We start from the raw sequence: 54588 nt of genomic DNA on the forward strand, positions 1-54588 counted from the left end.
CCGGTGATCATGTTCTTGACGTAGTCCGCGTGACCCGGGCAATCGACGTGCGCGTAGTGACGGTTCGGGGATTCGTACTCCACGTGCGCGGTCGAGATCGTGATGCCGCGCGCCTTCTCTTCCGGCGCCGCGTCGATCGCGTCGTACGCCTTGAACTCGCCGCCGAAGCGCTCTGCGCCGATCTTGGTCAGCGCCGCGGTCAGCGTGGTCTTGCCGTGGTCGACGTGACCGATGGTGCCGACGTTGACGTGCGGCTTGGTGCGCTCGAACTTACCCTTGGCCATGGCTGCTTCTTCTCGGTGATCGTAGAAAGATTTGGAGACTGAATATGGTGCTCACGAAAGGAATCGAACCTTCGACCTCCTCCTTACCAAGGAGGTGCTCTACCGACTGAGCTACGTGAGCGTAGTTCTATTGTGACACAAGCGCGTTCAATGGAGCGGGAGACGGGAATCGAACCCGCACCATCAGCTTGGAAGGCTGAGGTTCTACCGTTGAACTACTCCCGCTACGGGATGCCGCACTGCCACAACAAAAAAACTGGTGGAGGGAGGTGGATTCGAACCACCGAAGGCGTAAGCCAGCAGATTTACAGTCTGCCCCCGTTGGCCGCTTGGGTATCCCTCCAGCTACCCGTCCCGACCAGGCCGCAAGGCCGAAATCAGTCCGGGGTGAAACAGCCCGCTATTCTTCCCTGACATCCCCGCCTTGTCAACAGTATTTTGACGCGATGTCGCAGGAAACGCGCACCGCGCGCGCCGCGCCCGTGGCACGGCGCGAACGCGCGCATGCGGGTTAGACGTTGAAGCGGAAATGCAGCACGTCGCCTTCCTGCACGCGGTATTCCTTGCCCTCCAGGCGCAGCCGCCCGGCCTCGCGCGCACCGGCTTCGCCCTTGTACTTGATGAAGTCGTCGTAGGCGATGGTTTCGGCGCGGATGAAGCCCTTCTCGAAATCGGTGTGGATCACCGCGGCGGCCTGCGGCGCGGTCGATCCGGCCTTCACCGTCCACGCGCGCACTTCCTTGACGCCGGCGGTGAAATAGGTCTGCAGCCCGAGCAGCGAATACGCCGCGCGGATCACCCGGTTCAAGCCCGGCTCGGCCAGGCCCAGGTCGGCCAGGAAGGTGTCGCGGTCGGCGTCGTCCAGCTGCGACAGCTCTTCCTCGATCGCCGCCGACACCGGCACCACTTCGGCGCCCTCGGTGGCGGCGCGCGCGCGCACCGCATCCAGGTGCGGGTTGTTCTCGAAGCCGTCCTCGAGCACGTTGGCGATGTACATCACCGGCTTGAGCGTGAGCAGGAACAGGTCGCGCACCAGCGCCTTCTCCTCCTCGTCCAGGCCCGCGCCGCGCCCGGCCTTGCCGTCGGCCAGCGCGGCCTGCAGCTTGGCCAGGACCGGCTTGCGCGCGGCCGCGTCCTTGTCGCCGCCCTTGGCGCTGCGCTCGGCGCGGTTCAACGCCTTCTCGACGCTGTCCAGATCGGCCAGGGCCAGCTCGGTATCGATGGTCTCGATGTCCGAGATCGGATCGACCTTGTTGTTGACGTGGATGACGTCGGCGTTCTCGAAGCAACGCACCACGTGGGTGATCGCATCGACCTCGCGGATGTGCGCCAGGAACTTGTTGCCCAGACCCTCGCCGCTGGCCGCGCCGGCGACCAGGCCGGCGATGTCGACGAACTCGACCGCGGTCGGCACGACCTTCTGCGGATTGATGATCTTGGACAGCTCGCCCAGCCGCGGATCCGGCACCGGCACCACGCCGACGTTGGGCTCGATGGTGCAGAACGGGAAGTTGGCCGCAGCGATGCCCGCCTTGGTCAGCGCATTGAACAGAGTCGACTTGCCGACGTTGGGCAGGCCGACGATGCCGCATTTGATGCCCATGGTTCACTTCCGGGATTTGGGATTCGGGATTGGAGATTCGCCATGCCGCACGGCCGCGAATCCCCAATCCCCAATCACGAATCCCTGCTCGTATGCAACCGCTTCATCGCCTCGTTGAAATCGCCCTGCACCGCCAGCGGCAGCACCGCGATGGCGTCGTCGATGGCGCGGTCGATCAGGATCTGGTCGTCCTTGCTCGCACGCCCCAGCACCCAGGGGACGACCTTGTCCTTGTGGCCGGGATGGCCGATGCCGATGCGTAGCCGATGGAAGCCGGCATGCCCGAGCAGGCGGATGGTGTCGCGCAAGCCGTTCTGCCCGCCATGGCCGCCGTCGAACTTGAGCCGCGCCGTGCCCGGCGCCAGATCCAGTTCGTCGTGCGCCAGCAGCGCCTGCGCCGGTTCGATCTTCCAGTAGCGCAACGCGGCGGTCACCGACTTGCCGCTGAGATTCATGAAGGTGGCCGGCTTCAGCAGCCACAGCGCCTGCCCGGCCACATCGACCTTGGCGGTTTCGCCGAACAGCTTGGCGTCCACGCTCCAGCGCGCGCCGGCCCGCTCGGCCAGATGTTCGACAAAACGAAACCCGGCGTTGTGCCGGGTGTTCGCGTGTTCGGCTCCGGGATTGCCCAGACCGACGATCAGACGCAGACCAGTCATGCCGCAGCATCGCCGCAGCGCCCGGACCCGATGGCCCGGGCGCTGCGCAGGCGATTACTTGCCGTCCTTCTTCGCCGGCTCGGCCGCGGCCGGAGCCTCGGTCGCTTCCGGCTCGGCCTCGATCTGGCCGTGCTTGGCGATGACCACCGCCACGTCGTGCTCCTTGCCCAGCTTCAGCTCGGGCAGCTCGACGCCGGCCGGCAGCTTCAGGTCGGACAGGTGGATCACGTCGCCGACGGACAGCGCGGACAGGTCGACTTCGACGAACTCCGGCAGGTCCTTCGGCAGGCACACGACCTGGATCTCGTTCAGCTCGTGGGTGACGACCACTTCGGCCGACTTGCCGGCCGGCGAGGTGTCCTCGTTGAGGAAGTGCAGCGGCACCGAAGCGTGCAGCGCCTCGTTGTCGTTCACGCGCTGGAAGTCGATGTGCATGATCAGCTGCTTGAACGGGTGGCGCTGCATATCGCGCAGCAGCACCTTCTGGATGTCGCCGTTCAGGCTCAGGCTCAGGATCGACGAATAGAACCAGTCGTTCTGGCTGGCCAGCCAGACTTCGTTGTGGTTGAGCTCGATGTTGACCGGCTTCAGTTCGCCACCGTAGACGATGGCGGGGATCAGGCCGTCGCGACGGAGGCGGCGGCTCGCACCCTTACCCTCGACCTCGCGGCGCTGAACCTTGATTTCATGTGTGGTTGCCATTTGCGTTTACTACCTTGGTTGAATGAACCGCCTCGCGGCGGTTTTGAGGACTCTTCCGCGACCAGAAGAGTCTGTGAAGCCGGGAGTGGGGAATCGGGAATGGGGAATCGGACAAAGCGCGACACTGCGCCGTTGCGATTCCCTATTCCCGATTCCCCATTCCCAGCCTTAATCCACGTACAACGAACTCACCGACTCGCCGAAGGCGATGCGGCGGATGGTTTCGGCCAGCAGCTCGGCGACGCTGAGCTGGCGGATCTTGCTGCAGCCGCGCGCGGCGTCGGACAACGGAATCGTGTCGGTGACGACCAGTTCGTCGAGCTGCGAATTGCTGATATTGCTGACCGCCGGGCCCGACAGCACCGGATGGGTGCAGTACGCGGCCACCTTCAGCGCGCCCTGCGCCTTCAGCGCGGCCGCCGCGGCGCACAGGGTGCCGGCGGTGTCGACGATGTCGTCGACCAGCACGCAGGTCTTGCCTTCGACGTCGCCGATGATGTTCATCACCGTGGACACGTTGGCGCGCGGGCGGCGCTTGTCGATGATCGCCAGGTCGGCGTCGTCCAGGCGCTTGGCCACGGCGCGGGCGCGGACCACGCCGCCCACGTCAGGCGACACCACGATCAGGTTGTCGGTGCCGTAGGCGCGCCAGATGTCGGCCAGCAGCAGCGGCGAGGCGTAGACGTTGTCGACCGGGATGTCGAAGAAGCCCTGGATCTGGTCGGCGTGCAGGTCCACTGTCAGCACGCGGTCGGCATTGACCGCGGTGAACATCTTCGCCGCGACCTTGGCGGTGATCGGCACGCGCGAGGAACGCATGCGCCGGTCCTGCCGCGAGTAGCCGAAGTACGGCACCACCGCGGTGACGCTGGCGGCGCTGGCGCGCTTGAGCGCGTCGATCAGCACCAGCAGCTCCATCAGGTTTTCCGCGCTGGGCGCGCAGGTCGGCTGGATCACGAACACTTCCTGCCGGCGCACGTTCTCCTCGATCTCCACCTGCACTTCGCCATCGGAGAAGCGCGACACCATCGCCTTGCCGGGACGCACGCCCAGCTCCTTGCAGATGCTCTTGGCAAGCGGCTTGTTGGCATTGCCGGAGAACACCAGCAGGTTACGTTGATCTTGCATGAGGAGTGTCTCGGGCGGCGGCGGCGAAAGAACTGCGAAACGAAGAAACAGCATGAAACTTGGGAAAACCCAGGCGAAGAAGGCTTCTACCTGTTGAACCCCCGCACATGGATGTGCGGGCTCTTGCAGAGGGATCTGCAGACACAATTGGCAGGGGCGGTAGGATTCGAACCTACGAATGCCAGGATCAAAACCTGGTGCCTTGGGCCTCTTGGCGACGCCCCTGCATGAAACTGTTGCTATGCCTCCAGCGCATCGAGCAGCGGCGATCGGGTCACGCCGCCGGCCACCCAGGCGCGCAACCCGTCCGGCAAGGCCGCCAGCGCGCGCACGGCGGCAGCGCGATCGGCGAACTCGACGAAACACCCGCTCCCCGACCCGGTAAGGCGCGGCGTGCCGATCTGCGCAAGCGCCTGGAACACGGCCTGGATGGCCGGTTCGCGGCGGAGCAGCACCGGCTCGAACGCATTGCCGAGCAGGAAACCTGAAACGAAGTCGGCCATTTTCGCGGGCGCGGCATCCCGCGTCAAATCCGGGGCCTGGAACAGCGCCGCGGTGGGCACGTGAACCGCCGGATCGGCCAGCACGTACCAGGCCGGCGGCAGGCGCAACGGGGTCAGCCGTTCGCCCACCCCTTCGGCCCAGGCATCGCGGCCGCGCACGAATACCGGCACGTCCGCGCCCAGCGTCAGACCCAGGCCGGCCAGCGCATCCTCGTCCATTCCGGCGCCCCACAGCGCATTTAGCGCGACCAGCGCGGTCGCCGCGTCGGACGAGCCGCCACCGAAACCACCACCTGCAGGAATGCGCTTTTCGACGCGGATGTCGACACCTTGAGCGATCTTGGCGTTCGTTTGCAGCAGTCGCGCGGCCCGCACCAACAGGTCGTCGGCCTCGGCGACGCCTGCCACGGAGTCGCCGATCCGCGCCACCACGCCGTCGGCGCGCACGCGCAGATGCACGGTGTCGCCCCAATCCAGCAGGCGGAAGACGGTCTGCAGTTCGTGATAGCCGTCGGCGCGGCGGCCGGTGATCTGCAGAAACAGGTTCAGCTTCGCCGGGGCCGGCCACGCCGACCAGCCGCCCTCTTCCACGGCGCTCATGGCGCGGCGAAGTCCCACTGGTCCAGCAACAGGCGCACCTTGGCGTCGCCGTTGCGCGCCTCGATGCGCCGTGGCAGGGCCGGACGGCCGTCGCTGGGCGGATACCACTCCTGGAACTGGATCTCCCAGCCCATCTGCCGCAGGGTCTGCGGGCGCCCCTCGGCGTCGTAGCTCACCTGCTCGGGTGCGCCCACGTCCGCCGCGACCTGTCCGCGCACCCAATCCGGCAGCAGATTGACCGGAATCTCCCAACCGGTGGCCTCGAGCAGCAGCTGCTGCGCGTCATCGCCGGCGCGCGGACCGCCCTCCAGCCCTTCCAGACGGCCTCCCCCGCGCTGACTGTCGCCGGTCAGGCGCCAGCTCTGCCGGGTCACCGGCGCGCTGAGCTCGATCCGGTACTGGCGCTGCTGCTGCGCCCAGTCGATGCGACCACTGCCGCCATTGCGGCCCTTGGTGATCGCCACCCGACCCTGGAACGACCACTGCGGATGCGCCTGCAGCCAAGCGCCGCGGGCCGCTTCGGCCTGGCGCGCGGCGTCGCCTAGCGGCGCGCTCGCGGCCGGCGGCGCCTGCCGCGGCGCCAGCGAACTGCAGCCGGCCAGTGTCAGCAGCGCCGTCAGCGCCCATGCCGCGCGCAACGCCGACCTCACGGCGCGACCTTTTCCATCGCCCGCTGCAGCGCGCGATTCTTCGGATCGAGCTTGCGCGCCTCGTCGAAGTATTTCGTGGCTTCGTCGCGCTTGCCTTGTTCCCACAGCACCTGGCCGATGTGCGCGGCGATCTCCGGATCCTTGAACAGGGTCCAGGCGCGGCGTAGTTGCACCAGCGCTTCCTGGGTCTTGCCCAACCGGTACAGCACCCAGCCGTAGCTGTCGATGATCGCGGCATTGTCCGGATCGGCGGTACGCGCGCGATCGATCAACTGCAGCGCCTCGCGGTAGCGATGGGTGCGGTCGGCCAGGGTGTAGCCGAGCGCATTGAGCGCGGCCACGTTCTCCGGCTCGGTGACCAGGATCTTGCGCAGGTCGGCTTCGGCACGGTCGATGCGGTCGCGCCGCTCCCAGGCCAGGCCGCGCGCGTACAGCAGCGCGTTGTCGTCCGGATAGGCGGCCAGGCCGCGCTCGAACACCTGCAGTTCGCCGGCGTCGTCGCCGCTGCGCTGGCGCAATTCCGCCTCCAGCACGTAGGCGTCGCGGCGCGCGGCATCGTCGGCCTCGGCATCGTCCTGCAGCGCGCGCGCCTCGGCGAAGGCCGCATCCTTCTGCCCGAGTTCGTACAGCGCCCCGGCGGTGCGCAGCCGCGCTTCGTTGCGCAACGGGCCGGCCGGCACGCCGCGGTACCAGGTCACCGCTTCCTGATAGCGCTTCAGGAACTCGGCGATCTTGCCGAGCAGCAGGCGCCGCTCCGGATCCGGCTGCGCGGTCTCCTTGCTCAGCTCCGCGTACAGCGCGCTCAGCGCCGCGTTGTCCTGCAGCTTGGCCAGCATCGAAGCGCGCAGGCCGTAGTTCTGGGTGTCCTGCGGACCGAGCGCCAGCACCCGCGCTGCCGCGGCGGTGTCGCCGATCGCGTCGTAGGCGTAGGCCAGCGCGCCGCGCAGTTCAGGATCGCGCGGCGCCTTGGGCTCCACGCCCTGCAGCAGCGCGCGCGCCTGCTCGGTCTTGCCGGCCTGTTGCAGCTGGGTGGCGTGCAGCAGGGCCACCCGCGGCTCCTCCGGGAAACGCTTGACCAGCTGATCGACGATGCGCTCGGCCAGCTTCGGCTGTTCCAGGCGCAGCGCCAGGCGCCCGAACTCCTGCCAGGCCTCGAGCTGGTCGGGGATGGCATTGGCGTCGAGCAGCTGGTCCAGCACCTTGGCCGCGACTTCCGGATCGCGGTTGCCGCTGACCAGCGCCACCAGCGCGTAGCGCCAGCCGCGCGCGTCCTTGTCGCGCAGCAGCGCCACCAGCAGGCCGCGCGCCTGGCGCAGATTGCCGTTGCGCAGCGCCAGCGCCGCCTCGGCGCCGCGCATCGGCAGCGACTCCGGCGCGCGCTGACGCCACAGCGCAAGGGCCTGCGCCGCGGCCGCATTGTCGTTGGCGAGCATCGCGATACGGGTCGCACGCTCGGCCAGACCGGCATCGCCGGGCGCCTCGTTCGCCGCCTGCAGGTACCAGTGCGAGGCATCGGCCAGCTGCCCGGCCTGCAGCGCGAATTCGCCGGCCAGCACCGGCGTCAACGAAGACGCCGCGGCGCTCGGCGGCACCTTGGCGGCGGCCGTCGGCGCGGCGGCGGGGGCGCCGATGGCCGGCAAAGCGGCGAGCGCCGACAGCAATAGAACGATACGGATGCGAATCAATGCGGGCATCGGGGGCAACCGGGCCGTAAAATGGGGCCCTGAATGGCCAGCAGCTTATCGCAAGCAACTGAACAGATGACGTTGTGGGTGCTCGGATTGAACCACCAGACCGCGCCGGTCGACCTGCGCGAACGGGTGGCGTTCGCCGGCGATGCGCTGCCGCGCGCGCTGCAGTCGCTGCGCGCATTGCCCAACGTCGCCGAGGCCGCCCTGCTGTCCACCTGCAACCGCACCGAGCTGTACGCGATCGCCGACGACGCGCAGAGCCTGGCCGACTGGCTGGATTCGCACGCGGCCGGCCTGCACGGCTATCTGTACCAGCACCAGGATGCCGACGCGGTGCGGCATCTGTTCCGCGTCGCCACCGGACTGGACTCGATGGTGCTGGGCGAGCCGCAGATCCTCGGCCAGGTGAAAGACGCCTGGGCGCTGGCGCGCGAGCACGGGGCGATGGGCAACCGCCTGGACCGGCTGTTCCAGCAAACCTTCTCGGTGGCCAAGCGCGCGCGCACCGACACCCGGGTCGGCGCCAATCCGGTCTCGGTGGCCTCCACCGCGGTGCGCCTGGCACAGAACTCCTTCGCCCGGCTCAGCGAATCGACGGTGCTGCTGGTCGGCGCCGGCGAGACCATCGAACTGGCCGCCAAGCACCTCAGCGAAGGCCGCGTGCGGCGCCTGCTGATCGCCAACCGCACCCTCGCCCACGCCCAGGAGCTGGCCAGCCGGCATGGCGGCGTGGCGCTGCCGCTGAGCGAGCTGGAACGGCATCTGCAGGAAGCCGACGTGGTGTTCTCGGCCACCGCCGCGCGCGAGCCGGTGGTGACCCGGGCGCAGGTCGAGCAGGCGCTGCGCGCGCGCAAGCACAAGCCGATGCTGCTGTTCGATCTGGCCGTGCCGCGCGACATCGAGGCCGGCGTGGCCGAGCTGGCCGATGCCTATCTGTATACCGTGGACGACCTGGAACGCGCGGTCGAGGACAATCGCCGCGGCCGCCGCGAAGCGGCCGAGGCCGCCGAGGCGATCATCGACCTGCAGGTGCTGCGCTACATCGAGACGCTGCAGGCCAGCACCCGCCAGGCGCCGCTCAAGCGCCTGCGCGCGCACGGCGACAGCACCCGCGACGACGTGCTGGCCAAGGCGCGGCAGCAGCTGGCCAACGGCAAGCCGGCCGACGAGGTGCTGGAATTCCTCGCCAATACCCTGACCAACCGCCTGCTGCATCCGCCCACCGCGGCGCTGCGCGAGGCGGCGCTGAGCGGCGATGCCGACCTGGCCCGCGCCGCCGAGCGCCTGTTCCCGGAAAAACCGGGCTATTTCCATCCCATTCTGAAGACCGATGACACCGACCCTGCGCCGTAAGCTGGAGGCGCTGGCCGAGCGTCGCGAAGAACTCGAACGCCTGCTGTCCGATCCCGAGGTGGTGAGCGACAACGCGCGCTTCCGCGACTACTCGCGCGAATTCGCGCAGCTGGAGCCGGTCGCCGCCGCACTGGCCGACGAGGCCGCGGCCAAGGCCGACCTGGCCGCGGCCGAGGCGATGCGCGGCGATCCAGAACTGCGCGAGCTGGCCGAAGAGGAGATCGCCGCCGCCCACGCGCGCCTGCTCGCACTGGACGAACAACTGGCGCTGCTGCTGGTGCCACGCGATCCGCGCGACGACGGCAACCTGTTCCTGGAAGTGCGCGCCGGCACCGGCGGCGACGAGGCGGCGATCTTCGCCGGCGACCTGTTCCGCATGTACGCGCGTTACGCCGAGCGCCAGGGCTGGAAGGTGGAAGTCGAATCGGACAGCCCCGGCGAGCACGGCGGCTACAAGGAGATCGTGGCGCGCATCGTCGGCCGCGGCGCCTACTCCAAGCTCAAGTTCGAATCCGGCACGCACCGCGTGCAGCGGGTGCCGGCGACCGAATCGCAGGGCCGCATCCACACCTCGGCGGCGACGGTGGCGATCATCCCCGAAGCCGACGACGTGGAAGAGATCGCGATCAACCCGGCCGACCTGAAGGTGGATACGTTCCGTTCGTCCGGCGCCGGCGGCCAGCACGTCAACAAGACCGAGTCGGCGATCCGCATCACCCACGTGCCGAGCGGGGTGGTGGTCGAATGCCAGACCGAGCGCAGCCAGCACGCCAACCGCGACAAGGCGATGAAGCGGCTGAAGGCGCAGTTGCTCGACGCCGAGCGCAGCAAGCAGGCCGCGGCCGAGGCGCAGGACCGCAAGCTGCAGGTCGGCAGTGGCGACCGCAGCCAGCGCATCCGCACCTACAGCTTCCCGCAGGGCCGCATCACCGACCACCGGGTCGAAGGCCTGACCCTGTACGACCTGCCGAACGTGATCGAAGGCGACCTCGACGCGCTGATCGAGCGGCTGAGCCACGAGCACCAGGTCGACGAACTGGCGCGGCTGAGCGACAGCCCGTGAGCGTGCGCATGCGCCGCGCCGCTGCGCACGCGCCGGCCACCGCGCGCGCGTGAGCGGCAGCGCGCTGGACGCACTGCGCCAGCTGCAGGACGCGGTGCGCCGCGACCCGCAGGACTTCATCGCCTGGGTGATGCTGGCCGACGCCGAACTCGGCGCCGGGGCGATCGCCGCCGGCGAACAGGCCGCCCTGCGCGCGTTGCAGCTGCGCCCGACGCATCCGGAAGCCCTGGCACGGCTGGGCCGCGTCCGCTGGACCCAGGGCCGCCATGCCGAAGCCGCCGCCGCGTTGCGCCAGGCGCTGCAGCACGCGCCGCAACACCCGGGCATCGCCCTGTGGCTGGGCCATGCGCTGGAGGACAACGGCGAAGCCGAAGCCGCCGCGCAGGCCTATGCGCACGCGCATGCGCTGCTGCCGCAGGAGCCGTCGATCGCCGCGCACCTGCTGAACTGGCGGCGCAAACTGTGCGACTGGCGCGCGCTGGATGCGCTGTCGCAGCAGGTCCGCGGCGCGGTGCGCCAGGGCCATCCGGCGATCGAACCGTTCGCGTTCCTCAACGAGGACGCCACCGCCGCCGAGCAGCTGCACTGCGCGCGCAACCGTGCGCTCGCCTTGGCGCAGACGCTGGCGCCCTTGCCGGCGGCGACGCTGCGCCGCGCCGGCCCCTTGCAGGTCGGCTTCCTGTCCAACGGCTTCGGCGCGCATCCCACCGGGCTGCTGACCGTGGCCCTGTTCGAACGGCTGCGCACGCATGCCGACCTGCGCGTGCAGCTGTTCGCATTGAACCGCGACGACGGCAGCGCGATCCGCACGCGCCTGCGCGCCGCGGCGCACGCCTGGCACGACGTCGCCGGACAGCCGCACCGGGCGATCGCGCAAGGCATTCGCGCTGCCGGCATCGACCTCCTGTTCGACCTGCGCGGCTGGGGCGGCGGCGGTGCGCCGGAAGTGCTGGCGCTGCGTCCGGCACCGCTGCAGATCAACTGGCTGGCCTACCCGGGCACGTCCGGCGCGCCGTGGATCGACTACGTCATCGGCGATGCGTTCGCGCTGCCCGGTGCGCTGGCCGCGCACTACAGCGAGCGCGTGCTGCGCCTGCCGCGCGCGTTCCAGCCCTCGGACGACAGCCGCCACGTCGGCGCGCCACCGTCGCGCCGCGACTGCGGGCTGCCCGAGCACGGCACGGTGTTCTGCTGCTTCAACAACAGCTACAAGCTGACCCCGCGCAGCATGGCGCGCATGCTCGCCGTGCTGCGCCAGGTGCCGGACAGCGTGCTGTGGCTGCTGTCCGGGCCCGGCCAGGCCGATGCGCGGCTGCGCGATGCCGCGCACCGTGCCGAAGTGGATCCGGCGCGGCTGCGCTTCATGCCCAAGCTGGCGCATGCCGACTACCTGGCCCGCTACCGGCATGCCGACCTGTTCCTGGACACGCATCCGTACAACGCGCACACCACCGCCTCCGACGCGCTGTGGGCCGGCTGCCCGCTGCTGACCTGCCCCGGCGCGACTTTCGCCGCACGCGTGGCCGGCAGTCTCAACCATCACCTGGGCATGGACGCGATGAACGTCGCCGACGACGATGCCTTCGTCGCCAAGGCGGTGCAGCTGGGCCGCGATCCGGCGGCGCTGCGCGCACTGCGCGACACGCTGCAGCAGCGCCGCGCCAGCGCCGGCCTGTTCGACATGCAAGGCTTCGCTGCGGACTTCGCCGACGTGTTGCGCGATACCGCGCGCCGGCACGGCTGGAGCGGGCCGCAGTAGCTCGCCAATTGCCCGGCCGCGGCGGCACCGACACCTGGCGCGCGGGAACGGATGCGTTCGCAGCCAGACCGAACCTCCCGACAGGTTGCCGGCATCGGCGCTCGCGCTTCTTCAACGCAGCGCGAGCGGCAGCCGACCGCGGCTGACGGCACGCACATCGCCGCACGCTGCCGAAGCGCCCCCATGCACGAACGCGCTTGACCTGAAGCGCGGTTGAGGTTCGACACTGCGTGCCTTCCGTTCGCGCACGCCCCGATGCCGTCACGCCTGTCGCCCGACCTCACCTCCCCGCACGCACGCAGCGTACTGGTCGCCCACGCCTCGGCACCGGTCTGCGCGACGCTGCTCGCACGCTTGCACGCCAACCCCGGCGGCGGCCTGCATGCCCTGGCCTGGCTGGAATCGCTGAGCGCCGCGCCAGATCTGCTGTACGCACAATGCTGCGGCGACGACACCACGCAGCTCGGCCGCAGCCTGCACCCGCGCGCGCCGGCGCCGCGACTGACGCTGCACCGTTACCGGCGCATCCGCAGCGGGGTGTCCGATCCGCAGCGCGCGCCCGGCTGCGTCGTGGTGACCAGACTGGCGACCCGCGATGCCGCGCAGGCGCAGCTCCACGCCAGCGCGGCGTTCGCTGCGCTGCAAAACGGCGCGCACGCGCTGCGCGGCTTGATCGCCTCGCACCTGCACCTGTCCGACGACGGCCTCAGCCTGCTCGACTACGCCGAATGGAGCAGCGCCGACGCGCAGCGTCGCGCCTTGCAGCGCGAACCCGAGCGCCTGCCCCTGGCGTCCCATCCCGCGGCCAGCGTGAGCCGTTACCGGCCGCGCGCGCTGACCCTGCCCGGCACCCCGACGCAGCCCGCGCACGCATGCGCCTGAACCGGCGTCGCCCCGGTTCTGCGACGGCGCCTGTACGGACGCCGCCGATGCGCGTCGGCAGGCTATACGCCGACCGGGCGAGCCGCTAGGCTTCGGGCATGAGCGCCAAAGCCGATTTCATCGCGTTGAACCTGTGCGTACTGACCGTCTCGGACACGCGCAGCCTGGCCGAAGACAGTTCCGGCGACTACCTGGTGTCGGTGCTCGGCGAGGCCGGCCACCGCCTGTACGCGCGCGAGCTGCTGCCCGACGACCGCTACCGGATGCGCGCGGTGGTCTCGGCGTGGATCGCCGACCCGCGGGTCGACGGCATTCTGGTCACCGGCGGCACCGGCTTCACCGGCCGCGACTCCACCCCCGAGGCGCTGCTGCCGCTGCTGGACAAGCAGATGCCCGGCTTCGGCGAACTGTTCCGCGCGATCAGCTTCGAGGAGATCGGCACCTCCTCGCTGCAGTCGCGCGCCTTCGCCGGCCTGGCCAACGCCACCTTCGTGTTCTGCCTGCCCGGCTCGACCTCGGCCTGCCGCACCGCCTGGGAAAGGATCGTCGCCGCGCAGCTCGACGCGCGCACCCGGCCGTGCAACCTGGCCACGCTGCGCCCACGCCTGAAGGAATGACCTGGAACCGCGCATGCCCCTGGACACCACCCTGCGCCTGCTGGCCAAAGCCAGCGGCATGACCGCCGCGGACATCGCTGCCGCCATCCCGCGCGCCGGCGCCGCCACGGTCAAGGCCTGGCTGGCCGGCGAGAAGATGCCCGGCCGCGACCAGCTCAATGCGTTGGCGCGCGCCTTCGGCGTTCCCGCGGGCGCGCTGCTCGGCGAACTGGCCAGCCAGCTCGACCCGGCCCGCACCCGTGGCGAACACGACCTATTGCAGGCCTATCGCACGCTCGACAGCCGCCAGCAGGGCGCGCTGCTGGAAGTGGCGCGCAGCATGGCCGGAACCCGCACGAGACGCAGCAAATGAGCAAGCTCAAGCGCAAGCAGTACCAGGCATTGATGCAACCGCTGCAACTGGAGCTGACGGCGCTGGCGCAAGCGCTGCAGCACAGCGGCGAGCGCATGCTGGTGCTGTTCGAAGGCCGCGACACCGCCGGCAAGGGCGGCGCGATCCAGGCCATCGCCGAACATCTGAATCCGCGCCAATGCCGGGTGGTGGCGCTGCCCAAGCCGACCGACCGCGAAAGCACGCAGTGGTATTTCCAGCGCTACGCCACGCATCTGCCGGCCGCTGGCGAAATGGTGCTGATGGACCGCAGTTGGTACAACCGCGCCGGGGTGGAGCGGGTCATGGGCTATTGCAGCGACGCGCAATACCAGGCCTTCCTGCGCCAGGCGCCGCTGTTCGAGCAATTGCTGGTCGACGACGGCATCCGCCTGTTCAAGTACTGGTTGTGCGTGGACCAGGACCAGCAGGAGAAGCGCTTCGCCGAACGCCTGCACGATCCGCTGAAGGGCTGGAAGCTGTCGCCGGTGGACCTGCAGTCGCGCGCCCAGTACGCCGACTACACCCGTGCCCGCGAGGCGATGCTGGACGCCACCCACCGCGAACAGGCGCCGTGGACGCTGGTCGACTTCAACGACCAGAAGCGCGGCCGCCTGACCCTGATCCGGCATCTGCTCGACCAGTTGCCCGACACCCCGCTGCAGGAGCCTGAACTGGAACTGCCGCCGCTGAAGCACAAACCGCGCAAGGAAAAATTCGGCGTGTTGCAGCCGATCGCGTCGTATCCGGTTTGAGGCCGGGATTGGGGATTGGGGACTCGGGACTCGGGATTGGGGACTCGATGATGCGGTCCGCGCCCGACGGTGCAATGGCTTCCTGTAGGAGCGGCTTCAGCCGCGACAGGACGCGTCCGCAACGACGCGACCGGATTCAGACGCCTTCTGCAGCGACCGGCGGTGGTGTGGGAGGGACTTCAGTCCCGACGCGCTACCGGTAAGGCCTCGTCGGGACTGAAGCCCCTCCCCCGCGAGCCGCCAAGATTTCCGCGATGTCACCCGATCGCGAAGCCCGCCGCCACCGGCTCCGGCCACGGCTCGCGCAGCACCTGCTCGACCCGCGCTGCCGGCGGGCCGTGCCGCAGCCATTCGGCCAGCGCCTCCAGCGCCGCGGCCTCGCCTGCTGCGATGACCTCCACGCTTCCGTCGGCCAGGTTCCGCGCGTGCCCATCCAGCCCCAGCGCCAGCGCGCGTTCGCGGGTGGAGGCGCGGAAATACACGCCCTGCACCCGGCCGGCGACCAGGAAGCGGGCGGCCCCCATCAACCGGCCGCCTTCGCCTGGCCGGCGACCTTGCCGCCGGCTGCGGCGATCGCCGCCTCGATGTCGTGCGCATTGACCGGACCCAGGAACTGCTTGGCGACCTTGCCGTCGGGCGCGATCAGGTAGGTCATCGGCAGTCCGCGCGGGGTCGCGAAATCGGCCGGCGGCGCATAGGTGTCGAGGATCGCCACCGGGTAGGCCACCGGGTGTTCCTTCAGGAACGCCTGCATCTCCGCCGGCTCGATGTCCTCGTAGGCCAGGCCCACCACTTCGATGTTGTCGCGCATCACGTGCAACGCCGACAGCTCCGGCATTTCCTTCAGGCACGGCGCGCACCAGGTGGCCCAGAAATTCACCACCACCCACTGTCCACGATGCGCGGCCAGGTCGTACTCGCTGCCGTCCACCGCCTTCACCTTCAGCGTCGGCTGCGGCCGGGTTTCCTGCACCACGTTCGCTCCTTCGCCAGCGGCGGGCGCAGTCGGCGCAGTTGGCGCGGCAGGTGCCGCCGGGGCGGCGGGAGCCGCAGGCGCCGGCGCGCCCGGCGCGGCGCCGTCGGCGGGCGAAGGATGCCGATCGCAGCCTGCCAGCAGCGCGGCAGCGGCGAACAACGGGAACAGGATGCGCGGGGTCATGCGAGGTCTCCGATATGGGTGTAAAGGTCGCCGACGCGCCGTTTCAGCACGTCGCGCAGCGGCATGCGCAATTCGTCCAGCGCGCGCCATGCCGCCTGCCCCAGCGCGTCGTCGCGGCACGGCAGGTAGGCTTCGGCGATCGGGATGCGCAGCTGGCAGTTTTCGTAGAGTTCGGTCAGCGGCACGTCGGCCAGGTCGCGCGCCAGCAGCCATTCGCCGTGCTCGGCACGGCTGAGCAGGCGGCTGCGCTCCAGTTCGCACAGCAGTTCCTGCACCAGCGAATCGGTCAGCATCGGCTCCAGTTGCAGGATCTGATCCTCGTGCAGGCCGTGGCCGTCCTTGCGCGCCTGCGCGAAGCGCCCGAGCAGGCGCAGCAAGCCGTAGATCTCGTAGCCGGCCGGCAGCCGCATCGACGCCGGCTGGTAGCGGAAGGCGGCGATCGAGGATGCCAGCGAGGCGCCGAGCAGGATCCCGATCCAGCTCAGGTAGGTCCACAGCAGGAAGATCGGCACGAATGCGACCGTGCCATAGATGCGCTGGTAGGACTGGAAGCTGCCCAGGTACAGGCTCAGCCCCCACTTCACCAGTTCCAGCAGGGCCACCGCCAGCAGCGCGCCGGGCACCGCGTGGCGCAGCTTGACCGTGTGGTGCGGCACCACCCGGTACACCAGGGTGATGCAGACGAATTCGATCAGCACCGGGGCCAGGCCCAGCGCCATCTGCGCCAGCAGCCGGCCCTCGCTGGTGCGGAACAGCGGCAGCGCGAAGAACCGCGCCGACGCCGCCAGCGACGCCGCGGCCAGCAGCGCCCCCAGGGTCAGCACCGTCCAGTACACCAGGAAGCGGGTCAGCCGCGGCCGCGCCGAGACCACCCGCCAGATCCGGTTGAAGGTCTGCTCGACGCTGTTCAAGGTGATCAGCAGCGACACCATCAGCGCGATGGTGCCGGCGCTGGTCAGCTGCCCGGCGCTGGCCGAGAACTGGCGCAGATAGGCCTCCACCGAGCGCGCCGCGGCCGGCACGAAGTTGGAGAAGATGTAGTCGCTGAGCTGGTCGCTCCAGCGGTCGAACACCGGGAACGCCGAGAGCACGCCGAACACCACCATCGCCAGCGGCACCAGCGCGAAGATCGTGGTGTAGGCCAGCGAGGCGGCGGCCTGGAACAGGCGGTCGTCGAGGAAGCGCCGCCACAGGAACCCGGCGAAGCTGCGCATCCGCGCGCGGTCGCGCACCCGCTCCGTCCAGAGATTGACCGTGTCCAAAGGCTGCATCGGGCAAGGGTACCCGATGCGCACGGATGCCGGCATCGCCGATACTGGCGGCCGTTCTGGTGCAAGCAAGCGAGGGCCGCATGGCCGAGATCCTGGTCCTGTACTACAGCCGTGGCGGTTCGGTGGCGCGCCTGGCGCGGCAGATCGCGCGCGGCGTCGGCGAAGTGCCCGGCATGGCCGCGCGCCTGCGCACGGTGCCGCCGGTGGCCGCGGTCACCCAGGCCAGCGCGCCGCCGGTGCCCGACAGCGGCGCGCCGTACGTGGACGCCAGCGACCTGCGCGACTGCGTCGGTCTCGCGCTGGGCAGCCCGACCCGCTTCGGCAACATGGCCGCGCCGGTCAAGCATTTCATCGACGGGCTCGGCGCCGAATGGGCCAGCGCCACCCTCGCCGGCAAGCCGGCGGCAGTGTTCACCTCCACTGCCTCGCTGCATGGCGGCCAGGAAGCCACGCTGCTGTCGATGCACCTGCCGCTGCTGCACCACGGCTGCGTGATCGTCGGCATTCCCTACACCGAGCCGTTGCTCAGCAGCACGCGCAGCGGCGGCACCCCGTACGGCGCCAGCCACGTCGCCGGCGCCGACGACGATCCGCAACCCAGCGAGGAAGAAGCGCAGCTGGCGCGCGCGCTGGGCCGGCGCCTGGCCGGCATCGCGCAACGCCTGGCGGCGCCATGAGCACCACCCGCCTGCGTCATGCGTTGGCCGCCACGCTGCTGGTGCTGGCGCTGTTGTACGCGGCCTGGTTCCACGACGACCGCCACCGTCTCGCCGCGCTGCTGGTGTTCGCGCTGCCGCCGCTGCTGCTGGCGATCGGCGTGCTGCGCGGCTCGGCGGTGGCGCGCTTCTGGGCCGGCGTGTTTGGGCTGTTCTGGTTCAGCCACGGGGTGATGGCCGCCTGGAGCCATCCGCCGCAGCGCGCCTACGCCTGGGCCGAACTGCTGCTGGCGCTGCTGGCGATCGGCCTGTCCAGCGCGCCGGGACTGCGCGCGCGTTTCGCCCGCAAGCGCGACGCCAGGCCGCCCGGCCGCGACACGCCCTGAGCGGCCGCCGCCGGCCTGCCGGTATCATGGCGGCCTTGCGCGACCGCGGCCGCGCCCCGTCATGCTCTAGGAACCGGCAATGGAAGAACTCCTGATCGTCACCACCGGCGGCACGATCGACAAGATCTATTTCGACGACAAGTCCGACTACCAGATCGGCGATCCGCAGATCGGCCAGATCCTCAAGGAACTGGGCGTGACCTTCCGCTTCACCGTGATCCCGATCATCCGCAAGGACTCGCTGCACATCACCGACGAGGACCGCGAGCTGATCCGCGCCACCGTCGCCGCGCAGTCCGCGCGCCACGTGCTGCTCACCCACGGCACCGACTCGATGGTGCAGACCGGCAAGGTGCTGCAGACGATCCCGGACAAGACCATCGTGATGACCGGCGCGCTGAACCCGGCGCGGTTCCGCGGCTCCGATGCCGAATTCAACATCGGTTGCGCGGTCGGCGCGGTGCAGTCGCTGCCGGCCGGGGTCTACATCGCCATGAACGGGCAGATCTGGGATCCGCAGAAGGTGCGCAAGAACGTGGCCGCGAATCGCTTCGAGCCCGTCTGAGCCGCGATGTCCAAAGCCACCCGCGCAACCAGGGCATTGGACGCGGCCGGCGTCGCCTATCGCCTGCATCCCTACGATTACGAAGCCGAAGCCGGCGCCAAGGGCCTGCAGGCGGCGCAGGCGCTCGGCCTGCCGCCGGCAAGGGTGTTGAAGAGCCTGATGGCGTGGATCGACCAAAACGCCGTGTGCGTGGTGGTGCCCTCCGATCGCCGCGTGCAGCTGAAGAAGCTCGCCACGGCCGGCGCCGGCAAATCGGCACGGATGATGGAAGTGGCCGAGGCCGAGCGCCGCACCGGCTACAAGGTCGGCGGGATCAGTCCGCTGGGCCAGCAGCGGCCGGCGCCGGTGCTGGTCGAGCAATCGGCGCTGGCCCCGGGCAGCGTGTGGTTCAACGCCGGGCAGCGCGGACTGTTGGTCGAAATCGCCGCCGAGCAGGTGCTGGACGTGCTGCAGGCGCGCGCCTGCGATCTATGCGAGTGACGCGTTAGCACGGCGACGTGCGTGGACGGCATGGCAGGAGCGAGGAATACCGCCAGCGGCTGCGTCGACCGCATCCGCAGCGGCATGGCGGCAGGTAGCGAACGCAAGCGAAAACGACCGCCACGCGCGTGCCCCACCTCGATCATCCGCAGCTGCGCGACAGGCGCGCGGATCGGCGCCCACGACAACAAAACAGCCCCGCGCCGGGGCGCGGGGCTGTCGTGTCTGCAGCGTCCAGGGCGTCCTGCCCTGCCGATCCGTTCGGTATTCGCGGCGTACGCGGCGCCGCCGTCCAGGCGAGCGCCGCGCCGCGTGCGGATCAGTAGTTCGCGGTCAGGGTGACGCCCGAGAACGTGCTGTACGCCTTGAGCCGCACGTAGTAGGTGCCGGCGCTGGGCGCGTTGAAGGTGCAGGTCTCGTTGTTGCCGTTGAGATACGGGCGGCACCCATAGGTGCTGTCGGTCGGCGCGCTGCCCAGGCGTACGTACAGGTCGGCATCGCCACTGCCGCCGGAGATGGTGACGGTCAGCGAACTGACGCCGGACGGCACCGTCACGGTGTAGTTCAGCTCCGAGCCGCTGCTGGCGCCGAGCCCGGTGACCGGCACGCCGTCCTGCAGCGTGTTGCCGGTGGGGGGCGTGGTGGTGCCGCCGCCCAGCGCAGCGGTCACCGCGGCATTGGCGTCGAGCAGGCCGGCGCCGCAGCCCTGCGAGCAGGAGAAGCTGGCCGCGGTGCTCTTGATGGTGCTCTCCACCTGCGCCGGGGTCAGCGGGGACGGCGCGACCGACTGCATCAGCGCGACCACGCCGGCCACGTGCGGCGTCGCCATCGAGGTGCCGTTGTAGGACGCGTAGCTGGCATTGCCCGGGGTGGTGGTGCCGTCGTTGAGCGTGGACAGGATGCTCGAGCCCGGTGCGGAGATGTCGATGCCGGTGCCGTAGTTCGAGTAGCTGGCCTTGGCGCGCGAGGAGGTGGTCGCGGCCACCGCGATCACGTTGGCGCAGTTCGCCGGCACCGAGCCGGAGACGTTGGCGGCGCTGTTGCCGGCCGCCACCACCACGGTGGTGCCGCGGCCGACCGCACCGTTGATCGCGTTCTGGTAGGTGGTCGAGCAGGTGCCGCTGCCGCCCAGCGACATGTTGATCACTTCGGCCGGGGTGGTGTTGGCCGGCACGCCGCTGACGGTACCGCCGGAGGCCCAGGTGATCGCGTCGGCGATGTCGGAGGTGTAGCCGCCGCACTTGCCGAGCACGCGCACCGGCAGGATCTTGGCATTGAACGCGGTACCGGCCACGCCGGTGCTGTTGTTGGTCACCGCGGCGATGGTGCCGGCCACGTGGGTGCCGTGCCAGCTGGAATTGGACGCCGGCGAACCGGAGTAGCACTCGTTGGCCGCGGCCCAGTCGCCTTCGTCGGCCGGGTTGCTGTCGCGGCCGTTGCCGTCGCGCGCGTCGGCGGCGACGCTGATGAAATCGTAGCCCGGCAGGACGTTGGCGTTGAGATCGGGGTGGCTGGTGATGCCGGTATCGATCACCGCCACGACCACGCCGTTGCCGGTGGCCTGGTCCCAGGCCGGACGCACGTTGATGCCGGCGGTGGTGGTGCCGAAGGCCCACTGGTTGGACAGGCTGGGATCGTTCGGGGTCAGCGCGATGGTCATGCGCTGGTCGACTTCGACGTACTCGACATTGGGGTCGGCGGCCAGCTGGCGCATCAGCGTCTCGGCCTCGGCGTGATCGAGCGGCCGGTTGGACTGGATCACTTCCGGGCCGACCGCCAGGCGGCGCAGGCTGGTCAGCCCCAGCGCGCGGCCGTTCTTGGCCGGCATCGCCGCGGCGACCGACTGCAGCGTCGCGCGCAGCGAGGCCGAGGTGGTGGCGGCGGACGTGCTGGCGACGCCGACGGGGGCGGCATCGCGGGTCTTGACGATGAAACGTTGCACGGTCGGCTCGGCGTTCAGGCCGGAGAGGTTGACGTCGCCGGCAAATGCCGGGGTCGCCAGCAACAGCGAAGTCAATGCGGACGCTCCCAGCACGACCAGCCAAGGACGCTGGCGCGAACCACGTTGCGAAATTTCGGACATTCGGAACTTCCTTTTCGTTGATTGCCACCTGACGGCGATTTTTCGCGCTGCGGAGGCCTAAACAGGCACTGAATCCGAGTGCAGCGCGACTCCCAGGCCGGCCCCCTGTTGCCAGCCGTTCATCGGACGCTATCCCAATACAGACGCGTATGGACCAACTTTTGATCGTCCAAAATTCATAAGCGTGACGGTTGTCAACATAAAGACGGGCTGCGCTTTATCTTTTTGCGACACGAAGGCAATGACGATGACCCGAGAAGACAGTCCCGGGACATTTTTGCGCGGCGCGGGCATGGTCACGCGCCAATGCAGACAGCCGCCCATCCGTAGAAGCGGGTGCGCTGAACGGCGGCAGGGCCAGCGAACGCCCTGCGCAGCGGTAGTGCCGGGTCGCGCCGCGCATTGGGGACGTCGCGGCGATGCGCGGCCGCACGCGCCGGGCGGTGTGCCGGGGCGGGCCTACGGGCCGCCCGTGGCACATCCGGGAACGGACGACGTCCCCGGGGATCGAAGCTGGGCGCAGCCTGCGCCACGCCCAGCTCGGCGCCCGCCAGCAGTGCCGGCGGGCGGGAGAACGCCTGGACTCAGCCCAACCGCAACAGCCAGCCGTGGCGGTCGGCCACGCGGCCGTACTGGATGTCGGTCAGTTCCTGGCGCAGCGACAGGGTCACCGGGCCGGCCGGTGCGGTCAGGTCGCCGACCTCGAAATCCTTGCCCTTCAGCTGCCCGATCGGGGTCACCACCGCGGCGGTGCCGCAGGCGAAGACCTCGGCGATCGCACCGGAAGCCACGCCGTCGCGCCACTCGTCGATGGTCACCTGGCGCTCGACCACCTGCATGCCGCGATCGCGCGCCAACTGCAGGATGCTGTCGCGGGTGATGCCCTCGAGGATGCTGCCGGACAGCGCCGGGGTGACCAGGCTGCCGTCGCGCATCACCAGGAACACGTTCATGCCGCCCAGCTCTTCCAGATACTTGCCCTCGACCGGGTCCAGGAACAGCACCTGCGAGCAGCCCTGCGCCTGCGCCTGCTGCTGCGGCAGCAGCGAGGCGGCGTAGTTGCCGCCGCACTTGGCCGCGCCGGTGCCGCCCTTGGCCGCGCGCGCGTAGTCGGTGGACAGCCAGATCGCCACCGGCGCCACGCCCTTGGCGAAGTAGGCGCCGGCCGGGCTGGCGATGACGTAGTAGCCGGCCTTCTGCGCCGCGCGCACGCCCAGGAACGCCTCGTTGGCGATCATGAACGGACGGAAGTACAGGCTGGTCTCCGGCGCCGACGGCACCCACGCGGCATCGACCGCGATCAGCTGGCGCAGCGATTCGACGAACAGCTCCACCGGCAGCTCCGGCAGCGCCAGGCGCTGCGCCGAGCGCTGCAGGCGCTTGCCGTTGGCGTCCGGGCGGAAGGTCCAGATCGAACCGTCGGCATGGCGATAGGCCTTGATGCCCTCGAAGATCTCCTGCCCGTAGTGCAGCACCGAGGCGGCCGGATCCAGCGCCAGTGGGCCGTAGGCGCGCACCTGGGCGTCGTGCCAGCCCTGCTCGCGGTCCCATTCGATGGCGACCATGTGGTCGGTGAAGTAGTTGCCGAAGCCCGGCGCGGCAAGGATCTGCGCGCGCGCGTCGGCGCTGCGTGCGGTGGTGGACGGGATCAGGCGGAACTGCGAAGACGGCTCGGTAGCGGACACCGGGGTTTCCTGTGGTAGTCGAGGGACGGCCGTGCCGCTGCATCATCGAGGCGCAGCGGCGGCGCCTTGTCCCGGCCCCAGGTCGCGCAGTCGCGCGCGGGTCAGAGCATGCCGGTTTCGAGGCGGGCGGCCTCGGACATCATATGCCGGCCCCACGGCGGATCGAACACCAGTTCGACATCGGCCTCGGCGATGGTCGGGATCAGCTCCAGCTTGCTGCGCACGTCGTCGACCAGGATGTCGCCCATGCCGCAGCCCGGCGCGGTCAGCGTCATCTTCACCTCGACCATGCGCTGGCCGTCCTCGCGCGGCTGCATGTCGACTTCGTAGACCAAGCCCAGATCGACGATGTTGAACGGGATCTCCGGATCGAAGCAGGTGCGCAGCTGTTGCCAGATCAGCGCCTCGACCTGCTCGTCGCCGGCGCCTTCCGGCAGGTCCAGGCCCGGCGGCGGTTCCTTGCCGATCGCGTCGCCGTCCTTGCCGGCGATGCGGAACAGGTTGCCTTCCACGAACACCGTATAGCTGCCGCCCAGCGCCTGGGTGATGTAGCCGTAGCTGCCGGCCGGCAGGGTGACCGCGTCGCCTTGCGGCACCATCACCGCCGCGCAATCGCGTTCGAATTGGACAGGTTCGCTGCTGCGTGAGTACATGGGGGCGATATGGGGGCTGGCCCCGCCGGTGCAAGTCGTCCAGTTTATCCGAGTGCGCGGCGAACGCGGCGAAGGGTATCCTGTACGGATTCTCCGGGAACATCGCATGCCGCCCTCTTCCACGCCGGCCAGGACTTCGCACTGGCTATGGCCCTTGCTGCTCTGCCTGGGCTGTTTCACCGCCCTGATCGCCTGGATGCTGGTCGCGCTGAGCCTGGGCCACCAATCCGGCTGGATGGCGGTGCTGGTGGCGCTGGAGGTCGCGTGGATGCTGCGCCTGGGCACGCTGCCGCGCGGCAAGCTGCGCATCGCCGTGGCGGTGCTCGCCACCGCGCTGGTGATCGTCGCCGCCAACTGGGGCATCGCCGCCGCGCACGTAGGCGCCGGGCTGGGCCTGGATACCTGGGATTCGTCGCTGAAACTGGGCGCGCGCTACGCCTGGACGCTGACCGTGCTGGCCAACCGCCCCGGCGACGTGCTGTGGCTGGGCATCGGCCTGGTCGTGGCCTATTTCAGCGCGCGCTGAAGGCAAAGGTCGCGGCTGAAGCCGCTCCTACAGTGTTCCCGCAAGCCCTGTAGGAGCGGCTTCGGCCGCGACAGCATCCATGGGCGCCGATCGCCGGCGCCGGTTCAATGCCCGCCGTCGAGCGCCTTCAATTCGCTGACCAGCGCGCCGGCCGCCTCGGCGCCGTCGCCGTACAGCATGCGCGTGTTGTCGGCGTAGAACAGCGCGTTCTCGATTCCGGCAAAGCCGGTGCCCTTGCCGCGCTTGATCACCACGACGTTCTTGGAATTGACCACGTCCAGGATCGGCATGCCGTAGATCGGGCTGGCCGGATCGGTCTTGGCGACCGGGTTGACCACGTCGTTGGCGCCGATCACCAGCGACACGTCGGTGCTGGGGAACTCGGGATTGATGTCGTCCATGTCGGCGATCAGGTCGTAGGGCACACCGGCCTCGGCCAGCAGCACGTTCATGTGCCCGGGCATGCGTCCGGCCACCGGGTGGATCGCGAACTTGACCTTGACCCCGCGCTCGATCAGCCGCTGCGCCAGCTCCCAGATCTTGTGCTGCGCCTGCGCCACCGCCATGCCGTAGCCGGGCACGATCACCACGCGTTCGGCGTAGGCCATCATCGCCGCCACGTCGCCGGCCTCGATCGGCTTCTGCGCGCCGCTGATCTCCTGCGCCTGGCCGCCGCCGCCGAAGTTGGAGAACAGCACGCCGCTGATCGGCCGGTTCATCGCCTTGGCCATCAGCCGGGTCAGCAGGATGCCGGCCGCGCCGACCATCATGCCGGCGATGATCAGCGCCTCGTTGCCGAGCACGTAGCCTTCGAACGCGACCGCCAGGCCGGTGAAGGCGTTGTACAGCGAGATCACCACCGGCATGTCGGCGCCGCCGATCGGCAGCGTCATCAGCACGCCCAGCGCCAGCGCCAGCGCGAAGAAGGCGACGATCGCCACCGGGCTGAGCCCGATTGCGGCCCAGGCGCCCAGGCCCAGCATCGCCACGAACACCAGCAGGTTGAACGCCTGCTGCCCGGGGAAGGTGACGCGCTTGTCCAGCCGCCCGTCGAGCTTGGCCCAGGCGATGACCGAGCCGGACAGCGAGATCGCGCCGATCGCCGAGCCGACGATGGCCAGCGCCAGCGTGGTCGCATCGGGCTGGCGCGCGGCCAGCGCGGCGATCGCGCTCTCGCTCCAGTGCGAGGTGTCGCGGTGCGCCAGGAACGAGAAGCGCAGCAGTTCCACCGCGCCGATCGCCGCCGCCGAGCCGCCGCCCATGCCGTTGTACAGCGCGACCATCTGCGGCATGTCGGTGATGGCGACCTTCTTGGCCGAGATCCAGGCCGCGCCGGTGCCGATCACGATCGCCAGCAGGATCAGGGTCAGGTTGTGCAGGCCGGGCAGCAGGAACGTCGCCGCGGTCGCCAGCAACATGCCGAAGCCGGCCCAATGGATGCCGCTGCGCGCGGTCTTGGGCGAGGCCATGCGCTGCAGGCCGAGCAGGAACAGGGTGGCGGCCACCAGGTAGCTGGCCTTCACCAGCCAGGACAGTGCTTCGGCGGTGCTCATGCGGGTTCCCCTGCCAGCGGCGCCGCGGCATCCGGCTGACGATCCAGGCGATGGTGCTCGAACATCTCGATCGCGGTCTTCAGCAGCCCCACCATGCCCAGGCCGAACGCGACCAGGCCCAGCGACAGCTGGTTCAGCGCGGTGGTGCTGGCCAGGTAGGCGCCGACCAGACCGATCACGACCGGCAGCAGCGCCTCGATCGACAGCAGCCACAGCATCAGCCGGCCTTTGCGCGGGTCCTGCCAGACCCGGTGAGAGATCTTGTTCTGGGTGCGGGTGGGGTCCTGCAGCGAGGACAGACCCACGCCCACGCCGGCGTAGAGCAAGGCGTAGTTCCAGTCGTCGAACATGCCGACCATGCCGGCGAACAGCGGCTTGACCGCGTAGACCGCGGCCACGACCAGCGCCGGATACTGCAGGTAGCTCAACAGTTGGAACCAGACCCTGGCGCCCTGCGGGCGCACCGCGACCAGCTGCGCGGCGCTCATGGCTTGTCCCCCGGCTTCTTGGAACTCTTGAACATCTCCAGCATGCGCTCGGTGACCACGTAGCCGCCGGCGGCGTTGCCGGCGCCGAGCAGCACCGCGAGGAAGCCCAACGCCTTCTCCAGCGTGGTGTCGGCATGGCCGAGCACCACCATCGCGCCGATCAGCACGATGCCGTGGATGAAGTTGGAACCGGACATCAGCGGGGTGTGCAGGATCACCGGCACCCGCGAGATGATCACATGCCCGGCGATGGCCGCCAGCATGAAGATGTACAAGGCCACGAAACCGTCGCTCATTCCGCTTCTCCCGGGCGCCGCGCCCGACCGCCGCAATCATAACCGGGTGCTGAATCGGTGGGCGATGGCTGTCTGGGGCGGAAAGCGGCGGCGAACGGGGGCCGTCGCCAGGTCAACCCCGGCGGCGGCAACGCGTTATCCACGGTATCCCCGCGCCAGGAAGCTAAGCTGTGCTGGTGAGCACGCCCGCCCTCGATCCCCCGACGACCGACCTCGACAGCGACGACGCCGCGCGTCCGCTGCCGGCGTCGCTGGATGCGTTCCTGGCCGAGATCGGCCCGCGCGCGTTCCGCTTCGCCGAGGCCGGCCTGCGCCAGCGCGAGGATGCGCTGGATGCCGTGCAGGACGCGATGATCAAGCTGCTCGCCTACCGCGAGCGGCCGGCGCAGGAATGGACCCCGCTGTTCTGGAGCATCCTGCGCCGGCGCATCATCGACCTGCAGCGCCGCCGCGGCTTCCGCCTGCGCTTCTGGGCGCCGGCCAGCGAGCACGGCGAGGACAGCCAGCCGGACTGGGCCGACGAAGGCCCGACGCCGGCGCAGCGCCACGAGCAGCAGCAGACGCATGCGCGGCTGGTCACGGCGTTGCGCGCGCTGCCGGCGCGGCAGCGCGAAGCCTTCACCCTGCGCGTGCTCGAGGAGCTGGACGTGGCCACCACCGCACGCGCGATGGGCTGCTCCGAAGGCTCGGTCAAGACCCATCTGTCGCGCGCCCGCGAGGCGTTGCAGAAACTTCTGGAGGACGTCCGGTGAAACCCGACACCACACATTCGGCCGCGTTCGACGCGCAGATGCGCCGCGCGCACCAGACCTCGCTGCAGGCGTTGCCGGCACCGACCCTGGCGCGACTGCGCGCCGCCCGCCACGCCGCCAGCCGCCCCCACGCCGCGCCGGCGCGACGCTGGGGCTGGCTGCTGGCGGCGGCCCCGGCCCTGCTCGGCGCCACCTTCGGCATGCATCTGCTGCTGCGCCCGGCGCTGCCCGTCGCGGTCCAGGCGGCGAGCGTCGCCGGCGCTCCCGCCGCGGCCGCGGTGTCCGCGAGCGTCGCCGCGCAAGGCGACGGCGACGATGCCGTGGCCGGCCTGCTCGACGAAAACCCCGACCTGTACCTGTGGCTGGGTTCCGATACTTCGCTGGCGATGGAATGAACACGATGAACCGCCTGATCCGCATGTCCCTGGCGCTGGCCCTGCTGGCCGGGGCCACCCCGCTGGCGACGTTCGCCGCGCCGCCACCGCCACCGCCGGCGGATACCGACGCCGATGCGGGTCCGCCGCTGCCGGACTGGGAGCACCTGAGCGCGCAGCAGCGCGAGCTGCTGATCGCGCCGATGCGCCAGCGCTGGAACGATGCGCCGCAGCAGCGGCGCAGGATGTTCGAGCACGCGCAGCGCTGGCAGAGCATGACCCCCGAGCAGCGCGAACGCGCGCGCAAGGGCGCGCGTCGCTACGAAGACATGACGCCGCAGCAGCGCGAAGAGGCGCGGGTCCTGTTCGAACGCATGCGGGCGCTGCCGCCGGAGCAACGCAAGGCGCTGCGCGATCGCTGGGAAGCGATGACCCCGCAGCAGCGCGACGCCTGGATCAAGGCCAACGCCAGTCCGGACACCAGGCCTGTGCCGGGTTCCAGGTGACCGTCCCGTAAGCGCGCCGAGGCGGCGGCGCTTTTCTATCGCTGTCTAAACGCTGCCGTCGCGACTGGGGGCCGGTCTGGAGCATCGATCGCGACGCAACGCCGGTCGAATCCGTCGCGACGCGACGCCAGGCTGCATCGCACCACCGTCAGAGCCGGAAATGCGCCGGCAGGTGGACGCAGGGGCCTTGCTCGGAGACTTTGCAGGGGTGGGCGCGCTTCCCGGCCGCCATCGAGCGAACATTCGGGACTGGCGTCATCGGCAATGCCCGTCGCGACTGAAGTCGCTCCCACAGTTGGCTCCCGCAGCTCGCCCACCGCCTGCAACTTGCGGCTGGCCGTTGCCTCATTGGGGCCGGCACGATGCGGGGAATGTCGGGAGACAACGCTCTGGCAGCGCCGGCACCTGTCGCATCGGCGCGCGGCGTCGGTGCCGGCCGCCGTGGCAGGCACGGCACGCGGCCGACAGCACCGATCAACCGGTCCAGCGGGTCTTGGCCAGCAACTCGTCGTCCCAGTCGTAGGCGATCGCGCCGTCCTTCAGGAACAGCGCGACGAAGTTGTAGACGTTGCGCGCATACATCTCGCTGGCGTGCACGGCGCCCATGCTGGCCAGGTCGAGCGGGCCGGCGACGACCACGCCGGCATGCTCGATGGTGTCGCCGGGGCGGGTCAGTTCGCAGTTGCCGCCGGTCTCGGCAGCCAGGTCCACCACCACGCTGCCCGGCTTCATGCCCTCGACCATCGCCGTGCTGAGGATCTTCGGTGCCGGGCGCCCGGGCACCGCGGCGGTGCAGACCACTACGTCGATGCCTTTCAGGTGCTCGGCCAGGCGCCGCTGCTGCTCGGCGCGCTCCTCCTCGGTCAGCTGCCGCGCGTAGCCGCCCTCGCCCGCCGCGCTGACCCCCAGGTCGAGGAACTTGCCGCCCAGCGATTCGATCTGCTCGCGCGTCTCCGGACGCACGTCGAAGCCTTCGACCTGCGCACCCAGGCGCTTGGCGGTGGCGATGGCCTGCAGGCCGGCGACGCCGGCGCCGACGATCAGCACCTTGGACGGACGGATGGTGCCGGCGGCGGTGGTCAGCATCGGGAAGAAGCGCGGCGCCAGCTGCGCGGCGATCAGGGTGGCCTTGTAGCCGGCCATGCCGGCCTGCGAGCTGAGCACGTCCATCGCCTGGGCGCGGGTGGTGCGCGGCAGCCGTTCCAGCGGGAACGCGACCAGCTGCCGCGCCTGCATCGCCTCGGCGCGCGCCGGGTCGGCCTGCGGCTGCAGGATGCCGACCACGCCGGCGGCGGGCTTGAGCTGGTTCAGCGCGACGACCGGCAGCGGCTGCACGCACAGCACCAGGTCGGCCTGCGCCGGGGTCGCGGCATCGGCGAGCTGCGCGCCTGCCGCGAGATAGGCCGCATCGACGAAGCCGGCGGACACGCCGGCGCCGGGTTCGACATGCACCTGCGCGCCGAGCGCGACCAGCTTCTTCACCGTCTCCGGCGTCGCCGCCACGCGGCGTTCGCCGTGCGCCGATTCCTTCACCACCAGCACCTGCACTGCCATGCGATTCCCCGTGCGTTGCCCGCCCTAGTCGGCGCCGATGCTACAGGGTCCGCGCGGCGATGGCAGCGCCGGGCGAGCGGTTCGCAGGCGGTTTTTGTAGGAGCGGCTTCAGCCGCGACGGCATTCCCGGGAACGCCCGGTCGCGGCTGAAGCCGCTCCTACAAGGGCATGCACCGCGCGCAGAGCCTGGGAAGGCGGCGAGACAGAATCCATCCGCCTCCTGCCAACGGCCCTCAATGCAGCGTCGCGTTCTGCGGGTCGAGCCGGTCGATGACGCCCTGCATCGCGCTGTCGAACGCGCCATCGTTGATATGGCTGCGCAGCCGGCCCAGCCGCACCATCACCGCCAGTTCCTCCGGCGAGGCCACGCAGAAGCGCACGCCGCGGCGGTTGACGAACAGCAGCCGCGCCGAGATCGGGCTCACCCACGACAGCTTGCCGGTCTGCACCTTGCCGTCGCGGTCGATGAAATCCAGCCAGGTGCCGATCGCCATCTTGCGGAAGCGGTCGGCATCGGCGTTGTCGAAGTCGTCCACCGTTTCCGGCGTGGTCAGTTCCACCGGCTGCGCCTCCTGCACCGGCGGTTGCGGCAGCGTCACCTGCGGCAGTTCCGGCAGCGGGCGCTCCAGTTCCGGACGCAGTTCGGCGACCGCCTGCAGCGTGTCGTGCAGCACGTTGATCGCCGAAGCGGCCGCCTCGGCATGCAGGCCGACGCTGGCGAAGACCTTGGTCAGCGGTCCCTGCCAGGCCTGCAGCCAGGGCTTGCCGACGATGTGCCGCTGCGCCTCGGCCGCTTCCTCGAGCAGGCCGTCGGCCAGCGCCAGCGCGTCGCGCACGCCGGCGCCGTCCTCGCCCTCGCGCAGCACCGCCATGGTCAGATGGTGCTGCCACGGCTGGCGCAGGAAGTCGTCCAGCGCCCGCGGCAGCTGCCGGCCCTGCAAGCGCGCCTGCAGTTCCGCCTCGGCGCGCTGCCGCGCCAGTTCCAGCTTTTCCTGGCCGCGCTGGGTCTCGGCGGCGCGGCGCTCGGCGATCTCGATGCGGCGCCGGTGCTGGGCCAGGAACTCGCGGAATTCCTCTTCCAGGGTCAGGAAGATCGCCAGGTTCTCGTTGAACTCGGCGACCAGCCGCTCGATGATCTCCTCGACCTTGCCCATCAGCACGCGCTCGGCCGGGCTCTCGCCGGTATTGCCTTCGCAGGCCTCGGCCAGCGAGTTGAGCAGGCGCCGCGCCGGGTGGGTCTTCTGCACGAACATGCGCCGGTCCAGCAGCGCGACCTTGACGAACGGCACCACCAGCCGCCCGATCAGCTCGCGCGAGCGCCCTTCCAGGTCGCGCTCGTCGAGCATCACGTCGAACAGCATGCCGACCAGGTCGATCGCGTCCTCGTCGACCGGATCCAGCCGCGCATGCGCCGGATCCACGCCGAACTGGGTGGCGTTGGACAACACCTCGCTCTTCAGCCGCTGTGCCAGCGATTCACCGTCGTCGCCGATCGCCGCGCGCAGCGTGGCGCTGGGCGTGGCCTGCAGCAGCGACAGCACCGAGATCATTTCGCGCTGGCTCAACGAGCGCTGCTGGCCGACCGCGGCGCTGGCCGCGGAGGTGGCGTTCTCGCGCACGCTGCGGGTCTGCTGCAACAGTTCGTGCAGCGCCTCCAGCAGCACGCCCTGGCTGCCGCCGGGCAGGTTGGCGCCGGCCTCGGCATAGCCATCGGTAGCCTGCAGCCGGCCGCGGCTCTCGGCCCAGCGGTTGACGAAGCGGCTGGCCCAGGCCGGCGCGTACTGCTCGTCGTACTCGCCCGCCTCGCCGGCAGCGCCGCTGTCCTCGCCGAACCCGGGGGTGTCGCCGCGTGCCTGGCGCTCTTCCGGCGGCGACGGCGCGCGGCGCGGCGGCGGTGGCGGGCGCGGCCGCGAGATTTCCGGCATCACCCCGGCCCGCGCCAGGCTGTCGTCCAGTTCCTGGTAGAGCTTGCCAATGCCACCGGTGAGGTCGCGCTCGCACAGCTTGATCAGCACCAGCCGCACTTCCGGGGCGAAATCGCTGGTGGAGAACGCGGCATGCACCGCGACGCCGATGTGTTCGGGGCCGACCGGATTGGTGTCGGCGTCCAGTTCCAGGCCGCCGGCGATCCAGCCCAGGCGGCGGTCGATGCGGCTGAGCACCGGTTTCCATTCGCGCAGCAGCACGCTGGCCAGGTTGCGCACCGCCAGCCGCGATTCCAGTTCGTGTTCGGACACCAGGCTCAGCCCCTGGCCGTAGCCGGCCAGCGCCACTTCGGCCGACAGCGGCGCACCGGCTTCCAGCGCCTGCCAGGCCTGGTCCAGTTGCGCACGGAAGCGCACGCCGATTTCGTCGCGGCGGCGGCGCAGCTCGCGCATGCCGTCCAGGAACAGGAGCTGCGAGGCGCCGGCGCTCTCGGCGCGGTCGAACAGCACGTCGTCGAAATGCGCCAGCGCGGCAGCGAACGCCTGCCCCAGCACCGGCAGCATGCCGTCGCGCGCCTGCATCAGCAGATGCGGGTCGCGCGCGGGATGTGCGTGCGGCGAGCTGGGGCTGAAACTCATGCGCGAAGGCTCCGCGCCGGGAGCGGCGCTAGGAAAAGAGTAAAAGGAAGTCGAACGGACACGGCCCCTGTTTCCGCCTCTGCATGGTAGGCAAGGTACCTGAACAGCAACCGTGACGCGCTACACATTTTACGCTCCGGAACGTGACCTCGTCCGTCATCCTAGGCGGTCTTTACGTAACGTCACCTGCAAGACCGTGCGAAACGCGCCTGCCCAGGCGCGTTCAGGCCGCGACCGCGACCCGTTCCAACCGGTCCACCGCACCCTGCATCGCGCTGTAGAACGCATCGTCGTCGCGATGCAGGCGCAAGCGATCCAGCTGCACCATCATCGCCAGCGCCTCCGGCGAGGCGACGCACAGGCGGCCGCCGCGGCGGTTGACGAACATCAGCCGCGACGAGATCGGGCTGACCCAGGACAATTTGCCCGGCTGCACGCGCCCTTCGCGATCGACGAAGTCCAGCCAGGTCCCCATCGCCAGGGTGCGGAAATACTCGGCGGTGGTGTGGTCGAAATCGGCCGCCTGCGCCGGCTCGGGCAACGCCGGCACGGTCTCGGCCGCCGGCGTCTCGGCAGCGGCCGGCGCGGGCGCAGGTGCCGGCGCCTGCAGCGGGCGCGCATGCGCCACATCGTCCAGGGCCGCCTGCAAGCCCAGCCAGGCGGCGTCGGCGGCGGCCGCATCCAGGCCGACGCTGGTCCACAGCCGCAACAGCTCGGCGCGCTGCGGCTGCAGCCAGCCGCCCGCCGGCACGCCGCCGCCGGTCTGCGCCTGGCGGCATTGCGCCAGCACCGCATCGCCAAGCGCCAGCGCCGCGCTCACCGCCGCGCCATGGCCGTCGTCGCGCAGCGCCGACTGCTGCAGGTACTGGCACCACGGCTGGCGCAGGAAGGTGTCGATCGGCAACGGCAAGGCCGCACCGTCCGCGTCGCCCTGCACGCGTTCGTCCACGGCCTGTGCGGCCAGGCGCCGTGCCTTGTCGCGGCGTTCCTCGGCGCGCTGCAGCTCGGCCGCGCGGCGCTCGGCGATCTCCACCCGGCGCCGGTACTGCTCGTAGGCGCTGCCGAATTCCGCCTCCAGGGTCAGGAACACCGCCAGGTGCTCGTCGAAGTCGCTCACCACCCGCTCCACCACCGCCTGCGCCTGCGCCTGCAGCACCTGTTCGATCGCGCTGTCGCCGGCATTGCCGTCGCAGGCATCGGCCAGCAGATTGAGCAGGCGCCGCGCCGGATGCCCGTCGCGCACGAACAGGCGGCCGTCGATCAGCGCCACCTTGGCCAGCGGCACCAGCATCTGCCCGAGCAGTTCGCGTTGCGCCGGTTGCAGCACGCATTCGTCGAGCATGACCTCGAACAGCAGGCCGACCAGGTCCAGCGTGTCCGCATCGGCCGGCTCCAGGCGGGTGCTGGCCGGATCCAGCCCCAGCGACGCGCCGATCGCCACCACCTGCCGGCGCAGCCCCTGCGCCAGCGATTCGCCGTGTTCGGCGATCGCGGCGAAGCCGGCCAGCGGCGTGGTCTGCAGCAGCGACAGCACCGACAGCAGTTCGCGCGGCGACAGGCTGCGGCGCGCATCGTCGGCGGGATCGGGGGCGACCGGCTGCGCTTCGTGCAGCAAGGCGCGCAGCGCCGGCGGCAGCACCTCATGGTCGTCGCGGGCATGCGCGTCCAGCACGCGCGCCGCGCGCCGCTGCGCGGCCGACAGCGGCGCGGCGGCATGCCAGCTCTCGAAGAAGCGGCTGATCCAGTCCGGCGCCGCTTCGTCGCCGCTGGCGCCGTTGCGCGGGATGGCGCGGCGGCGGGTGCGCCCCATCGGCAGCGAACGCGCCCGCGCGACCTGGTCCAGGCGCTGCTCCAGCCGCGCGTACAGCTCGCCGACCCGCTCCTGCAGTTCCTGCTCGCAGATCTTGACGATCGCCAGTTGCACCTGCGGCGCCAGCACCAGACCGTGCAGCGCCGCATACACCGCCGCGCCGATATGCTCGGGACCGAACGGGTTGTTGTCGGCATCGATGCGCTGGCCGCCGGCGATGAAACCGAGGAAACGGTTGAGCCGCATCAGTTCCGGGCGCCAGCGGTGCTGGATCGCGCCGGCCAGGTTGCGCACCGCCAGGCGCACGTCCAGCTCCTGTTCGGAGACCAGGCTCAGGTCGCCGCGCTCGCGCGCCAGGGTGCGTTCCACCGACAGCGGGCGACCGGCCTCCAGGGCCTGCCAGGCCTGCGCCAGGTGCCCGCGGAAGCGCGCCGCGATCGGCTCGCGCTGCTGCCGCAGCAGCTGGATCGCCTCGAAATAGTCGTTCTGGGTCGGCCCCGCGCGCTCGGCCATGCGGAACAGCGCATCGGCGAGCACGTCCAGCACCTCGCCGAACGCCTCTGCAAGCGGCACCGATACCACGTCCCGGACCTGGTCGAGCAGGTCCGAATTGCGGCTGGGCAGCAGCTCCTCGGCATATTCGGCGATTGTCATGGCAGTGTGATACGCAAACGCAAGTGAGACCGACGTCAATTCGGAAGTTAGCGGCAGATCGAGGATGAAGCTTGACTCTCCGTGTAACCGCGGCATCCGCTGCCGCTTTTGGGCACGCGACTATAATTCGGCGCCCGCCCCACGGAATCGAGACTATGCGCACACTTCATTCGCTGCAAGCGCTGGATGAGCGCCGTTCGGTGCCGTCCAAGCAATTGGGCGAGCCGGGACCCGATGCGGCGACCCTGCTGGCGATGCTGCGCTCGGCGGTGCGCGTGCCCGATCACGGCAAGCTGGTGCCGTTCCGGTTCCTGCGCATCGCCGGCCAGGCGCGCCTGGCGCTGGGCGACTTCCTGGCCGAGCGCACGCTGCAGCGCGACCCGGGCGCCCCGCCCGCCGCGGTGGAGAAGGATCGCGAACGTTTCGCGCATGCGCCGCTGGCGATCGCGGTGATCGCGCGGCTGCAGCGCGAGGAGAAAGTGCCGGAGATCGAGCAATGGCTGACCGCCGGCTCGGTCTGCTTCGCGCTGCTGCAGGCGGCGCAGGCCTACGGCTTCGGCGCGCAGTGGCTGACCGCCTGGATGGCCTACGACGACGCGGTGGCGGCGCGGCTGGGTCTGGCCGAGAACGAGCGCATCGCCGGTTTCATCCATATCGGCACCCCGCGCATGCAGGTGCCCGAGCGCGAGCGTCCCGATCCGCAGCAGCTGCTGAGCGATTGGGCGCCGTGAACGCAGCGGCGCCGACGCGGCCGCTGTACCTGGTCGATGCCAGCCTGTACGTGTTCCGCGCCTGGCACTCGATCCCCGACGAGTTCCAGGACGCGCAGGGCTGGCCGACCAACGCGGTGCACGGCTTCGCCCGCTTCCTGCTCGACCTGCTCGAACGCGAGCGCCCGCAGCACATCGCGATCGCCTTCGACGAAGCACTGGACAGCTGCTTCCGCAATCGCCTGTATCCGGCCTACAAGGCCAATCGCGCGCCGGCGCCGGACGCGTTGCGGCGCCAGTTCGCGCACTGCAAGGCGCTGTGCGCGGCGCTCGGCCTGGGCGTGCTGGCGCACCACGACTACGAGGCCGACGACCTGATCGGCAGCGCCCTGCACAGCATGCGCGGCGCCGGCTTCCACGGCGTGATCGTGTCCGCCGACAAGGACCTGTCGCAGTTGCTGCTGCTCGACTTCGACGAACAGTGGGACTACGCGCGCGGCCAGCGCTGGGGCATGGCCGGGGTCAAGGCGCGGCACGGCGTGCACGCGCACCAGATCGCCGACTACCTGGCGCTGACCGGCGATGCGATCGACAACATTCCCGGCGTCACCGGCATCGGCGCCAAGTCCGCGGCGATCCTGCTGGCGCATTTCGGCGACCTGGACACGCTGCTGGCGCGGATCGACGAAGTGGCGTTCCTGCGCCTGCGCGGCGCGGCGCAGATGGCGGTGCGCCTGCGCGAGCAGCGCGAGCACGCGCTGCTGTGGCGGCAACTGGCCACCATCGCACTGGACGCGCCGCTGCATTCGGCCGCACCGGGCTTCGCCCGCGGCCAGGCCGACGCCGACATGCTGCACGGCCTGTGCGAAGCGCTGCGCTTCGGCCCGTTGACCCGGCGCCGCTTGCTGCAGGCGGCGGGGCTGGACGGTCCCGTCGGCTAGGCGTCGGCGCAACGCGATACGGATGACGCGCTTGCAGAGCGACGCCGGATGGTCTCGGGCCATCGCCAAGCGACAAGCGTGTTGACCTCGGCGAGGTCGGGGCTGAAGCCGCTCCTACAGCGCAGCCAGCAGGCGTGCCGCAAGCCCCCTGTAGGAGCGGCTTCAGCCGCGACGAACGGAGCGGCGGACCTCCGCGGCTCCAGTCAGCCCCACCCACAATGCACCCGACAGCTCGCCGCAAGTCGCGGTAGACGCGGCTTCAGCCGTAACCAACGGAGCGACGCCCGTCGCGGCGTCGGAACCGACGCACCTGGCCTGCGGAACCGCTCCGAAAACCTGCAAACCCACAAACGCACGCGCATCATCGCGACACCGATGCCTCTACACTTCAGGACAGCCGGGCTGCGCGCCGACGCGGCCACGCCTTCTTCTTCCGAACCGAGCGAACGCTACCCATGACCCGCCACGATTCCCCGCCCCGCGTCGTCTACGAAGGCAAATACCAGCGCATGGTGGTGCGCGGCACCTGGGAGTATTCCGAACGGGTGCACGCCGGCGGCCTGGCCGCGATCATCGTCGCGGTGACGCCGGACGACGAGGTGCTGTTCGTCGAGCAGTTCCGCGTGCCGCTGCAGGCGCGCACCATCGAGATGCCGGCCGGGCTGGTCGGCGACATCGACGCGGGCGAATCGATCGAAGTGTCGGCGGTGCGCGAACTGGAGGAAGAGACCGGCTGGACCGCCGACCACGCCGAGGTGCTGATGATCGGCCCGACCTCCTCCGGCGCCAGCAACGAAAAGGTCGCCTTCGTCCGTGCCAGCGGCCTGCGCAAGGTCGGCGACGGCGGCGGCGATGCCAGCGAGGACATCACCGTGCACACGGTGCCGCGCGCCCGCGCGGCGGCCTGGCTGGTGCAGAAGATGGGCGAAGGCTACGAGCTGGACGCCAAGCTGTGGGCCGGGCTGTGGATGATCGAGCACCAGTTGGACGGCACCCCGCGTGGCTGAGCCGACGATGCACGCGGATGCCGCGCCGTCCCTGCTCGGCGCCGGCGATCCGCCGCCCTACACCGTGTACCAGGCGCACGGCCGTTCGCCCTATCTGCTGATCGCCGACCACGCCGGTCAGCGCGTGCCGCAGGCGCTGGCCGACCTGGGCCTGCCGCAGCACGAACTGGACCGGCACATCGGCTGGGACATCGGCATCGCCGGCGTCACCGCCGACCTGGCGCAGGCGCTGGACGCGTTCGCGATCGTGCAGACCTATTCGCGGCTGGTGATCGACTGCAACCGGCCGCTGTCGGCGCCGGGTTCGATCGCCGAGGTCAGCGACGGCACCGTGGTGCCGGGCAACCAGGGGCTGGACGCCGCCGCGCGCGCGGCGCGCGTCAGCGCGATCTTCGCGCCCTACCACGCGCGCATCGCCGCGGAACTGGACCGGCGCCGCGACGCCGGCCTGGCCACCATCCTGATCGCGATGCACAGCTTCACCCCGGCGATGGCAGGCGAGTCCCGGCCCTGGCATGCCGGCGTGCTGTACCAGCGCGATGCGCGCTTCGCGCAGGCGCTGCTGGCCGAACTGCGCGCCGAACCGGGCCTGGTGGTCGGCGACAACCAGCCCTATTCGGTCAGCGACGCCACCGACTACGCGATCCCGGTGCACGCCGAGGCGCGCGGCCTGGCGCACGTGGAACTGGAGATCCGCCAGGACCTGATCGCCGACCGTGCAGGACAGCGGCAATGGGCGCAGCGCTTGCTCAGCATGCTGAATCGGTTGCAAGCTGCCTTCACACCGGGCTGAGCGCAGGCTGCGCACTCTCGGTGCATCGCCGTCCATTCGGACGCCCCCTCGCTGCATGCACCGGACCCCTGCCCCCATGCTCATCCGCCTCGGCTACGAGATCCGCTACCGTTTCCTGCAGCCCACCCCGGTGCTGGCGATGCTCGACATCCACGACAGCCGCCGCACCGACATCGTCGTGGCCACCGCGCTGCAGACCGAACCGGCGATTCCGCTGCGCGGCTATCGCGACCAGTTCGGCAACAGCTGCACGCGCATGCTGGCCCCGGCCGGCGTACTGACCCTGCGCGCCGACGCGGTGGTGCGCGACAGCGGCCTGCCCGACCAGTACCGCTACGACGCGCCGCAGACCCCGGTGGAGCAGCTGCCGGACGACACCCTGATGTACCTGCTCGGCAGCCGCTACTGCGAGACCGACCTGCTCAGCGGCATGGCCTGGGACCTGTTCGGCAGCGCGCCGACCGGCTGGGCGCGGGTGCAGGCGATCTGCGACTACGTGCATGCGCAGATCGAATTCGGCTACGAGCACGCGCGCCCGACCAAGAGCGCGGCACAGGCGCTGCAGGAAGGCCGCGGCGTGTGCCGCGACTTCGCCCACTCGGCGATCGCGCTGTGCCGCTGCATGAACATCCCGGCGCGCTACTGCACCGGCTACCTGGGCGACATCGGCGTGCCCGCCTCGGCGGCGCCGATGGATTTCTCCGGCTGGTTCGAGGCGTTCCTGGACGGGCAGTGGTACACCTTCGATGCGCGCCACAACCTGCCGCGCATCGGCCGGGTGCTGATCGCGCGCGGCCGCGACGCCGCCGACGTGGCGATCAGCAACACCTTCGGCTACAACACGCTGGAATCGTTCGTGGTGTGGACCGACGAAACCGACCAGGCACGGCTGGATCCGCGTCCTGCCAGCGCCGCGGGGGTCGCCGGCAACGGCGCTGCGGCGCTGCGGACCGAGGGACTCTACCTGTAGGGCGGTTTCGCCCAGATGCGGCCGCATCCCGCAGTGGCTTGCGGGATCGGCGCAGCGGTCGCGACGGCGTGCACCGACAGCGTCCGTCGCAACCGGCGGCCCGAAGCCGTCCCGGCGGTCGCGCCTTCGGGAACATGGGGCCAGGCGATGGTCAGACAGGCCATTTGTGGGAGGGACTTCAGTCCCGACTGCAGCGAATCGCCAGACTTCGGTCGCCATTTCATCCGCCCGCCGGGAACCTTCCCCGAAACGGCACCATGGTCCCGCGGCGAAAAGGAAGCGGCGCGCGCTGCGTGGCCGGCGGCGACACACCACGGCAAGAGCGCGCGAACGCCGCGCCGTAGCATCGTCGGACTCGTTGCCAGTCGGAGTCTTGCCGTGCCCGTTCGCCGTCGCTGTCCCCCTCTTCTGCTGCTGGTGCTGATGCTGCAGGTCCCGGCGTTCGCGCAACAGGTCGCCACCGACCCGCCGACGCAATGGCAAGCCGACGCCAAGGCCAACAAGAAAGCCGCCAAGCAGGCAGAAAAGGCCGCCGAGCGCGCGGTGCCGCGACAAACGGCCGCCGCCGGCGGACCCGCGCCTGACGGCGAAGGCCCGGGCGGTGGTCAGGGAGGCCCGGGCGGTCCAGGCAGCGAAGGCGGCCCGCCGGGCGGCCCCCCCGGCGGTGGATCCGGCGCACGCCGCGCCAGCGGTCCGCTGCAGATGCTGCGTCCGGAGATGGACTTCGCCGCGCCGTTGACCGATACGCTGCTGCTTTACCGCACCCGCGAATCGGTGGTGTTCGGCCGCCCCGGCAGCAGCGACGTGGTGATCCTGCCGCTGTCCGGCGCGCACGTGCAGATCGCGCCCGGCGTGCAGGCGCTGCTGCACGACAACCCCGACGGCATGGTGGTGGAAATCAGCACCAGCAACGGCATCCGCGTGTCCTACCGCTACACCACCGATGCGCAGGATGCGGACAGCCTGCGCGTGCACATCCGCGCCGAAGGCCATGCCGAATCGCAGCGTGGCGGGGTGTTCGAGGTCGATCGCGTGTACCACCGCGGAAACGCCGCAAAACGAAAGGGTTGAGCCGCGTCGCGTCGCCTGCAACGCCGGCGGCGCGCAGGCATCGCGGATGCCTCGCAACCTGGCCCGATCCAGGCCCACGGCGTGGACGTTGCCGCATGCCGTGCGCCGCGGGTGCGGCGCACGGCATCCCCGCCTCAGGCGAAGGCGTCGGTGGCGCGCACCAGGGCGTCGACGTTCTCGACCTCGAACGCGGAATGGCCCGCGCTCGGGGTGATCTCAAGCGTCGCCTTCGGCCAGGCCTTGTGCAGCTCCCAGGCGCTCTGCAGCGGGCACACCACGTCGTAGCGGCCCTGCACGATCACCCCCGGGATGTCGGCGATCCTGCCGGCGTCGCGCAGCAACTGGTCTTCGACCTCGAAGAAGCCGCCGTTGACGAAGTAGTGGTTCTCGATGCGCGCGAACGCCAGCGCGAACTGCGCGTCCTCGTGGCCGCTGACGAAATCCGCGTCCACGTGCAGGAAGCTGGTGGCGCCTTCCCACACGCTCCACGCGCGCGCCGCGGCCAGGCGCGTGGCCTGGTCGTCGCTGGTCAGGCGGCGATGGAACGCGGAGATCAGGTCGGCGCGCTCCACCGGCGGAATCGCGGCGACGTAGTGCTCCCAGGCATCGGGGAACAGCCGGCTGGCGCCTTCCTGGTAGAACCACTCCAGCTCCCAGCGGCGCAGCATGAAGATGCCGCGCAGCACCAGTTCGGTGACGCGCTGCGGATGGGTCTGCGCGTAGGCCAGCGCCAGGGTCGAACCCCAGCTGCCGCCGAACACCTGCCAGCGCGCGATGCCGAGCGTCTCGCGCAGCGTCTCGATGTCGGCGACCAGATCCCAGGTGGTGTTGTCGACCAGGTCCGCATGCGGGGTGGAGCGGCCGGAGCCGCGCTGGTCGAACAGCACGATGCGGTACTTGGCCGGATCGTGGAAGCGACGCATCTTGGCATTGCAGCCGCCGCCCGGTCCGCCGTGCAGCAGCACCACCGGCTTGCCCTGCGGGTTGCCGCACTGTTCGTAGTACAGCGTGTGGCGGGCGTCCACCGGCAGCATGCCGCTGTCGAACGGTTCGATCTCGGGATACAGCGTACGCATGGCGGCTCCTGCTCGAAAACGGTGCTTGAAAACTGGATTTTACCCGCGGATGGCGTGGCCCTGCGGCGTGCGCCGTCGCCGTTCGCTCACGCCGGCTTCCGGCGCAGACACGGCTGGCGGCGCTCGAATCAGCCAGCCGGCCAACATCCCAGGCTGACCCGGTCGCGCGCTTCCAGGTCCTGGTAGGTCGCCACGGCATCGAAGCCGGCATCCGCCAGCAGCGCGCGCACGCCCTCGCCCTGCTCCCAGCCGTGCTCGAGCAGCAGCCAGCCGCCCGGCAGCAGATGCGCCGATGCGCCGGCGACGATCAGCCGAATGTCGTCCAGGCCGTCGGCGCCGGATGCCAGTGCGCTGGCCGGTTCGTAGCGCAGGTCGCCCTGCGCCAGGTGCGGGTCGCCGGCGGCGATGTAGGGCGGGTTGCTGGCGATCAGGTCGAAGCGCTGACCGGCCAGCGGCGCCAGCCAGGGACCGTGGGCGAAACGGACGTTGTGCAGGCCGTGCGTGCGCGCATTGGCTTGCGCCACCGCCAGCGCCGCGTCGCTCAGGTCGGTGGCCAGCACCTGCGCCTGCGGCCGTTCGCTGGCCAGCGCCAGCGCGATCGCCCCGCTGCCGGTGCCCAGGTCGGCGGCGCGGCGGCCCGGCGCCGTGTCCAGCCGCTCCAGCGCCAGTTCCACCAGGCGCTCGGTGTCCGCGCGCGGGATCAGCGTGGCCGGGCCGACCGCCAGGTCCAGGGTCCAGAAGCCGCGACGGCCGGTCAGATAGGCCACCGGTTCGCCCTGCGCGCGCCGCGCCAGCAGGGCATCGAAGCGCTCCGCCGCCGCCGTGGGCAACGGATCGCGGGCGTGCGCGAACAGCCAGGCGCGGTCGCGCTGCAGGGCGTGGATCAGCAAGGCTTCGGCATCGGCGCGGTCGATCCGCGCGCTGGCCGCGCGCAGCAGGGACTCGGGGGTGGGGGCGTTCATCGGCGTCACGATGCCGCAGCGGCCTGGAAAAGCCAACGTGGTAGAACCATTGAACGGTGTGCGCCCACCGCAACGCAGCAAAGAGCCAGGCTTGAATAGCGATAGGCCAAACCTATCTATTCAATTCCATCAATCGATTTGAGATATCTATCGACCCCTCCTATGATGAGCCTCGTTCTATCCCCCGTTCCCCTTCGCAACCACGAGGAAACTCCATGTCTCTGATCAACACCCAGGTCCAGCCGTTCAAGGCCAACGCCTACAAGAACGGCGAATTCATCGAAGTCACCGACGCGGACCTGAAGGGCAAGTGGTCGGTGCTGATCTTCATGCCGGCCGCCTTCACCTTCAACTGCCCCACCGAAGTGGAAGACGCCGCCGACAATTACGCCGAGTTCCAGAAGATCGGCGCCGAGGTCTACATCGTCACCACCGACACCCATTTCTCGCACAAGGTGTGGCACGAGACCTCGCCGGCCGTCGGCAAGGCGCAGTTCCCGCTGGTCGGCGACCCGACCCACCAGCTGACCCGCGCGTTCGGCGTGCACATCGACGAGGAAGGCCTGGCCCTGCGCGGCACCTTCGTGATCAACCCGGAAGGCGTGATCAAGACGCTGGAAATCCACGACAACGCGATCGCCCGCGACGTCACCGAGACCCTGCGCAAGCTCAAGGCCGCGCAGTTCGTCGCCTCGCATCCGGGCGAAGTGTGCCCGGCCAAGTGGAAGGAAGGCGAAAAGACCCTGAAGCCGTCGCTGGACCTGGTCGGCAAGATCTAAGCCGCGCCCCACTCCCATCTCCGCCGTTTCGGCGGGGGTGGGGGTGAACCGCAGCCCGCGTCGCGGCCGGTACGCCCGCCTCACGCCAGCCACCGGCAGCGCGCGCCGGCTGCGGTTCACCCCTCCTCCCAATTCTTTACGGCGCTCTGCCCCTGCGGCAGCAACGCCTTCCCCTCGCTTTGCCCATCGTCAGGAGTCCGCCATGTTGGATGCCGATCTGAAAACCCAGTTGAAGGCTTACCTGGAGCGGGTCGTTCGGCCCATCCACATCACCGCGTCGGTGGACGACGGCGCCAAGTCGCGCGAGATGCTCGACCTGCTCGAGGACCTGGTGCTGCTGTCGGACAAGATCAGCCTGGACGTGCACCGCGACAGCGCCGAGCGCACCCCGTCGTTCGCGCTGACCAGTCCCGGCCACGACATCCACCTGCGCTTCGCCGGGCTGCCGCTGGGCCACGAGTTCACCTCGCTGGTGCTGGCGCTGCTGCAGGTCGGCGGGCATCCGTCCAAGGCCACCGCCGAGGTCATCGAGCAGGTGCGCAACCTGCCCGGCAAGTACGTGTTCGAGACCTATTTCTCGCTGTCCTGCCAGAACTGCCCGGACGTGGTGCAGGCGCTGAACCTGGCCGCGGTGCTGAACCCGAACATCAAGCACGTGGCGATCGACGGCGCGCTGTTCCAGGACGAGGTGGAGGCGCGGCAGATCATGTCGGTGCCCACCGTGTACCTCAACGGCGAAGTGTTCGACCAGGGCCGCATGAGCCTGGAGCAGATCGTGGCCAAGCTCGATACCGGCGCGGCCAAGCGCGACGCGGCCAACATCGCGGCCAAGGCGCCGTTCGACGTGCTGGTGATCGGCGGCGGCCCGGCCGGCGCGGCGGCGGCGATCTATGCGGCGCGCAAGGGCATCCGCACCGGCGTGGCGGCCGAGCGTTTCGGCGGCCAGGTGCTGGACACCATGGCGATCGAGAACTTCATTTCGGTGCAGGAGACCGAAGGCCCGAAGATGGCCGCGGCGCTGGAGCAGCACGTGCGCCAGTACGACGTGGACATCATGAACCTGCAGCGCGCCGAGCAGCTGATTCCGGCCGGCGCCGACGGCCTGGTCGAGATCAGGCTGGCCAACGGCGCGTCGCTGAAGAGCCGCAGCGTGATCCTGTCCACCGGCGCCCGCTGGCGGCAGATGAACGTGCCCGGCGAGGACCAGTACCGCAACAAGGGCGTGGCCTATTGCCCGCACTGCGACGGCCCGCTGTTCAAGGGCAAGCGCGTGGCGGTGATCGGCGGCGGCAACTCCGGCGTGGAAGCGGCGATCGACCTGGCCGGCATCGTCAGCCATGTCACCCTGGTCGAGTTCGACGCCAAGCTGCGCGCCGACGAAGTGCTGCAGCGCAAGCTGCGCAGCCTGGGCAACGTGGACATCCTCGTCAACGCGCAGAGCACCGAGGTGCTGGGCGACGGCAGCAAGGTCACCGGGCTGGTCTACAAGGACCGTGTCGGCGGCGACGTCCACCGCCTGGCGCTGGAAGGCATCTTCGTGCAGATCGGCCTGCTGCCCAACACCGAGTGGCTGCAGGGCACGGTGGCGCTGTCGCCGCGCGGCGAGATCGTCGTCGACGACCGCGGCCAGACCTCGCTGCCCGGCGTGTTCGCCGCCGGCGACGCCACCACGGTGCCGTACAAGCAGATCATCATCGCCATGGGCGAAGGCTCCAAGGCGGCGCTGAGCGCGTTCGACCACCTGATCCGCAGCAGCGCGCCGGTCAGCAGCGCGGTCGCCGAAGCGGCCTGATGCGCGATCGCCCCGCGCCGCGACCCGGCGCGGGGCCTATGCTGTCCCGCGGGGCGACTGGCCCCACGCCGCGCCGAACGCACCGCCAAGGAACCTGCCGATGAACCTGCGTGATCTGAAATACCTGGTGGCGCTGGCCGATCACAAGCATTTCGGGCGCGCCGCGGCGGCCTGTTTCGTCAGCCAGCCGACGCTGTCCACGCAGATCAAGAAGCTCGAGGACGAACTGGGCGTGCCGCTGGTCGAGCGCGCGCCGCGCAAGGTCATGCTGACCCCAGCCGGGCGCGAGGCGGCCAGCCGCGCGCGCGGCATCGTCGCCGAGATCGAGCAGATGAAGGAGGCGGCGCGGCGCAGCCAGGACCCGGAAGCGGGTACGGTGCGCCTGGGCATCTTCCCGACGCTGGGCCCGTACCTGCTGCCGCACGTGATCCCGGGCATCCGCGAGCGCTTCCCGCAACTGGAACTGCTGCTGATCGAGGAAAAGAGCGACGTGCTGCTGACCCGATTGCGCGAAGGCCGGCTGGATGCGGCGCTGCTCGCGCTGCCGCTGCACGACGACCAACTGCATACCGAATTCCTGTTCGAGGAACCGTTCGTGCTGGCGGTGCCGGATAGCCATCCGCTGGCCCAGCGCGATTCGTTGAGCCTGAGCGAACTGCACCAGCAACGGCTGCTGCTGCTGGAGGACGGCCATTGCCTGCGCGAACAGGCCTTGGACGTCTGCCATCTGTCCGGCGCGCTGGAAAAGGCCGAATTCCAGGCCACCAGCCTGGAAACGCTGCGGCAGATGGTGGCCGCCAATGTCGGCGTGACCCTGCTGCCCTTGCTGGCGGTGCAGCCGCCGGTGACCAACTCGTCCAATATCCACCTGCTGCGCTTCGACGATGCCTCCGGCCCGAGCCGGCGCATCGCGATGCTGTGGCGCCGCAGCTCGGCGATGAGCGATTTCCTGGAGCAGTTGGCGCAACTGTTCAAGGCGCTGCCCGAGGCGCTGCTGTCGGCCAAGGCCGCACCGTCGGCGCTCGCCCCGACGGCCGCCGCGCTGCCCCGCGCCGCGACGCTCTGAGCACGGCACCGCGCCATTGGCGCAAGGCGCGCGGGCGACGCTAACGCCCGGTTTACGGCCGACGGTGCGACAATCCCGCGATTACCTGTGTAGAGGAATGCGGATGACGTCTATTGGAACCGTGCTCGGCCGCCATCGCAACAATGCGACGCTGTCGATCCTGGTCATGCTGTTCGGCGTGGCGTTGCTGGCCTGCGGCGTGCTGCTGTTCGCGGTGCGCGACAAGGTCGCGCCGGAAGCGGCGCAGACGCTGCAATGGATCATGCTCGGCCTGGCCTTGGTCGGCGTGTTGACCCTCCTGCTGGGCTGGGCGATCCGCCGCGGCGGCTGGGAACAGGGCGAGCTGGGCGTGCGCCAGTTTCCCGAGCGCAGCGACGGCACCTATCTCTATCGCGACATCGTCGAGACCTGCCAGTTCTACCGTGCCGGCCTGTCGGTCAACCTGGGCTGGCGGCGCGAAGGCCAGGAACAGTGGCAGGCCGCCAACGGCAACATCGGCGGCTACTACAAGTTCCTCGACCGCTTCATGCACGGCTACCTGCAGGCGCGCGTGCCGGTGCTGATGGCCAGGCTCGATGCCGGGCAGACGCTGAGTTTCCGCATGGTCACCACCGCCGGCGCGATCCGCCGCGAATTCGCGGTCAACATGAAGGGCTTCACCCGTGGCCCGCTCGAGACGGTGCAGCTGAGCCGCGAGCGCATCGCCTTCGCCGGCAACGAGGTCCGCATCGACGACATCGTCGGCATGGACGTGTCGGCGTGGACCTCGCGCCTGCAGTTCCAGTTGCGCGGCGGCAGCAAGGTCAGCGTCAGCTACACCGCCCTGTTCGACGGCCCGCTGTTGCTGGCGTTGCTGGAGCAACTGCTACCCACGCAACCGCGCGTTACTGCTGTCTGAGCGCGGCCATCGGCCCTGCGGCCGATGCCACGCGGCAGCCAGCGCCATCCGGGCGGCGCCTCGCAGCGCCGCCTTTTTCATGACCCAAGGAGTTTGCCATGTCCTCTCAACCGCAAAGCGGCCTGCCCCCTTCACTGATCGTGTCCAGCCACGACCTGGCCCGTCTGGAGGCCTTGCTCGAATCCCCCGCATTGCAGCAGCACCCGGCCGCGCTCGCGCTGGGCGCAGAACTCGGCCGCGCCACGGTGGTGCCGCCCGAACAGATTCCCGCCGGCATCGTCGCCATGCACTCGCGCGTGGAATGCGAAGACGAACTGCACGGCGAACGCCACCAACTGACCCTGGTCTATCCGCACGAAGCCGATGCCGCGCAAGGCCGCATCTCGGTGCTGGCGCCGGTCGGCAGCGCCCTGCTCGGCCTGGCCGTGGGCCAGTCGATCGACTGGCAGGGCCCCGGCGGCCGTGCGCTGCGGCTGCGCGTGCTCGCGGTGCAGGCCGCAAGCGACTTTGCGCCTGCGGCGGGTTAACGTGCGCGGGTTTATCCTCCATTTCATCCGTTCCGAGAGATACCGATGATGTCTTCCGCTCCTTCCAAACTGGCCCAGCTGCGCGAGTTGTCCGTGGTCGTGGCCGATACTGGCGACTACGATGCGATCAAGCGGCTCAAGCCGGTCGACTGCACCACCAATCCGACCCTGGTGAAGAAAGCCCTGGATTTGCCGGTCTACGCCGAGCTGATTGACGAGGCGCTGGCCTGGGCGCGCAGCCAGGACGGCGACCACGCCGCCCTGGTCGACGAGATCGCCGACCGCCTGACCATCGGCGTGGGCAGCAAGCTCAGCGCGCTCGTGCCCGGGCGGGTGTCCACCGAGGTGGACGCCGACCTGGCCCACGACACCGCCGCGACCATCGCCAAGGCGCACAAGTTCATCGCCATGTACGCCGAACGCGGCGTGCCCAAGGACAAGATCCTGATCAAGGTCGCCGCGACCTGGGAAGGCATCGAGGCCGCGCGCCAGCTGCAGAAGGACGGCATCGACTGCAACCTGACGCTGATCTTCAACCGCACCCAGGCACTGGCCTGCGCCGAGGCCGGCGTGTTCCTGATCTCGCCGTTCGTCGGTCGCATCCTGGACTGGTACGTGGCCAACGGGCAGACCCCGGCCAGCATCGACGACGACCCGGGCGTGCAGTTCGTGCGCGGCGTGTATGCCGAGTTCAAGCGCCGCGGCTCGCAGACCGTGGTGATGGGCGCCTCGTTCCGTTCCACCGCGCAGATCGAGGCGCTGGCCGGCTGCGACCGCCTGACCATCTCGCCGGAGCTGCTGGAAAAGCTCGACGCCGACCATGGCGAGCTGCCGCGCAAGCTGTCGCCCGGCCAGGCCGACGGCGCGCAGATCGTGCCGATCGATGCCAGGCAGTTCGCCACCGACCTGGCCGCCGATCCGATGGCGACCGAGAAGCTGGCCAGCGGCATCGACACCTTCGCCAAGGACCTGCAGGCGCTGCGCGACACGATCCGGCAGAAGCTGGCGGCCTGAGCGCAGCCTGCAACGGCACGACCCAGGAGCGGCGGCAACGCCGCTCTTTTTTTGCGGGGAATGGGAAAACGGGAATGGGGAATGGGCGAAGCGGGTCTCCGCTTTGCGTTCGATTCCCGATTCGCTGCGGACTCCATCGTAGTTGAGACGCGATAGCCCGCTGCACACAGCGTGGATGCGGCAACACGGTCTGACGCCAAGGACACGCACAGACCCGATGCACGCGTGACAGCGGTCGTGCGGCATAGCGTTGGCGCCGCCGCAACTCTCCGCTCGCTATGCTGCCTACCTCACAGCAGAGGGACGGCAATGGCAACGATCGCGGTAGTGATGGTCGACGGCGTGGCGGACTGGGAGATCGGCACCGTCCTGCCGGCGGCGCGGGCCTGGTTCGGCGACGAGATCAGGATCGCCAGCATCGACGGCAAGCCGCTGACCTCGATCGGCGGACTGAGCCTGCACCCGGAATACGCGTTGTCGGACCTGGCGCCGCTGGAGGCGGACCTGTGGCTATTGCCGGGCAGCGAACGCTGGCAGGCCGGCGAGATTCCCGGACTCAGCGGCTTGCTGCAGCAACGCATCGACGCCGGCCGCGCGGTCGCGGCGATCTGCGGCGCCACCATCGCGCCGGCCTATGCCGGACTGCTGGATACGCGGGCGCATACCAGCAATTCCGAGGCGTTCCTGCGCGAGCACGTGGGCGTCTATGCCGGCACCGCGCACTACCTCGAGCAGAAAGCGGTCAATACGGGCGGGCTGATCACCGCACCCGGCACCAGCCCGGTCACTTTCGCGCTGGAGTGCCTGCGCCAACTGCATCCCGAGCGCGAAGAACAGATCGCGCAGATGCGGCAGATGTTCGCTGCCGAGTTCGTGTGACGCAGCGCGCGCCGGCCTGGACCCGGCTCGCGCGACGACCGCGCAGCGCGTGGGCGCTGCGCGGCCGGTTCAGGCCTCCAGGCCGAGCGAGCAGCTGACCCCCGTACCGCCCAATCCGCAGTAGCCGCCCGGATTCTTGGCCAGGTATTGCTGGTGCTCGTCCTCGGCGTAGTAGAACGGCGGCGCCGGGAACAGGATCTCGGTGGTGATCTCGCCGTAGCCGGCCGCGCGCAGGCGCTGCTGGTAGGCGTCGCGGCTGGCGATGGCCGCGTCGTACTGCGCCTGCGTGCTGCAGTAGATCGCCGAGCGGTACTGGGTGCCGGTATCGTTGCCCTGGCGCATGCCCTGGGTCGGATCGTGGCTTTCCCAGAAGGTCTGCAGCACCTGCTCGAAGCGCAGCGCCTGCGGATCGAACACCACCAGCACCACCTCGGTGTGGCCGGTCTGGCCGGAGCACACTTCCCGGTAGGTGGCGTTGGGCGTCTGCCCGCCGGCGTAGCCGACCGCGGTGCTGAACACACCCGGCAGCGACCAGAACTTGCGCTCGGCGCCCCAGAAGCAGCCCAGGCCGAACTGCACCTGTTGCAGGCCGGCGAACGCGTCGCGCAGCGGGTGGCCATTGACGAAGTGGCGGTTGTGCAGCGGCAGCGGCTCCGCGCGGCCGGGCAGGCTTTCGCCCGGGCGCGGCAAGCGCTGCTTGAAGGCACCGATTCCCAACATGGCGCGGACTCCTGGCATCGAAAGGGATGCCTCCTGGATGGCGCTGCCGGCATCGGCTTTCAAGGTGCGCGTGGCGCTGGGCCGCCATCGGCCCAGGCCACGCGCCCGCCAGCTCAATGCGCCGCGGTCTTGCTGCCGCCGCCCGCCACTTCCGGCATCGCCGAGCTGTGGTGGTTGATGATCAGCCAGCGGCCGTCGCGCTTCTCGTAGACGAAGGTGTAGCGCGCCTGCACCTTGCGGGTGCTGCCGTCCGGATTGGTCAGGGTGAAGGTGTAGACGCCGGCATCGACCGCGCTGTCGTCGTCGAGCAGCCGCACCTGGCGGTAGTTGATGACGCCCTGCGGCTTGGCCGCCAGGAAGTGGTCGAAGTAGTCCTTGATCTCGGCGCGGCTGGCGCGGACTTGGTTGGACACGGTCGGCAGCAGCACGCCGTCGCGGGCATACAGGTCGGCGACGCGGTCGGCGTTGCCGGTAGCCAGCGCCGCGTTCCAGCGGTCGAACAGGCCGGCGATCTCGCGCTCCTCGCCCGCGGCCGGCAACGACGGCCGGGCGTCGTAGTGCATCGCCGGGGCCGCCAGCGCGGTGGTGGTGGACAGGCTCAGGACCAGGGTGAACAGGATGCGACGCATGGTGGATCTCCGCTGTGGATGAGGGAATGCCGTCTCGGGGCGAAGCCAGTATTGGCGGCGGCGGCTTGCGTAAAATCCGCTGGGCGGCATATCCTCGAATATGCCGATCGGCATAGTGGAGAACAGCATGCAAGCCCCCCTCAATGCAGGCCAATGGCGGCAGGAACTGCGCCGCGAAGCGGCCGACAGCGCGCGCTGGCAGGCGGTGGCCGACGCCGCCGACGCGGTGACCCGCGCCAGCGGCGCCGAGCAGGCCGGGGCCGATGCGCTGCGCCTGGCGCGCGAGCTGCTGGATGCGCCGCATGCGGCGGTACTGGCGCTGCGCGGCAGCCGCAGCCTGGTGCTGGCCAGCCATGGCGACGCGTTGCCGCCCGGCGCCAGCGTCGCCACCGACGGCCCTGCGCTGTCCTGGCGCCTGGCCGCGCGCGCGGGCGACGCGGCCGAGCTGTGCGTGCCGATCGCCGCGCTGGGCGCCACGCTGGGCACGCTGTGCCTGGGCTGGAACGCGCGCATGGCGCCGGCGCCGGGCGACGTGCAGGCGATCGCCACCATCGCCGCGCTGCTGGCGCCGGCGGTGGCCGAACCGGCGCGCGCGCCGCGGCGCCGTAAGCCGGCGCAACCGGACCGGCTCGGCGCGCTCAGCGCGCGCGAACGGCAGGTGCTGGCGCTGCTGCCGCGCGGCCTGACCAATGCCGGGCTGGGCGCGGAACTGGGCATTTCCGCCGGCACCGCCAAGGTCCACGTGGAGCGCATCCTGCAGAAGCTGCAGGTATCCGATCGCACCCAGGCGGCGGTGTATGCGGTGCAGGCGGGGATGGCGCTGTGAGCGCGGCCACGCTGCGCTGGAACGACTGGCCGCTGACCCGCAAGAGCCTGGCGGTGGTCGCGCTGCCGCTGTTGCTGCTGCTGGCGGCATTGGTGGCGATCTACAGCGTGGAACGGCAGAACATCGCCGCCGAGAACGATGTGCGCCAGACCCTGGAAGTGCTCAGCGACCTGTACGAGGCGCACGCGCTGCTGGCCGAGACCGCGGCCGGCGTGCGCGGCTACCGGCTGGTGCGGCAGGACGCGTTCCTGACCCCGTACCGCGACGCCGAACCGCGCCTGCAGACCGTGGTGCAGCGCCTGGCGCAGCGCATCACCGACCCGCTGCAGGCGCAGCGTTTCGCCCGCATCCAGCCGCTGTTCGCGGAGAAGATGCAGGGCTGGCGCCGGCTGCTGGCGCCGGACCTGAGCCGCGAGGAGGAGATCCGCCAGCTCAGCGAAGGCAAGGTCAAGCTCGACATCCTGCGCGCCGAACTGCGCGAGCTGCGCAACTACGAGACCGCGCAGTTGCAGGTCCGCACCGCCAAGGCGCAGGCGCTGCGCCAGCGCAACCTGCTGATCACCCTGTGCGCGGCGATGCTCGGCGGACTCGGCGCGGTGTTCGCGGTGGCCTGGTTCGCTTCCTCGCTGTCGCGGCGGCTGCGCGTGCTCTCGGCCAACGCCGACCGCCTGGGCGAAGGCCTGCCGCTGGCGCCGCAACTGCGCACCGGCGACGAACTGGGCCAGGTCGCGCAACGCCTGGACCAAGCCAGCACCCTGCTCGCCGCGCGCGCCGCCGAAGCGCAGTCGGCGCGGCGCGAGGCCGAGGCCGCCAACCGCGCCAAGACCGAGTTCCTGTCGCGCAGCAGCCACGAGCTGCGCACCCCGCTCAACGCCATCCTCGGCTATGCGCAGGTGCTGGAGATGGACCTGCCCGGCGCGGCGCAGCGCGGCCAGCTGCAGCACATCCTCGGCGCCGGGCGGCACCTGCTCGGGCTGATCACCGAGCTGCTGGACATCGCCCGCATCGAGGCCGACCAGCTCGATCTGAGCCCGCAGCCGGTCCCGGTGCGCGCGGCGATCGAGGAAGCGCTGGGCCTGGTCGCGCCCGAGGCGAAGACCCGCGGCATCGCCCTGCAACCGCTGCAGGTCCCGCCCGCCTGGACCGTGCGCGCCGATCCGCAGCGCCTGCGCCAGGTGCTGATCAACCTGCTGTCGAACGCGATCAAGTTCAACCGCCCCGGCGGCGCGGTGCGGGTGAGCGCCGAGCAGCAGGGCGAGTTCCTGTGCATCGCCGTGCACGACCAGGGCCACGGCCTGTCGGCCGAACAGGTGCAGCGCCTGTTCACCCCGTTCGAGCGGCTCGGCGCGGAGCGCTCGGCGATCGAAGGCACCGGCCTGGGCCTGGCGTTGAGCAAGCGCCTGACCGAAGCGATGGGCGGGCGCATCGTGGTGGAAAGCAGCCCGGAGGGTTCGCGGTTCTGGATCGCGCTGCCGCTGGACCGGCCCGCCGACGCGCCGGCACCGCACCCGGCGATCGCCGCGACCGCGGCCGGCGATGGCCAGCGCAGCGTGCTCAGCGTCGAGGACAATCCCTCCAACCAGGCGCTGATCCGCACCCTGGCCGAGCGCCGACCGCACTGGCGCCTGCACGAGGCGGCGACGCTGGCGCAGGCGCGCGCGCAGGTGCAACAGGCCCGCCCCGACCTGATCCTGCTCGACCTGCACCTGAGCGACGGCAACGGCGAGGACCTGCTGCGGCAACTGCGCGCGCAGCCGCACACCGCGGCGATCCCGGTGGTGGTGGTCAGCGCCGACGCGACGCCCGCCACGCTGGCGCGGGTGCAGGGCGACAACGTGCGCGCCTACCTGACCAAACCGCTGGACGTGGCCGAATTCTTCACCGTTCTGGACCGACACCTCGCATGACCCGCAACGATGTCCTCGCCTCGCGCATCCTGATCGTCGACGACGAACCGGCGAACGTCCGCCTGCTCGAAGACCTGCTGCAGCGCGAAGGCTTCCAGCAGGTGGTGGCGACCACCGATCCGCAACGCGTGCTGGGCCTGGTCTCGGCGTTCGCGCCGGACCTGATCCTGCTCGACCTGATGATGCCAGAGCTGGACGGCTACGCGATCCTGGAACAGCTGTCGCGGCTGGCCGGCGCGTCCAGCTTCCTGCCGGTGATCGTGCTCACCGCCGACCCCAGCCGCAGCGCGCGCCACCGCGCGCTCGGCCTGGGCGCCAAGGACTTCCTGACCAAGCCGCTGGACACCTTCGAAGTCGCGCTGCGGGTCTGGAACGTCGCCGAGACCACCGTGCTGTTCAAGCGCCTGCGCGCCCTGGCCGATCCGGAAGCCGCACCGCCAGGCTGGCGGGCTGATTGAGGGCCGGGATTGGGGATTGGGGATTGGGGATTCGAAAAAGCGGGCCTGCGGCTCTTGCGAATCCCGAATCCCCAATCCCGGCCCCAAACCTACATCGCCCGCGTGACCTGGCCGCCCAGGCCCAGTGCCGTGAGCACTTCCTGCGCCTTCTCCAGCAGTTCGTCGGCCACGCACACCTGCACCACGCCGAACGGCAGTTCGCCGGCGCCGCCGAGCAGCGCCTCGCCGAACACGAACGCGGTGATGCCGGCATCCTCCAGCGCGTGCTTGGCCAGGTGCGCATCGATCAGGTGCTGGGCACGATAGGCGATCTGCATGGCCCGCCCTCAGCCGCGCACGGCGACTTCGGCGGCCGCGCCGGCGCGCCATTCGCGCATCGCCGGCAAGGCCTCCAGCGCCGCCATGTACTGCGCGGCCTGCGCCGGCACCGCCACCCCGTAGCCGGCGAAACGCACCGCCACCGGCGCGAACATCGCATCGACGATGCCGAAGTCGCCGCACAGGAACGCCCCGCCGCCACCGTGGGTCTCGCGCAGCATCGCCCACAGCTGCACGATGCGCGCGATGTCGGCCCGCGCCTCGGCGTCCCAGTGCTCGCCGTCGGGCTGGCGGCAGGCCTGCATCGGCAGCTGCCGGCGCAGCGCCAGGAACCCGGAATGCATCTCGCAGGCCGCCGCCCGCGCCTGCGCGCGCACCTCCAGCGCCGCCGGCCAGCCGCGGCCGCCCAGCCAGCGCTCGTTGGCGTACTCGCAGATCGCCAGCGAATCCCAGACCTGCAACTCGCCGTCCCACAGCGCCGGCACCCGCCCGGTCGGCGAGTAGGCGCCGATGCGCGCGGCGAACTCGGTCGTGTCCAGCGGCAGCGGCACTTCCTCGAACGGCACCGCGAAGTGCCGCAGCAGCAGCCACGGCCGCAGCGACCACGAGGA

The 54588-nt window shown here is 70.2% G+C and carries 56 protein-coding genes, 4 tRNA genes and 1 pseudogene (1 of these 61 only partly in view); 31 read left to right on the plus strand and 30 right to left on the minus strand.

Annotation, left to right across the window (positions count from 1 at the left end; genetic code table 11):
* The 12 genes from JR064_RS18345 to JR064_RS18400 all read right to left on the minus strand — a co-directional run.
* Positions 1-284, minus strand: a 284-nt coding sequence (locus JR064_RS18345; RefSeq protein WP_241093161.1) for a GTP-binding protein, incomplete at its 3' end; no start/stop codon positions are given.
* Positions 285-329: 45 nt separating this feature from the next.
* A tRNA-Thr gene (locus JR064_RS18350) sits at positions 330-405 on the minus strand.
* A gap of 30 nt (positions 406-435) precedes the next feature.
* Positions 436-509 (minus strand) — tRNA-Gly (locus JR064_RS18355).
* 32 nt (positions 510-541) lie between these two features.
* Positions 542-627, minus strand: a tRNA-Tyr gene (locus JR064_RS18360).
* A 168-nt stretch (positions 628-795) separates the two neighbouring features.
* Positions 796-1887: a redox-regulated ATPase YchF gene (gene ychF, locus JR064_RS18365; RefSeq protein WP_206230670.1), complete on the minus strand. Its 1092-nt coding sequence runs from the start codon at positions 1885-1887 to the stop codon at positions 796-798.
* A gap of 74 nt (positions 1888-1961) precedes the next feature.
* Positions 1962-2546 carry an aminoacyl-tRNA hydrolase gene (gene pth / locus JR064_RS18370; RefSeq protein WP_179568111.1) on the minus strand — a complete coding sequence of 195 codons (585 nt, stop codon included), beginning with the start codon at positions 2544-2546 and terminating at the stop codon, positions 1962-1964.
* 54 nt (positions 2547-2600) lie between these two features.
* Positions 2601-3248: a 50S ribosomal protein L25/general stress protein Ctc gene (locus JR064_RS18375; protein ID WP_179568113.1), complete on the minus strand. Its 648-nt coding sequence runs from the start codon at positions 3246-3248 to the stop codon at positions 2601-2603.
* A 168-nt stretch (positions 3249-3416) separates the two neighbouring features.
* Positions 3417-4376 (minus strand): ribose-phosphate diphosphokinase, encoded by a 960-nt coding sequence (locus JR064_RS18380; RefSeq protein WP_179568115.1) that lies wholly within the window; start codon positions 4374-4376, stop codon positions 3417-3419.
* A 148-nt stretch (positions 4377-4524) separates the two neighbouring features.
* Positions 4525-4601: transfer RNA gene (locus JR064_RS18385), tRNA-Gln, on the minus strand.
* Between the two features lie 14 nt (positions 4602-4615).
* A complete protein-coding gene (gene ispE / locus JR064_RS18390; RefSeq protein ID WP_206230671.1) occupies positions 4616-5479 on the minus strand; it encodes a 4-(cytidine 5'-diphospho)-2-C-methyl-D-erythritol kinase in 864 nt (287 codons plus the stop codon).
* The gene (gene lolB, locus JR064_RS18395; protein WP_206230672.1) at positions 5476-6129 is read right to left on the minus strand and encodes a lipoprotein insertase outer membrane protein LolB; all 654 of its coding nucleotides are present in this window, start codon (positions 6127-6129) and stop codon (positions 5476-5478) included. The genes ispE and lolB overlap by 4 nt, the downstream gene beginning before the upstream one ends.
* Positions 6126-7823, minus strand: coding sequence for a tetratricopeptide repeat protein (locus tag JR064_RS18400; protein WP_179568121.1), 1698 nt, complete (start codon positions 7821-7823; stop codon positions 6126-6128). The genes lolB and JR064_RS18400 overlap by 4 nt, the downstream gene beginning before the upstream one ends.
* Before the next feature lie 66 nt (positions 7824-7889).
* Between JR064_RS18400 and hemA the strand changes: the two genes are divergently transcribed.
* The 7 genes and pseudogenes from hemA (at position 7890) to ppk2 (ending at position 14619) form a co-directional block, all read left to right on the plus strand.
* The gene (gene hemA, locus JR064_RS18405) at positions 7890-9173 is read left to right on the plus strand and encodes a glutamyl-tRNA reductase (protein ID WP_179568123.1); all 1284 of its coding nucleotides are present in this window, start codon (positions 7890-7892) and stop codon (positions 9171-9173) included.
* The gene (gene prfA, locus JR064_RS18410; RefSeq protein ID WP_053836197.1) at positions 9151-10236 is read left to right on the plus strand and encodes a peptide chain release factor 1; all 1086 of its coding nucleotides are present in this window, start codon (positions 9151-9153) and stop codon (positions 10234-10236) included. The genes hemA and prfA overlap by 23 nt, the downstream gene beginning before the upstream one ends.
* Positions 10237-10279: 43 nt before the next feature.
* Positions 10280-11995, plus strand: a pseudogene (locus tag JR064_RS18415) (O-linked N-acetylglucosamine transferase, SPINDLY family protein); the annotation flags it as partial.
* Between the two features lie 255 nt (positions 11996-12250).
* Entirely contained in the window at positions 12251-12877 is a 627-nt protein-coding gene (locus JR064_RS18420) for a hypothetical protein (protein WP_241093162.1), read from the plus strand.
* Positions 12878-12975: 98 nt separating this feature from the next.
* Positions 12976-13494, plus strand: coding sequence for a molybdenum cofactor biosynthesis protein B (moaB, locus tag JR064_RS18425; protein WP_206230674.1), 519 nt, complete (start codon positions 12976-12978; stop codon positions 13492-13494).
* Positions 13495-13507: 13 nt separating this feature from the next.
* Positions 13508-13846 carry a helix-turn-helix domain-containing protein gene (locus tag JR064_RS18430; protein WP_206230675.1) on the plus strand — a complete coding sequence of 113 codons (339 nt, stop codon included), beginning with the start codon at positions 13508-13510 and terminating at the stop codon, positions 13844-13846.
* Positions 13843-14619 (plus strand): polyphosphate kinase 2, encoded by a 777-nt coding sequence (gene ppk2 / locus JR064_RS18435; protein ID WP_206230676.1) that lies wholly within the window; start codon positions 13843-13845, stop codon positions 14617-14619. The genes JR064_RS18430 and ppk2 overlap by 4 nt, the downstream gene beginning before the upstream one ends.
* A 257-nt stretch (positions 14620-14876) precedes the next feature.
* On the opposite strand, the gene JR064_RS18440 is transcribed toward ppk2, so the two are convergent.
* The 3 genes from JR064_RS18440 to JR064_RS18450 are packed head-to-tail and all read right to left on the minus strand — an operon-like array spanning position 14877 to position 17049.
* Positions 14877-15143, minus strand: a complete 267-nt coding sequence (locus JR064_RS18440; RefSeq protein WP_206230677.1) for an acylphosphatase — start codon at positions 15141-15143, stop codon at positions 14877-14879.
* Entirely contained in the window at positions 15143-15778 is a 636-nt protein-coding gene (locus tag JR064_RS18445; RefSeq protein ID WP_338123742.1) for a TlpA family protein disulfide reductase, read from the minus strand. Before JR064_RS18445 ends, JR064_RS18440 begins: the two co-directional genes overlap by 1 nt.
* A complete protein-coding gene (locus JR064_RS18450) occupies positions 15775-17049 on the minus strand; it encodes a YihY family inner membrane protein (protein ID WP_206230678.1) in 1275 nt (424 codons plus the stop codon). Before JR064_RS18450 ends, JR064_RS18445 begins: the two co-directional genes overlap by 4 nt.
* 80 nt (positions 17050-17129) lie before the next feature.
* On the opposite strand from JR064_RS18450, the gene wrbA reads away from it, so the two are divergent.
* From wrbA to ybaK, 4 genes are all read left to right on the plus strand, one after another.
* The gene (gene wrbA / locus JR064_RS18455) at positions 17130-17726 is read left to right on the plus strand and encodes an NAD(P)H:quinone oxidoreductase (RefSeq protein ID WP_003472251.1); all 597 of its coding nucleotides are present in this window, start codon (positions 17130-17132) and stop codon (positions 17724-17726) included.
* Entirely contained in the window at positions 17723-18091 is a 369-nt protein-coding gene (locus tag JR064_RS18460) for a DUF2069 domain-containing protein (protein ID WP_206230679.1), read from the plus strand. Before wrbA ends, JR064_RS18460 begins: the two co-directional genes overlap by 4 nt.
* Before the next feature lie 79 nt (positions 18092-18170).
* Positions 18171-18656, plus strand: a complete 486-nt coding sequence (locus JR064_RS18465; protein WP_179568138.1) for an asparaginase domain-containing protein — start codon at positions 18171-18173, stop codon at positions 18654-18656.
* 6 nt (positions 18657-18662) lie between these two features.
* A complete protein-coding gene (ybaK, locus tag JR064_RS18470) occupies positions 18663-19136 on the plus strand; it encodes a Cys-tRNA(Pro) deacylase (RefSeq protein ID WP_206230680.1) in 474 nt (157 codons plus the stop codon).
* A gap of 319 nt (positions 19137-19455) precedes the next feature.
* Here ybaK and JR064_RS18475 read toward each other — a convergent pair whose 3' ends face one another.
* From JR064_RS18475 to sufT, 3 genes are all read right to left on the minus strand, one after another.
* Positions 19456-21219 carry a S8 family peptidase gene (locus tag JR064_RS18475; protein ID WP_206230681.1) on the minus strand — a complete coding sequence of 588 codons (1764 nt, stop codon included), beginning with the start codon at positions 21217-21219 and terminating at the stop codon, positions 19456-19458.
* A gap of 584 nt (positions 21220-21803) precedes the next feature.
* Complete coding sequence (locus tag JR064_RS18480; protein ID WP_179568152.1) at positions 21804-22904, minus strand: branched-chain amino acid aminotransferase; 1101 nt, start codon at positions 22902-22904, stop codon at positions 21804-21806.
* Between the two features lie 101 nt (positions 22905-23005).
* Entirely contained in the window at positions 23006-23557 is a 552-nt protein-coding gene (sufT, locus tag JR064_RS18485) for a putative Fe-S cluster assembly protein SufT (RefSeq protein ID WP_191826810.1), read from the minus strand.
* Between the two features lie 106 nt (positions 23558-23663).
* Between sufT and JR064_RS18490 the strand changes: the two genes are divergently transcribed.
* Positions 23664-24083 (plus strand): hypothetical protein, encoded by a 420-nt coding sequence (locus tag JR064_RS18490; protein WP_179568156.1) that lies wholly within the window; start codon positions 23664-23666, stop codon positions 24081-24083.
* 104 nt (positions 24084-24187) lie between these two features.
* On the opposite strand, the gene JR064_RS18495 is transcribed toward JR064_RS18490, so the two are convergent.
* Genes JR064_RS18495 through JR064_RS18505 form a run of 3 tightly spaced genes read right to left on the minus strand, consistent with a single transcriptional unit; the run spans position 24188 to position 26420 of the window.
* Positions 24188-25636 (minus strand): NAD(P)(+) transhydrogenase (Re/Si-specific) subunit beta, encoded by a 1449-nt coding sequence (locus JR064_RS18495; protein ID WP_206230682.1) that lies wholly within the window; start codon positions 25634-25636, stop codon positions 24188-24190.
* On the minus strand, positions 25633-26124 hold the full coding sequence (locus JR064_RS18500) for a hypothetical protein (RefSeq protein ID WP_206230683.1): 492 nt from the start codon (positions 26122-26124) through the stop codon (positions 25633-25635). Before JR064_RS18500 ends, JR064_RS18495 begins: the two co-directional genes overlap by 4 nt.
* Positions 26121-26420: an NAD(P) transhydrogenase subunit alpha part 2 gene (locus JR064_RS18505; protein ID WP_206230684.1), complete on the minus strand. Its 300-nt coding sequence runs from the start codon at positions 26418-26420 to the stop codon at positions 26121-26123. The genes JR064_RS18500 and JR064_RS18505 overlap by 4 nt, the downstream gene beginning before the upstream one ends.
* 170 nt (positions 26421-26590) lie before the next feature.
* Here JR064_RS18505 and JR064_RS18510 point away from each other — a divergent pair, with 170 nt between their 5' ends.
* From JR064_RS18510 to JR064_RS18520, 3 genes are read left to right on the plus strand one after another with little or no spacing between them, the layout of a single operon-like run.
* Positions 26591-27172 carry an RNA polymerase sigma factor gene (locus tag JR064_RS18510; protein WP_206230685.1) on the plus strand — a complete coding sequence of 194 codons (582 nt, stop codon included), beginning with the start codon at positions 26591-26593 and terminating at the stop codon, positions 27170-27172.
* 38 nt (positions 27173-27210) lie between these two features.
* Positions 27211-27567 carry a hypothetical protein gene (locus tag JR064_RS18515; RefSeq protein ID WP_206230717.1) on the plus strand — a complete coding sequence of 119 codons (357 nt, stop codon included), beginning with the start codon at positions 27211-27213 and terminating at the stop codon, positions 27565-27567.
* A 5-nt stretch (positions 27568-27572) separates the two neighbouring features.
* Positions 27573-28052, plus strand: coding sequence for a DUF3106 domain-containing protein (locus JR064_RS18520; RefSeq protein WP_206230686.1), 480 nt, complete (start codon positions 27573-27575; stop codon positions 28050-28052).
* A 474-nt stretch (positions 28053-28526) separates the two neighbouring features.
* On the opposite strand, the gene JR064_RS18525 is transcribed toward JR064_RS18520, so the two are convergent.
* The 3 genes from JR064_RS18525 to JR064_RS18535 all read right to left on the minus strand — a co-directional run bounded on the left by JR064_RS18525 (position 28527) and on the right by JR064_RS18535 (position 34634).
* Complete coding sequence (locus JR064_RS18525; RefSeq protein ID WP_179568166.1) at positions 28527-29606, minus strand: NAD(P) transhydrogenase subunit alpha; 1080 nt, start codon at positions 29604-29606, stop codon at positions 28527-28529.
* Positions 29607-29839: 233 nt separating this feature from the next.
* A complete protein-coding gene (locus JR064_RS18530; RefSeq protein WP_191826805.1) occupies positions 29840-32170 on the minus strand; it encodes a DUF1631 domain-containing protein in 2331 nt (776 codons plus the stop codon).
* Positions 32171-32393: 223 nt separating this feature from the next.
* A complete protein-coding gene (locus JR064_RS18535) occupies positions 32394-34634 on the minus strand; it encodes a DUF1631 family protein (protein ID WP_179568170.1) in 2241 nt (746 codons plus the stop codon).
* 155 nt (positions 34635-34789) lie between these two features.
* On the opposite strand from JR064_RS18535, the gene JR064_RS18540 reads away from it, so the two are divergent.
* The 6 genes from JR064_RS18540 to JR064_RS18565 all read left to right on the plus strand — a co-directional run bounded on the left by JR064_RS18540 (position 34790) and on the right by JR064_RS18565 (position 40126).
* Entirely contained in the window at positions 34790-35365 is a 576-nt protein-coding gene (locus JR064_RS18540) for a nitroreductase family protein (RefSeq protein WP_206230687.1), read from the plus strand.
* Positions 35362-36285, plus strand: a complete 924-nt coding sequence (locus JR064_RS18545; RefSeq protein WP_179568174.1) for a 5'-3' exonuclease — start codon at positions 35362-35364, stop codon at positions 36283-36285. The genes JR064_RS18540 and JR064_RS18545 overlap by 4 nt, the downstream gene beginning before the upstream one ends.
* Positions 36286-36740: 455 nt before the next feature.
* A complete protein-coding gene (locus JR064_RS18550; protein ID WP_184411768.1) occupies positions 36741-37292 on the plus strand; it encodes an NUDIX hydrolase in 552 nt (183 codons plus the stop codon).
* A 7-nt stretch (positions 37293-37299) separates the two neighbouring features.
* Positions 37300-38085, plus strand: a complete 786-nt coding sequence (locus tag JR064_RS18555; RefSeq protein ID WP_206230688.1) for an N-formylglutamate amidohydrolase — start codon at positions 37300-37302, stop codon at positions 38083-38085.
* A gap of 76 nt (positions 38086-38161) precedes the next feature.
* Complete coding sequence (locus JR064_RS18560) at positions 38162-39055, plus strand: transglutaminase-like domain-containing protein (protein WP_179568180.1); 894 nt, start codon at positions 38162-38164, stop codon at positions 39053-39055.
* 15 nt (positions 39056-39070) lie between these two features.
* Entirely contained in the window at positions 39071-40126 is a 1056-nt protein-coding gene (locus JR064_RS18565) for a hypothetical protein (protein ID WP_206230689.1), read from the plus strand.
* Between the two features lie 134 nt (positions 40127-40260).
* Here the strand turns inward: JR064_RS18565 and pip are convergent, their stop codons facing one another.
* Together pip and prmC are read right to left on the minus strand one after the other, a co-directional pair.
* On the minus strand, positions 40261-41202 hold the full coding sequence (gene pip, locus JR064_RS18570) for a prolyl aminopeptidase (protein WP_179568184.1): 942 nt from the start codon (positions 41200-41202) through the stop codon (positions 40261-40263).
* A gap of 128 nt (positions 41203-41330) precedes the next feature.
* Positions 41331-42164: a peptide chain release factor N(5)-glutamine methyltransferase gene (gene prmC, locus JR064_RS18575; protein ID WP_206230690.1), complete on the minus strand. Its 834-nt coding sequence runs from the start codon at positions 42162-42164 to the stop codon at positions 41331-41333.
* Between the two features lie 215 nt (positions 42165-42379).
* Here prmC and ahpC point away from each other — a divergent pair, with 215 nt between their 5' ends.
* The 7 genes from ahpC (at position 42380) to JR064_RS18610 (ending at position 49119) form a co-directional block, all read left to right on the plus strand.
* Positions 42380-42943, plus strand: coding sequence for an alkyl hydroperoxide reductase subunit C (ahpC, locus tag JR064_RS18580; RefSeq protein ID WP_039007575.1), 564 nt, complete (start codon positions 42380-42382; stop codon positions 42941-42943).
* Positions 42944-43145: 202 nt separating this feature from the next.
* Positions 43146-44735 carry an alkyl hydroperoxide reductase subunit F gene (gene ahpF / locus JR064_RS18585; RefSeq protein WP_206230691.1) on the plus strand — a complete coding sequence of 530 codons (1590 nt, stop codon included), beginning with the start codon at positions 43146-43148 and terminating at the stop codon, positions 44733-44735.
* 100 nt (positions 44736-44835) lie between these two features.
* Positions 44836-45801, plus strand: coding sequence for a LysR substrate-binding domain-containing protein (locus tag JR064_RS18590; RefSeq protein ID WP_191826797.1), 966 nt, complete (start codon positions 44836-44838; stop codon positions 45799-45801).
* A 103-nt stretch (positions 45802-45904) separates the two neighbouring features.
* Positions 45905-46699: a hypothetical protein gene (locus JR064_RS18595; protein WP_191826796.1), complete on the plus strand. Its 795-nt coding sequence runs from the start codon at positions 45905-45907 to the stop codon at positions 46697-46699.
* A gap of 98 nt (positions 46700-46797) precedes the next feature.
* Positions 46798-47226 (plus strand): nucleoside diphosphate kinase regulator, encoded by a 429-nt coding sequence (gene rnk, locus JR064_RS18600; RefSeq protein ID WP_191826795.1) that lies wholly within the window; start codon positions 46798-46800, stop codon positions 47224-47226.
* Between the two features lie 48 nt (positions 47227-47274).
* Positions 47275-48240, plus strand: coding sequence for a transaldolase (tal, locus tag JR064_RS18605; RefSeq protein WP_206230692.1), 966 nt, complete (start codon positions 47275-47277; stop codon positions 48238-48240).
* A gap of 309 nt (positions 48241-48549) precedes the next feature.
* Positions 48550-49119, plus strand: a complete 570-nt coding sequence (locus JR064_RS18610) for a type 1 glutamine amidotransferase family protein (protein WP_206230693.1) — start codon at positions 48550-48552, stop codon at positions 49117-49119.
* 69 nt (positions 49120-49188) lie between these two features.
* Here JR064_RS18610 and msrA read toward each other — a convergent pair whose 3' ends face one another.
* Entirely contained in the window at positions 49189-49839 is a 651-nt protein-coding gene (gene msrA, locus JR064_RS18615; protein ID WP_206230694.1) for a peptide-methionine (S)-S-oxide reductase MsrA, read from the minus strand.
* Positions 49840-49952: 113 nt separating this feature from the next.
* Entirely contained in the window at positions 49953-50468 is a 516-nt protein-coding gene (locus JR064_RS18620) for an SgcJ/EcaC family oxidoreductase (RefSeq protein WP_206230695.1), read from the minus strand.
* Between the two features lie 127 nt (positions 50469-50595).
* On the opposite strand from JR064_RS18620, the gene JR064_RS18625 reads away from it, so the two are divergent.
* From JR064_RS18625 to JR064_RS18635, 3 genes are read left to right on the plus strand one after another with little or no spacing between them, the layout of a single operon-like run.
* Complete coding sequence (locus JR064_RS18625; protein ID WP_206230696.1) at positions 50596-51294, plus strand: helix-turn-helix transcriptional regulator; 699 nt, start codon at positions 50596-50598, stop codon at positions 51292-51294.
* Positions 51291-53201, plus strand: a complete 1911-nt coding sequence (locus JR064_RS18630; RefSeq protein ID WP_206230697.1) for an ATP-binding protein — start codon at positions 51291-51293, stop codon at positions 53199-53201. Before JR064_RS18625 ends, JR064_RS18630 begins: the two co-directional genes overlap by 4 nt.
* Positions 53198-53659: a response regulator gene (locus tag JR064_RS18635; RefSeq protein ID WP_179568215.1), complete on the plus strand. Its 462-nt coding sequence runs from the start codon at positions 53198-53200 to the stop codon at positions 53657-53659. The genes JR064_RS18630 and JR064_RS18635 overlap by 4 nt, the downstream gene beginning before the upstream one ends.
* 89 nt (positions 53660-53748) lie before the next feature.
* Here the strand turns inward: JR064_RS18635 and JR064_RS18640 are convergent, their stop codons facing one another.
* On the minus strand, positions 53749-53976 hold the full coding sequence (locus tag JR064_RS18640) for a putative signal transducing protein (RefSeq protein ID WP_010340670.1): 228 nt from the start codon (positions 53974-53976) through the stop codon (positions 53749-53751).
* A gap of 9 nt (positions 53977-53985) precedes the next feature.
* Positions 53986-54588: the 3' portion of a glutathione S-transferase family protein gene (locus JR064_RS18645; RefSeq protein WP_206230698.1), read on the minus strand. The gene runs 39 nt beyond the window's last position; the window shows 603 of its 642 coding nt (coding positions 40-642); its start codon lies off the right edge, out of view; the stop codon is at positions 53986-53988.

Source organism: Xanthomonas bonasiae, assembly GCF_017163705.1.
Taxonomy (GTDB): domain Bacteria; phylum Pseudomonadota; class Gammaproteobacteria; order Xanthomonadales; family Xanthomonadaceae; genus Xanthomonas_A; species Xanthomonas_A bonasiae.

Excerpts from the sequence above, each read along its gene's own strand:
- JR064_RS18515 (WP_206230717.1), top strand. The coding sequence starts at position 27,211 with ATGCGCCGCGCGCACCAGACCTCGCTGCAGGCGTTGCCGGCACCGACC.
- rnk (WP_191826795.1), top strand. The coding sequence starts at position 46,798 with ATGTCCTCTCAACCGCAAAGCGGCCTGCCCCCTTCACTGATCGTGTCC.
- JR064_RS18500 (WP_206230683.1), bottom strand. The coding sequence starts at position 26,124 with ATGAGCGCCGCGCAGCTGGTCGCGGTGCGCCCGCAGGGCGCCAGGGTC.
- JR064_RS18430 (WP_206230675.1), top strand. The coding sequence starts at position 13,508 with ATGCCCCTGGACACCACCCTGCGCCTGCTGGCCAAAGCCAGCGGCATG.
- ahpC (WP_039007575.1), top strand. The coding sequence starts at position 42,380 with ATGTCTCTGATCAACACCCAGGTCCAGCCGTTCAAGGCCAACGCCTAC.
- ispE (WP_206230671.1), bottom strand. The coding sequence starts at position 5,479 with ATGAGCGCCGTGGAAGAGGGCGGCTGGTCGGCGTGGCCGGCCCCGGCG.
- JR064_RS18560 (WP_179568180.1), top strand. The coding sequence starts at position 38,162 with ATGCTCATCCGCCTCGGCTACGAGATCCGCTACCGTTTCCTGCAGCCC.
- sufT (WP_191826810.1), bottom strand. The coding sequence starts at position 23,557 with ATGTACTCACGCAGCAGCGAACCTGTCCAATTCGAACGCGATTGCGCG.
- JR064_RS18595 (WP_191826796.1), top strand. The coding sequence starts at position 45,905 with ATGACGTCTATTGGAACCGTGCTCGGCCGCCATCGCAACAATGCGACG.
- JR064_RS18540 (WP_206230687.1), top strand. The coding sequence starts at position 34,790 with ATGCGCACACTTCATTCGCTGCAAGCGCTGGATGAGCGCCGTTCGGTG.
- JR064_RS18625 (WP_206230696.1), top strand. The coding sequence starts at position 50,596 with ATGCAAGCCCCCCTCAATGCAGGCCAATGGCGGCAGGAACTGCGCCGC.
- wrbA (WP_003472251.1), top strand. The coding sequence starts at position 17,130 with ATGGCCGAGATCCTGGTCCTGTACTACAGCCGTGGCGGTTCGGTGGCG.
- hemA (WP_179568123.1), top strand. The coding sequence starts at position 7,890 with ATGACGTTGTGGGTGCTCGGATTGAACCACCAGACCGCGCCGGTCGAC.
- JR064_RS18505 (WP_206230684.1), bottom strand. The coding sequence starts at position 26,420 with ATGAGCGACGGTTTCGTGGCCTTGTACATCTTCATGCTGGCGGCCATC.
- JR064_RS18525 (WP_179568166.1), bottom strand. The coding sequence starts at position 29,606 with ATGGCAGTGCAGGTGCTGGTGGTGAAGGAATCGGCGCACGGCGAACGC.
- JR064_RS18380 (WP_179568115.1), bottom strand. The coding sequence starts at position 4,376 with ATGCAAGATCAACGTAACCTGCTGGTGTTCTCCGGCAATGCCAACAAG.
- JR064_RS18590 (WP_191826797.1), top strand. The coding sequence starts at position 44,836 with ATGAACCTGCGTGATCTGAAATACCTGGTGGCGCTGGCCGATCACAAG.
- JR064_RS18375 (WP_179568113.1), bottom strand. The coding sequence starts at position 3,248 with ATGGCAACCACACATGAAATCAAGGTTCAGCGCCGCGAGGTCGAGGGT.
- JR064_RS18635 (WP_179568215.1), top strand. The coding sequence starts at position 53,198 with ATGACCCGCAACGATGTCCTCGCCTCGCGCATCCTGATCGTCGACGAC.
- pth (WP_179568111.1), bottom strand. The coding sequence starts at position 2,546 with ATGACTGGTCTGCGTCTGATCGTCGGTCTGGGCAATCCCGGAGCCGAA.
- JR064_RS18460 (WP_206230679.1), top strand. The coding sequence starts at position 17,723 with ATGAGCACCACCCGCCTGCGTCATGCGTTGGCCGCCACGCTGCTGGTG.
- JR064_RS18550 (WP_184411768.1), top strand. The coding sequence starts at position 36,741 with ATGACCCGCCACGATTCCCCGCCCCGCGTCGTCTACGAAGGCAAATAC.
- JR064_RS18450 (WP_206230678.1), bottom strand. The coding sequence starts at position 17,049 with ATGCAGCCTTTGGACACGGTCAATCTCTGGACGGAGCGGGTGCGCGAC.
- tal (WP_206230692.1), top strand. The coding sequence starts at position 47,275 with ATGTCTTCCGCTCCTTCCAAACTGGCCCAGCTGCGCGAGTTGTCCGTG.
- prfA (WP_053836197.1), top strand. The coding sequence starts at position 9,151 with ATGACACCGACCCTGCGCCGTAAGCTGGAGGCGCTGGCCGAGCGTCGC.
- JR064_RS18530 (WP_191826805.1), bottom strand. The coding sequence starts at position 32,170 with ATGAGTTTCAGCCCCAGCTCGCCGCACGCACATCCCGCGCGCGACCCG.
- JR064_RS18520 (WP_206230686.1), top strand. The coding sequence starts at position 27,573 with ATGAACCGCCTGATCCGCATGTCCCTGGCGCTGGCCCTGCTGGCCGGG.
- JR064_RS18440 (WP_206230677.1), bottom strand. The coding sequence starts at position 15,143 with ATGGGGGCCGCCCGCTTCCTGGTCGCCGGCCGGGTGCAGGGCGTGTAT.
- msrA (WP_206230694.1), bottom strand. The coding sequence starts at position 49,839 with ATGTTGGGAATCGGTGCCTTCAAGCAGCGCTTGCCGCGCCCGGGCGAA.
- JR064_RS18490 (WP_179568156.1), top strand. The coding sequence starts at position 23,664 with ATGCCGCCCTCTTCCACGCCGGCCAGGACTTCGCACTGGCTATGGCCC.
- moaB (WP_206230674.1), top strand. The coding sequence starts at position 12,976 with ATGAGCGCCAAAGCCGATTTCATCGCGTTGAACCTGTGCGTACTGACC.
- JR064_RS18495 (WP_206230682.1), bottom strand. The coding sequence starts at position 25,636 with ATGAGCACCGCCGAAGCACTGTCCTGGCTGGTGAAGGCCAGCTACCTG.
- ybaK (WP_206230680.1), top strand. The coding sequence starts at position 18,663 with ATGTCCAAAGCCACCCGCGCAACCAGGGCATTGGACGCGGCCGGCGTC.
- JR064_RS18465 (WP_179568138.1), top strand. The coding sequence starts at position 18,171 with ATGGAAGAACTCCTGATCGTCACCACCGGCGGCACGATCGACAAGATC.
- JR064_RS18555 (WP_206230688.1), top strand. The coding sequence starts at position 37,300 with ATGCACGCGGATGCCGCGCCGTCCCTGCTCGGCGCCGGCGATCCGCCG.
- JR064_RS18535 (WP_179568170.1), bottom strand. The coding sequence starts at position 34,634 with ATGACAATCGCCGAATATGCCGAGGAGCTGCTGCCCAGCCGCAATTCG.
- pip (WP_179568184.1), bottom strand. The coding sequence starts at position 41,202 with ATGCGTACGCTGTATCCCGAGATCGAACCGTTCGACAGCGGCATGCTG.
- JR064_RS18640 (WP_010340670.1), bottom strand. The coding sequence starts at position 53,976 with ATGCAGATCGCCTATCGTGCCCAGCACCTGATCGATGCGCACCTGGCC.
- JR064_RS18610 (WP_206230693.1), top strand. The coding sequence starts at position 48,550 with ATGGCAACGATCGCGGTAGTGATGGTCGACGGCGTGGCGGACTGGGAG.
- prmC (WP_206230690.1), bottom strand. The coding sequence starts at position 42,164 with ATGAACGCCCCCACCCCCGAGTCCCTGCTGCGCGCGGCCAGCGCGCGG.
- JR064_RS18445 (WP_338123742.1), bottom strand. The coding sequence starts at position 15,778 with ATGACCCCGCGCATCCTGTTCCCGTTGTTCGCCGCTGCCGCGCTGCTG.
- ppk2 (WP_206230676.1), top strand. The coding sequence starts at position 13,843 with ATGAGCAAGCTCAAGCGCAAGCAGTACCAGGCATTGATGCAACCGCTG.
- ahpF (WP_206230691.1), top strand. The coding sequence starts at position 43,146 with ATGTTGGATGCCGATCTGAAAACCCAGTTGAAGGCTTACCTGGAGCGG.
- JR064_RS18620 (WP_206230695.1), bottom strand. The coding sequence starts at position 50,468 with ATGCGTCGCATCCTGTTCACCCTGGTCCTGAGCCTGTCCACCACCACC.
- JR064_RS18420 (WP_241093162.1), top strand. The coding sequence starts at position 12,251 with ATGCCGTCACGCCTGTCGCCCGACCTCACCTCCCCGCACGCACGCAGC.
- JR064_RS18400 (WP_179568121.1), bottom strand. The coding sequence starts at position 7,823 with ATGCCCGCATTGATTCGCATCCGTATCGTTCTATTGCTGTCGGCGCTC.
- ychF (WP_206230670.1), bottom strand. The coding sequence starts at position 1,887 with ATGGGCATCAAATGCGGCATCGTCGGCCTGCCCAACGTCGGCAAGTCG.
- JR064_RS18475 (WP_206230681.1), bottom strand. The coding sequence starts at position 21,219 with ATGTCCGAAATTTCGCAACGTGGTTCGCGCCAGCGTCCTTGGCTGGTC.
- JR064_RS18565 (WP_206230689.1), top strand. The coding sequence starts at position 39,071 with ATGCGGCCGCATCCCGCAGTGGCTTGCGGGATCGGCGCAGCGGTCGCG.